The organism is Mucilaginibacter sp. HD30 (assembly GCF_054061755.1).
In genome coordinates this window covers 2,415,900-2,473,570 of the sequence record NZ_JBSSEO010000001.1, presented here as the reverse complement: position 1 = coordinate 2,473,570, position 57,671 = coordinate 2,415,900, and the positions used below count along the sequence as shown (strand labels likewise).

The 57,671-nt window shown below is 42.8% G+C and carries 53 protein-coding genes and 1 tRNA gene (2 of these 54 cut by a window edge); 27 read left to right on the top strand and 27 right to left on the bottom strand.

Annotated features, from left to right (window positions below):
* The 3 genes from rpsA to ACVW2L_RS11750 form a co-directional block, all read right to left on the bottom strand.
* On the bottom strand, positions 1–1,522 hold the 5' portion of the coding sequence (rpsA, locus tag ACVW2L_RS11760; protein WP_457128163.1) for a 30S ribosomal protein S1. It extends 449 nt beyond the left edge of the window; 1,522 of the gene's 1,971 nt are visible here — the first part of the coding sequence; the start codon lies at positions 1,520–1,522; its stop codon lies off the left edge, out of view.
* Between the two features lie 141 nt (positions 1,523–1,663).
* Positions 1,664–2,101 carry a hypothetical protein gene (locus tag ACVW2L_RS11755; RefSeq protein ID WP_457128162.1) on the bottom strand — a complete coding sequence of 146 codons (438 nt, stop codon included), beginning with the start codon at positions 2,099–2,101 and terminating at the stop codon, positions 1,664–1,666.
* Entirely contained in the window at positions 2,052–2,441 is a 390-nt protein-coding gene (locus ACVW2L_RS11750) for a hypothetical protein (protein WP_457128161.1), read from the bottom strand. Before ACVW2L_RS11750 ends, ACVW2L_RS11755 begins: the two co-directional genes overlap by 50 nt.
* Positions 2,442–2,511: 70 nt before the next feature.
* Between ACVW2L_RS11750 and tyrS the strand changes: the two genes are divergently transcribed.
* From tyrS to ACVW2L_RS11735, 3 genes are read left to right on the top strand one after another with little or no spacing between them, the layout of a single operon-like run.
* Positions 2,512–3,795, top strand: a complete 1,284-nt coding sequence (gene tyrS, locus ACVW2L_RS11745) for a tyrosine--tRNA ligase (RefSeq protein ID WP_457128160.1) — start codon at positions 2,512–2,514, stop codon at positions 3,793–3,795.
* Between the two features lie 51 nt (positions 3,796–3,846).
* The gene (parS, locus tag ACVW2L_RS11740) at positions 3,847–4,344 is read left to right on the top strand and encodes a type II RES/Xre toxin-antitoxin system antitoxin (protein WP_457128159.1); all 498 of its coding nucleotides are present in this window, start codon (positions 3,847–3,849) and stop codon (positions 4,342–4,344) included.
* Complete coding sequence (locus ACVW2L_RS11735; RefSeq protein ID WP_457128158.1) at positions 4,344–4,796, top strand: RES family NAD+ phosphorylase; 453 nt, start codon at positions 4,344–4,346, stop codon at positions 4,794–4,796. The genes parS and ACVW2L_RS11735 overlap by 1 nt, the downstream gene beginning before the upstream one ends.
* 1 nt (position 4,797) lies before the next feature.
* Here the strand turns inward: ACVW2L_RS11735 and ACVW2L_RS11730 are convergent, their stop codons facing one another.
* The 3 genes from ACVW2L_RS11730 to ACVW2L_RS11720 are packed head-to-tail and all read right to left on the bottom strand — an operon-like array spanning position 4,798 to position 6,914.
* The gene (locus tag ACVW2L_RS11730) at positions 4,798–5,460 is read right to left on the bottom strand and encodes a PH domain-containing protein (RefSeq protein ID WP_457128157.1); all 663 of its coding nucleotides are present in this window, start codon (positions 5,458–5,460) and stop codon (positions 4,798–4,800) included.
* A gap of 57 nt (positions 5,461–5,517) precedes the next feature.
* Positions 5,518–6,504, bottom strand: a complete 987-nt coding sequence (locus tag ACVW2L_RS11725; protein WP_457128156.1) for a LuxE/PaaK family acyltransferase — start codon at positions 6,502–6,504, stop codon at positions 5,518–5,520.
* 56 nt (positions 6,505–6,560) lie between these two features.
* Positions 6,561–6,914, bottom strand: a complete 354-nt coding sequence (locus ACVW2L_RS11720; protein ID WP_457128155.1) for a DHCW motif cupin fold protein — start codon at positions 6,912–6,914, stop codon at positions 6,561–6,563.
* A 226-nt stretch (positions 6,915–7,140) separates the two neighbouring features.
* Here ACVW2L_RS11720 and ACVW2L_RS11715 point away from each other — a divergent pair, with 226 nt between their 5' ends.
* The gene (locus ACVW2L_RS11715; protein ID WP_457128154.1) at positions 7,141–9,597 is read left to right on the top strand and encodes a glycoside hydrolase family 31 protein; all 2,457 of its coding nucleotides are present in this window, start codon (positions 7,141–7,143) and stop codon (positions 9,595–9,597) included.
* A 136-nt stretch (positions 9,598–9,733) separates the two neighbouring features.
* Positions 9,734–11,761 carry a 1,4-alpha-glucan branching protein GlgB gene (gene glgB, locus ACVW2L_RS11710; protein ID WP_457128153.1) on the top strand — a complete coding sequence of 676 codons (2,028 nt, stop codon included), beginning with the start codon at positions 9,734–9,736 and terminating at the stop codon, positions 11,759–11,761.
* Between the two features lie 116 nt (positions 11,762–11,877).
* Here glgB and ACVW2L_RS11705 read toward each other — a convergent pair whose 3' ends face one another.
* From ACVW2L_RS11705 to ACVW2L_RS11680, 6 genes are all read right to left on the bottom strand, one after another.
* On the bottom strand, positions 11,878–13,170 hold the full coding sequence (locus ACVW2L_RS11705; RefSeq protein WP_457128152.1) for an NAD(P)/FAD-dependent oxidoreductase: 1,293 nt from the start codon (positions 13,168–13,170) through the stop codon (positions 11,878–11,880).
* An 83-nt stretch (positions 13,171–13,253) separates the two neighbouring features.
* Positions 13,254–16,208: a protein translocase subunit SecDF gene (gene secDF / locus ACVW2L_RS11700; RefSeq protein WP_457128151.1), complete on the bottom strand. Its 2,955-nt coding sequence runs from the start codon at positions 16,206–16,208 to the stop codon at positions 13,254–13,256.
* Between the two features lie 122 nt (positions 16,209–16,330).
* Positions 16,331–16,813 (bottom strand): dihydrofolate reductase, encoded by a 483-nt coding sequence (locus tag ACVW2L_RS11695; protein ID WP_457128150.1) that lies wholly within the window; start codon positions 16,811–16,813, stop codon positions 16,331–16,333.
* Positions 16,810–17,187 carry a type II toxin-antitoxin system death-on-curing family toxin gene (locus ACVW2L_RS11690; RefSeq protein ID WP_457128149.1) on the bottom strand — a complete coding sequence of 126 codons (378 nt, stop codon included), beginning with the start codon at positions 17,185–17,187 and terminating at the stop codon, positions 16,810–16,812. Before ACVW2L_RS11690 ends, ACVW2L_RS11695 begins: the two co-directional genes overlap by 4 nt.
* Positions 17,184–17,372 carry a hypothetical protein gene (locus tag ACVW2L_RS11685; RefSeq protein WP_457128148.1) on the bottom strand — a complete coding sequence of 63 codons (189 nt, stop codon included), beginning with the start codon at positions 17,370–17,372 and terminating at the stop codon, positions 17,184–17,186. Before ACVW2L_RS11685 ends, ACVW2L_RS11690 begins: the two co-directional genes overlap by 4 nt.
* Positions 17,373–17,394: 22 nt before the next feature.
* On the bottom strand, positions 17,395–18,189 hold the full coding sequence (locus tag ACVW2L_RS11680) for a thymidylate synthase (protein ID WP_457128147.1): 795 nt from the start codon (positions 18,187–18,189) through the stop codon (positions 17,395–17,397).
* Between the two features lie 104 nt (positions 18,190–18,293).
* On the opposite strand from ACVW2L_RS11680, the gene ispE reads away from it, so the two are divergent.
* Complete coding sequence (ispE, locus tag ACVW2L_RS11675) at positions 18,294–19,130, top strand: 4-(cytidine 5'-diphospho)-2-C-methyl-D-erythritol kinase (RefSeq protein WP_457128146.1); 837 nt, start codon at positions 18,294–18,296, stop codon at positions 19,128–19,130.
* On the opposite strand, the gene ACVW2L_RS11670 is transcribed toward ispE, so the two are convergent.
* The gene (locus tag ACVW2L_RS11670; RefSeq protein ID WP_457128145.1) at positions 19,131–20,477 is read right to left on the bottom strand and encodes a PhoH family protein; all 1,347 of its coding nucleotides are present in this window, start codon (positions 20,475–20,477) and stop codon (positions 19,131–19,133) included. It lies immediately after the preceding gene.
* A 173-nt stretch (positions 20,478–20,650) separates the two neighbouring features.
* A complete protein-coding gene (locus ACVW2L_RS11665) occupies positions 20,651–20,863 on the bottom strand; it encodes a hypothetical protein (protein ID WP_457128144.1) in 213 nt (70 codons plus the stop codon).
* Positions 20,864–21,960: 1,097 nt separating this feature from the next.
* Between ACVW2L_RS11665 and ACVW2L_RS11660 the strand changes: the two genes are divergently transcribed.
* The 4 genes from ACVW2L_RS11660 to ACVW2L_RS11645 all read left to right on the top strand — a co-directional run bounded on the left by ACVW2L_RS11660 (position 21,961) and on the right by ACVW2L_RS11645 (position 26,132).
* A complete protein-coding gene (locus ACVW2L_RS11660) occupies positions 21,961–23,061 on the top strand; it encodes an AAA family ATPase (protein WP_457128143.1) in 1,101 nt (366 codons plus the stop codon).
* A 345-nt stretch (positions 23,062–23,406) separates the two neighbouring features.
* Entirely contained in the window at positions 23,407–24,126 is a 720-nt protein-coding gene (locus tag ACVW2L_RS11655; protein ID WP_457128142.1) for a hypothetical protein, read from the top strand.
* 171 nt (positions 24,127–24,297) lie between these two features.
* Complete coding sequence (locus tag ACVW2L_RS11650; protein ID WP_457128141.1) at positions 24,298–25,182, top strand: hypothetical protein; 885 nt, start codon at positions 24,298–24,300, stop codon at positions 25,180–25,182.
* A gap of 500 nt (positions 25,183–25,682) precedes the next feature.
* A complete protein-coding gene (locus ACVW2L_RS11645; protein WP_457128140.1) occupies positions 25,683–26,132 on the top strand; it encodes a hypothetical protein in 450 nt (149 codons plus the stop codon).
* Between the two features lie 139 nt (positions 26,133–26,271).
* Here ACVW2L_RS11645 and ACVW2L_RS11640 read toward each other — a convergent pair whose 3' ends face one another.
* The 3 genes from ACVW2L_RS11640 to ACVW2L_RS11630 form a co-directional block, all read right to left on the bottom strand.
* A complete protein-coding gene (locus ACVW2L_RS11640) occupies positions 26,272–27,015 on the bottom strand; it encodes a S41 family peptidase (protein WP_457128139.1) in 744 nt (247 codons plus the stop codon).
* A 19-nt stretch (positions 27,016–27,034) separates the two neighbouring features.
* Positions 27,035–27,691, bottom strand: a complete 657-nt coding sequence (locus ACVW2L_RS11635; protein WP_457128138.1) for a hypothetical protein — start codon at positions 27,689–27,691, stop codon at positions 27,035–27,037.
* 76 nt (positions 27,692–27,767) lie between these two features.
* Positions 27,768–28,307, bottom strand: coding sequence for a helix-turn-helix domain-containing protein (locus ACVW2L_RS11630; protein ID WP_457128137.1), 540 nt, complete (start codon positions 28,305–28,307; stop codon positions 27,768–27,770).
* Between the two features lie 216 nt (positions 28,308–28,523).
* Between ACVW2L_RS11630 and ACVW2L_RS11625 the strand changes: the two genes are divergently transcribed.
* The 5 genes from ACVW2L_RS11625 to ACVW2L_RS11605 all read left to right on the top strand — a co-directional run bounded on the left by ACVW2L_RS11625 (position 28,524) and on the right by ACVW2L_RS11605 (position 34,159).
* Entirely contained in the window at positions 28,524–28,769 is a 246-nt protein-coding gene (locus ACVW2L_RS11625; protein ID WP_457128136.1) for a hypothetical protein, read from the top strand.
* A gap of 215 nt (positions 28,770–28,984) precedes the next feature.
* Complete coding sequence (locus ACVW2L_RS11620) at positions 28,985–29,821, top strand: hypothetical protein (protein ID WP_457128135.1); 837 nt, start codon at positions 28,985–28,987, stop codon at positions 29,819–29,821.
* A gap of 77 nt (positions 29,822–29,898) precedes the next feature.
* Positions 29,899–31,041, top strand: a complete 1,143-nt coding sequence (locus ACVW2L_RS11615; protein ID WP_457128134.1) for a serine hydrolase domain-containing protein — start codon at positions 29,899–29,901, stop codon at positions 31,039–31,041.
* A gap of 116 nt (positions 31,042–31,157) precedes the next feature.
* Entirely contained in the window at positions 31,158–33,029 is a 1,872-nt protein-coding gene (locus ACVW2L_RS11610) for an acyltransferase family protein (protein WP_457128133.1), read from the top strand.
* A gap of 110 nt (positions 33,030–33,139) precedes the next feature.
* Positions 33,140–34,159, top strand: coding sequence for an MAC/perforin domain-containing protein (locus ACVW2L_RS11605; RefSeq protein WP_457128132.1), 1,020 nt, complete (start codon positions 33,140–33,142; stop codon positions 34,157–34,159).
* A 160-nt stretch (positions 34,160–34,319) separates the two neighbouring features.
* On the opposite strand, the gene ACVW2L_RS11600 is transcribed toward ACVW2L_RS11605, so the two are convergent.
* The 6 genes from ACVW2L_RS11600 to ACVW2L_RS11575 all read right to left on the bottom strand — a co-directional run bounded on the left by ACVW2L_RS11600 (position 34,320) and on the right by ACVW2L_RS11575 (position 40,577).
* Positions 34,320–35,774 carry a family 43 glycosylhydrolase gene (locus tag ACVW2L_RS11600; protein ID WP_457128131.1) on the bottom strand — a complete coding sequence of 485 codons (1,455 nt, stop codon included), beginning with the start codon at positions 35,772–35,774 and terminating at the stop codon, positions 34,320–34,322.
* A 41-nt stretch (positions 35,775–35,815) separates the two neighbouring features.
* A complete protein-coding gene (locus tag ACVW2L_RS11595) occupies positions 35,816–36,598 on the bottom strand; it encodes a hypothetical protein (protein WP_457128130.1) in 783 nt (260 codons plus the stop codon).
* A 195-nt stretch (positions 36,599–36,793) separates the two neighbouring features.
* Positions 36,794–38,254 carry a family 43 glycosylhydrolase gene (locus tag ACVW2L_RS11590; RefSeq protein WP_457128129.1) on the bottom strand — a complete coding sequence of 487 codons (1,461 nt, stop codon included), beginning with the start codon at positions 38,252–38,254 and terminating at the stop codon, positions 36,794–36,796.
* 48 nt (positions 38,255–38,302) lie between these two features.
* Positions 38,303–39,103 carry a hypothetical protein gene (locus ACVW2L_RS11585; RefSeq protein WP_457128128.1) on the bottom strand — a complete coding sequence of 267 codons (801 nt, stop codon included), beginning with the start codon at positions 39,101–39,103 and terminating at the stop codon, positions 38,303–38,305.
* A 130-nt stretch (positions 39,104–39,233) separates the two neighbouring features.
* The gene (locus tag ACVW2L_RS11580; protein ID WP_457128127.1) at positions 39,234–39,950 is read right to left on the bottom strand and encodes a hypothetical protein; all 717 of its coding nucleotides are present in this window, start codon (positions 39,948–39,950) and stop codon (positions 39,234–39,236) included.
* A 78-nt stretch (positions 39,951–40,028) separates the two neighbouring features.
* Positions 40,029–40,577 (bottom strand): dihydrofolate reductase family protein, encoded by a 549-nt coding sequence (locus ACVW2L_RS11575; RefSeq protein ID WP_457128126.1) that lies wholly within the window; start codon positions 40,575–40,577, stop codon positions 40,029–40,031.
* A gap of 194 nt (positions 40,578–40,771) precedes the next feature.
* Here ACVW2L_RS11575 and ACVW2L_RS11570 point away from each other — a divergent pair, with 194 nt between their 5' ends.
* The 5 genes from ACVW2L_RS11570 to ACVW2L_RS11550 all read left to right on the top strand — a co-directional run bounded on the left by ACVW2L_RS11570 (position 40,772) and on the right by ACVW2L_RS11550 (position 48,576).
* Positions 40,772–41,326 (top strand): hypothetical protein, encoded by a 555-nt coding sequence (locus ACVW2L_RS11570; RefSeq protein WP_457128125.1) that lies wholly within the window; start codon positions 40,772–40,774, stop codon positions 41,324–41,326.
* Between the two features lie 242 nt (positions 41,327–41,568).
* Positions 41,569–42,306: a hypothetical protein gene (locus tag ACVW2L_RS11565; protein ID WP_457128124.1), complete on the top strand. Its 738-nt coding sequence runs from the start codon at positions 41,569–41,571 to the stop codon at positions 42,304–42,306.
* Positions 42,303–45,059, top strand: a complete 2,757-nt coding sequence (locus tag ACVW2L_RS11560) for a TonB-dependent receptor (RefSeq protein ID WP_457128123.1) — start codon at positions 42,303–42,305, stop codon at positions 45,057–45,059. Before ACVW2L_RS11565 ends, ACVW2L_RS11560 begins: the two co-directional genes overlap by 4 nt.
* A gap of 2 nt (positions 45,060–45,061) precedes the next feature.
* The gene (locus tag ACVW2L_RS11555; protein WP_457128122.1) at positions 45,062–46,207 is read left to right on the top strand and encodes a DUF4249 domain-containing protein; all 1,146 of its coding nucleotides are present in this window, start codon (positions 45,062–45,064) and stop codon (positions 46,205–46,207) included.
* Positions 46,207–48,576 carry a hypothetical protein gene (locus ACVW2L_RS11550; protein WP_457128121.1) on the top strand — a complete coding sequence of 790 codons (2,370 nt, stop codon included), beginning with the start codon at positions 46,207–46,209 and terminating at the stop codon, positions 48,574–48,576. The genes ACVW2L_RS11555 and ACVW2L_RS11550 overlap by 1 nt, the downstream gene beginning before the upstream one ends.
* Before the next feature lie 130 nt (positions 48,577–48,706).
* Here ACVW2L_RS11550 and ACVW2L_RS11545 read toward each other — a convergent pair.
* Positions 48,707–48,779, bottom strand: a tRNA-Phe gene (locus ACVW2L_RS11545).
* Between the two features lie 154 nt (positions 48,780–48,933).
* Here ACVW2L_RS11545 and ACVW2L_RS11540 point away from each other — a divergent pair.
* Together ACVW2L_RS11540 and ACVW2L_RS11535 are read left to right on the top strand one after the other, a co-directional pair.
* Positions 48,934–50,232, top strand: a complete 1,299-nt coding sequence (locus tag ACVW2L_RS11540) for a 4Fe-4S dicluster domain-containing protein (RefSeq protein ID WP_457128120.1) — start codon at positions 48,934–48,936, stop codon at positions 50,230–50,232.
* 30 nt (positions 50,233–50,262) lie between these two features.
* Positions 50,263–51,084, top strand: a complete 822-nt coding sequence (locus ACVW2L_RS11535; protein WP_457128119.1) for a (Fe-S)-binding protein — start codon at positions 50,263–50,265, stop codon at positions 51,082–51,084.
* Here the strand turns inward: ACVW2L_RS11535 and ACVW2L_RS11530 are convergent.
* Complete coding sequence (locus ACVW2L_RS11530) at positions 51,079–51,552, bottom strand: hypothetical protein (protein ID WP_457128118.1); 474 nt, start codon at positions 51,550–51,552, stop codon at positions 51,079–51,081. The genes ACVW2L_RS11535 and ACVW2L_RS11530 overlap by 6 nt on opposite strands.
* Before the next feature lie 86 nt (positions 51,553–51,638).
* On the opposite strand from ACVW2L_RS11530, the gene ACVW2L_RS11525 reads away from it, so the two are divergent.
* The gene (locus ACVW2L_RS11525; RefSeq protein ID WP_457128117.1) at positions 51,639–52,172 is read left to right on the top strand and encodes an ABC transporter ATPase; all 534 of its coding nucleotides are present in this window, start codon (positions 51,639–51,641) and stop codon (positions 52,170–52,172) included.
* An 18-nt stretch (positions 52,173–52,190) separates the two neighbouring features.
* Here the strand turns inward: ACVW2L_RS11525 and ACVW2L_RS11520 are convergent, their stop codons facing one another.
* Positions 52,191–52,670, bottom strand: a complete 480-nt coding sequence (locus ACVW2L_RS11520; protein WP_457128116.1) for an SRPBCC family protein — start codon at positions 52,668–52,670, stop codon at positions 52,191–52,193.
* A gap of 88 nt (positions 52,671–52,758) precedes the next feature.
* Positions 52,759–54,195 (bottom strand): asparagine--tRNA ligase, encoded by a 1,437-nt coding sequence (gene asnS, locus ACVW2L_RS11515; RefSeq protein WP_457128115.1) that lies wholly within the window; start codon positions 54,193–54,195, stop codon positions 52,759–52,761.
* Positions 54,196–54,367: 172 nt separating this feature from the next.
* Here asnS and ACVW2L_RS11510 point away from each other — a divergent pair, with 172 nt between their 5' ends.
* The 4 genes in view from ACVW2L_RS11510 to dnaG are tightly spaced (at most 42 nt apart) and all read left to right on the top strand, a layout consistent with a single transcriptional unit that may run on beyond the window.
* The gene (locus ACVW2L_RS11510) at positions 54,368–55,225 is read left to right on the top strand and encodes a DMT family transporter (RefSeq protein WP_457128114.1); all 858 of its coding nucleotides are present in this window, start codon (positions 54,368–54,370) and stop codon (positions 55,223–55,225) included.
* Positions 55,226–55,260: 35 nt separating this feature from the next.
* On the top strand, positions 55,261–55,569 hold the full coding sequence (locus ACVW2L_RS11505) for a type II toxin-antitoxin system HigB family toxin (RefSeq protein ID WP_457128113.1): 309 nt from the start codon (positions 55,261–55,263) through the stop codon (positions 55,567–55,569).
* 42 nt (positions 55,570–55,611) lie between these two features.
* Positions 55,612–55,977: a helix-turn-helix domain-containing protein gene (locus tag ACVW2L_RS11500; RefSeq protein WP_457128112.1), complete on the top strand. Its 366-nt coding sequence runs from the start codon at positions 55,612–55,614 to the stop codon at positions 55,975–55,977.
* A gap of 3 nt (positions 55,978–55,980) precedes the next feature.
* Positions 55,981–57,671 carry the 5' portion of a DNA primase gene (dnaG, locus tag ACVW2L_RS11495; protein WP_457128111.1) on the top strand. Its footprint extends 235 nt past the window's final position, so the window shows 1,691 of its 1,926 coding nt (coding positions 1–1,691); it begins with the start codon at positions 55,981–55,983; its stop codon lies off the right edge, out of view.

Genomic DNA, 57,671 nt, shown 5'->3' with positions numbered 1-57,671 from the left:
AAGTATCCCAAGGGTTTTCTTCTAATTGTTTGTGGCCTAAGCTTAATTTACGGTTATCAATATCCAGTTCTAAAACAACCACATTCAGTTTTTCACCAACTTTAGTGAATTCGTTAGGGTGATTAACTTTTTTAGACCATGATAGATCAGAAATGTGGATCAAGCCGTCAATTCCGTCTTCAAGTTCAACAAACACGCCAAAGTTGGTCATGTTTTTAACTGTAGCAACGTGCTGAGTACCGATGGCGTATTTCTCGCCTGCATTTTGCCAAGGATCAGGAGTTAATTGCTTAATGCCTAATGACATTTTGCGTTCATCGCGATCAAGGGTTAATACTTGTGCTTCAATTTCGTCGCCAACTTTCAAGAATTCCTGAGGGTTACGCAGGTTTTGAGACCATGACATTTCTGACACGTGGATCAAACCTTCAACACCTGGGATAATTTCTAAGAATGCGCCGTAATCAGCAACAGTTACTATGCGGCCTTTAACTTTTGAACCAATTTGTAAGGTTTCATCAAGCGACTGCCAAGGGTGTGGGGTTAATTGTTTTAAACCAAGAGCGATACGTTTTTTCTCGTCATCAAAGTCAAGAACAACAACGTTGATCTTTTGATCTAATGCTAAAATTTCGCGTGGATGCTCTATGCGGCCCCAAGATATATCTGTAATGTGCAGTAAGCCATCAACACCACCAAGGTCAATAAATACACCAAAGTCTGTAATGTTTTTAACTGTACCTTCCAATACCTGGCCTTTTTCAAGTTTGGCAACAATCTCGGTTTTTTGATTTTCAAGATCGTCTTCAATAAGCACTTTGTGCGATACCACAACGTTTTTAAATTCGTGGTTGATCTTAACAACCTTGAACTCCATAGTTTTACCTACGTAAACATCGTAATCACGAATTGGCTTAATGTCAATTTGAGAGCCTGGTAAGAAGGCTTCAACGCCCATTATATCAACTATCAAACCACCTTTTGTTCTGCTCTTCACAAAACCGGTGATGATCTCGTCGTTATCAAGTGCAGAATTAATTTTTTCCCATGATTTTTGAGTTTTTGCACGTTTACGGGAAAGTACTAACTGTCCGTTAGCATCTTCTTGTGATTCAACAAAAACGTCAACTTGATCACCGATCTTCAGATCAGGTGTATCACGGAATTCAGAAACAGATACCAAACCATCAGATTTAAACCCAACGTTTAATACTACATCCTTGTTGTTAACATTAACAACAGTACCGGTAATAATTTCGCCTTTAGTGATAGAGCTGAAAGTTCCATCATAAAGTTTTTCCATTTTTTCGCGCTCACTGTCGCTGTAGTTACCAAATTTTTTGTCGTCAGCATCCCAGTCAAAATCTGCGTCTGGTGCTGTAGCGATCTGAGATTTGATGTCTTCGATCGATATTGAATCAGCTTCTGATTCAATCGTCTCTTTTTCTGCTGTAGCGGTTGCTGTTCCCAGCTCTGCCTCTTTAGCTTTTAATTCTTTTTCTGCTTCTTGTTTTTTTGCCATTAAATATTTTATCTCCTTTTCCCAACCTTAATTGGGACTGCAAAGGTAGAACTATAATTTTATTCAAAAAAATTTAATTTAAGGTTTATTGGTTGATTTTAAGGCTTTTTTGCGTTCCGATAGCCTTTTTTATCAATATTACTATTGAGTTAAGGCGGGGGCTCCTTTGTCTGTGGCTAACTTTTCTGCTATTTCATTAAAAATCAGCAGGTAACCAGGCAAAAGAGATGCGTTGTACTGGGTAAGTATTCCCGTCATTTTATACTCTTGCTCCAGGGTAAATGGATCCTGCCATATCCGCATGCAAATGCGTCTGAGCGCATAGGTTATCTGCGAGATATCCGCATAAGTATGCAGGTAACGGTCTTTTTTAAATTTCTCAAGATATTTTAAAAAAAAGTCCGGATTTTTTACGCCTGAAATCTCAAAAAAGTCGCATATAACATCGTCTTCACAACCATCCAGATGATCATAAAAGTCATTAACGCCTATTTTTTTGGTAGTAATTAACAGGCTATCCAAAACAAGTTCAACCGCTATATGGCCCAGAAAAAAAGGGTTTAACCGGCGAGCCTTCAATTGAAGACAGCAGCTTTTTTTTTAACTCATGGCTGTTTGTTTTAAAAAACTCAGATGAGTGAAAATAGCGATCGACGGCAAGATGTTTGTTCCATCCGTTTATTATATTATTAACCCTGCTGTCTGAATGATGAAGTCTTTCGGGGTGAAGTACAATGGTTTTATTGGCATTTTTAAGCAGATCAGGTAGCACTGTTCCTAATATGTGGTAGCAATCGGTAACGTCGCGGTCAAAATAATAGTGTGACAAAAAATTCATATACAGCGTTTCGGGGACGACCTGCTTTAAAGCTACAAAAAATATAGCAAAGCAGCGCATTTGTAGGGATATTCTATTCATTACCGCTCAATCTATATAAACTATTATCTTTGGCGTCCCGATAGCTATCGGTATTCAAATAACATAAAAAATGAATTTTTTAGAAGAACTGCGCTGGCGCGGCATGTTGCATGATATAATGCCCGGAACTGAAGAATTGTTGAATAAAGGCATGGTTTCCGGATATATTGGTTTTGATCCTACTGCTGATTCTCTGCATGTAGGCAGCCTGGCCCAGATCATGACGCTGATACATTTTCAACGCGCAGGGCATAAGCCGTACGCTTTGGTGGGCGGCGCTACCGGCATGGTTGGCGACCCATCGGGTAAATCGGCAGAGCGTAATTTGCTTTCGGAGGATGTATTGCAAAAAAATCTTGCAGGTATAAAAGCGCAGCTGGAAAAATTCCTTGACTTTAACGGCGGGGCCAACAGTGCCCAAATGGTTAATAATTTTGACTGGTTTAAAGACTTTACCTTTTTGGATTTTATCCGTGAAGTGGGCAAGCACATCACGGTAAATTATATGATGGCCAAAGACTCTGTTAAGAAACGTTTAGAGGGCGAAACAGGCATGTCCTTCACTGAGTTTACTTACCAGTTGGTGCAAGGCTATGACTTTTATTATTTGTGGAAGAACCAGAACTGCGCTTTACAAATGGGGGGCAGCGATCAATGGGGAAATATTGTTACAGGCACCGAGCTGGTGCGCCGCAAAGGTGCTGGCGAGGCGTTTGCGCTTACTACACAATTGATTAAAAAATCAGACGGGAGTAAGTTTGGTAAAAGCGAGGGCGGCAATATATGGTTAGATGCTGAGAAAACGTCGCCATACAAATTTTATCAGTTTTGGTTAAACACCAGTGATGAGGATGCAAAAGCTTACATAAGGATATTTACGTTGTTTGAGGAACAAACCATAAAAGCATTAGAAACCGAGCAGGAAGCCGCCCCACATTTGCGTGCAATACAAAAAGCACTAGCTAAAGACATAACCATACGTGTGCACGGCGAAGCGGATTACGAGAAAGCTATAAAATCATCAGAGTTTTTGTTTGGAAATACAGGTATAGAGTTTTTAAGCGAGTTGAATAATGAGGAAGTCATAGGGCTGTTTGAAGGTGTGCCTAATTTTACGGTTGCTTTAGCTGATGTACACCAAGGTATAAATGCGATTGAGTTGCTTGCCGGCCAAGCCGCGGTTTTCCCATCAAAAGGCGAAGCAAAAAAGATGATTCAAGGCGGGGGAGTGGCTGTTAACAAAGTTAAAATACCATCTGCTGAGACCGTTTATTACACCGATGCGTTAATTAATGATAAGTTCTTAGTTGTTCAAAAAGGGAAGAAGAATTATTTTTTAATAATTGCTGAATAATTTGGATTCCAGACAAAAAGTATTTATTTTTGGATAAATGTCTGATAAGTTATGAAAAACTATAAACATAATACAGGTAAAACTGAAGTTGCCGAGCCCATGCTGGCTTATGGCTTGCAACCTAATTTATTTACTATGGTATTTGGTAACGCGGGCAAGCAATTTAACGCAATAGGTGCAAGTAGTTTTGATATGTTAACTCTTAGCAGGCAGGGGCTTCCAAAAAGCGGTTTAATGGCACTGGCAAAAAAAATATCGCTCACTTTACAAGAATTTGCCGGCATTATGCATATTTCTGAGCGCACCTTACAGCGCTATGATGATGATGCTATTATTAAAGTAGAATACGCTGAAAAAGCCGTTGAGTTAGCGCGCCTTTATACCCGTGGGCAAGAGGTTTTTGGCTCCTTAGATAAATTCAAAATCTGGATGAAATCACCTGTTCATGTTTTTAAAGGTGAAGCGCCCGTGTCTTTATTAGATACATCAATAGGTTTTGATATGGTATTTAAAGAGTTGGGCCGTATTGAGCACGGCATTTTTGCCTAATGATCCTTTACCGGTTAGTTAATTGTGTATACGCTGATGATCTGAGCGGAAACGGGTCGCGGTTATACGGGGGCCGGTGGAACAGTGAGGGCCGGGCGATGGTATATCTTGCCTCTTCGCGATCATTAGCGGTATTAGAGGCCCTGGCACATTTAAGCCCAACAAATATGCCCGACGACTTTTGCATGATGGTAATTGAAGTGCCCGACGGCTTTGAGGAATTAGATGCAGCAACCTTACCTAACGAATGGCAGGAATATCCCGAAAAACAAATACTTAAGCAAACAGGTAACGACTTTTTAAAACAAGCCAGAAATTTATTACTTAAAGTTCCATCAGCTTTGGTGAACGAGGAGTATAATTACCTGATGAACCCGCTGCACCCAAAAGCAAGCCTGGTGAAAATTGTAAGTAAAAAATCTTTCAGTTTTGATGAGAGATTGCTGGTATAAATTAAAAATCGCTCAGCAACTCCAGCTTTTTCTGATTGTATTCTTCCTGCGATATCAAACCATTTTCAAAAAGCGTTTTCAGTCTTTTTAATTTCTCGGTAAGTGCATCGGGTTTAACTTCCGCAACAGGAGCCGGCGTTACCGGTGGTGCTATGGGTTGACTATGCTCAACAACAGCAGCCTGAACAGCGGCTGCAGCAACTGGTTGCGACGGCGTTTCAAATTGTACCGAACCAGATTCTGCACGTTTTTGTTCCAGGTCACGCAATCTGCGGGCTTCGCGCTCGGCTTCTTTACGTTCCTGTGCGTATTGATATAGTTTTCGAGCCTGAACTTTAGGCAGATAGTCAACGCCCATTTCGGCGCCGTTGGTAGTGCGCACGCTGAATATGGCACCTATTATTTCTTCTTTGGTGTGTACGTCTACTATATCTTTCCAAACAAAATCTACAAATTTTATTGACAGACCTAAATTAGCCGGTGTGAAAAATAAGATGCGTTTATTGGTTATAGCAATGCAATCAGGCAACAAGTTTACCAACGGTTTTTTTTGAACTGCTATATAAATTATTTCTTCGCCGGTGGTTAACAGATCAGTAAGGCGGAGATAAACTTTTTCAACCGCTTTAGGATCTTGTTCGTCGTTCAAAAATTTCTCCATCATAGTATTTCAATGTTTAGTGGGCAAAAATAATAAATTCCCTTAGTTATGTACTAAGTTTTACGCTATCAATAAATTGCAGCCCCGTATATCAGCATTATCAAAACGGCCCAGCACTTCAAACTCGCCGTTGCCATTAAGTCGTCCCAAATCCTGCGTAGCAATAAAAGAGCAGGAGTTGATATTAGCCAGGTCAATTACGCTAATGCCGCCCGTTTTGTTTTCGGCTACTAAGCTTAGCGGATCATTTGTATCCCGTATAACTATACGCATCCAGGGCGGGCATTTAAATATGCCTTCACCTTTTGAGTAAGCTTGTGATAGTAATTCCGTCATACCATATTCTGAATGTATAGCTTCAACACCAAAACCATTACATAATATACTATGTAGCTCTTCGCGTATCATTTCTTTACGGCGACCCTTCATACCACCTGTTTCCATAACTATCAATTCGGGAAAATCTATTTGATATTGCTCCACAAAATCCAGTAAAGCGAAGGTAACACCAATTAACAACGTTGGCTTTCCTTCGGTTTTCCGTTTAACAAGTTGCTGGTAAAGCTCTTGGTGGTTATATAAATAAAAGCCGCTATGGGGGTTTCCTGATTGTTTGATCAGATCAGCAGCCATATAAATAAGCGACGAGCCCTCTCTTTCAAGATAGGATGGGAGCAGCGCCAAAATGGTGTATTTTTTGATATCGCCGTAAAATATTTCAAAAGCTTTTCTAAAACTCGCCTCGTATAAGCTAACATCGGTAACAAAGTGTTGGCTTGTAATCATACCAGTTGTGCCCGAACTGGTGAAAATGGTTGCTGCTTGCGCAGTATCACTCTTTACAGCTTGGTTTTTAAAAAAACTGATGGGTAAAAATGGGATCCCGCCAATGTTGGATACTTCATCCGGGTCCACTTTTAAACCTTTAATAAAGTCGCGGTAAATTTTGCAATGTGCGGCCTGATATTTAAATACCTGCAATGCTGTTGCATCAAACTGCTCTGCATTGCTAATAGAAAACACTTGTTCTTTACCGGGCTTTGTCATTAATACAAAGATAAGCAATGTAAGTATGGCTTATATCTTCTCCATTCAATCCTTACTCAGGATTGATATTTCAGAAAATCGCCATCAATTATCAAGAGCTTAACATTATTGTAAGCAGTTGATCGATGCGAGCTTAACTCATCAGACACGATGTAAGTCATACCTTTGGTCAGCTTAAAGCTTGTTCCGTTTGCCAATTCTGTTTTTAACTCTCCTTCAAGACAATAAACTATATGTCCTTTTTTGCACCAATGGTCGGCAACGTAACCAGCGGAATATTCAACTATGCGCAATCTTAAGTCTGAAAAGTTGATAGTTTGCCAAAATGCCTCACCACTGTCACCTGGATAATTCACTTTTTGTATAGTGTCCCAGTTTATCACCTGGAATGGAATGTTTTTATCGTTCATAATAAAAAGCTGATTTGTTACACAAACGTCGATTTGGGCAAATTGCAAAATTTTCATAAACACTACTTCATTTTTAAAACCTTTCTAAATTTTCAATTTAAGCACACATTTACGTTATTTAATAAGGAGATTATGCGATAAAAATCGTTTATTAGCTGTTGAAACAGGTTTTTTGCTGACCGTTTTATAATTTTTACGGGCAGAGGCATCAGTTTTTAATTTTTATATGGAAGAAAACACTACAGACCCGGGACTAGAACTAAATAAAATTATAGCTGATGACGAGGATTTTAAGCACGTCAACAATCCCATTATTGGTTTAAAGCCGATACAAAAAAAATACCTGGGCATGCCCAACAGCTGCGACCAGCAGGCCAATAAATTCTATTTTACAGATGGCGATGCGAAGGTTGAGGTAGTTGTAGTTACTGATCAGATCATTCGTGTTAGGCTTGCTCCGCATGGTGTGTTTTTGGATGAATTTTCATACGGCGTGCCAAAGCTTGAACTTGTGGCTACGGATTTTGCTTTGTCTGAGGATGAGACGGAATTTCGTGTGTCAACCAATGCTGTAACTTGCCATATCCGCAAGAGCGATTTTTTTATATCCTTTTCTGATGCGGAACATCACATTACCAGTTCAGACGCAGTATCTATGCACTGGGAAGAGAATGTGTCTTTTGGTGGATACTATGTGTTCTGCACAAAGACGTGCGCCCCTCAGGAAAGCTTTTTTGGTTTAGGCGATAAGGCTACCGATTTGAACCTGAGAGGAAAGAGGTTTGTAAACTGGAATACTGACGCTTATTCATTCCAGTGGAACCAGGATCCAATTTATCGAACAATTCCTTTTTACATCAGTGTTAATGATGATATAGCACATGGTATTTTCTTTGATAATACCTACAAATCTCATTTTGATTTTGGCAAGGAACAAGGCGACCACACCAGCTTTTGGGCTGATGGCGGCGAACTAAGATATTATTACATACACGGCCCGCACATGATGGATGTGGTAAAAAATTACCACTTACTTACAGGTACCCACCCAATGCCTCCGCTTTGGGCGTTTGGTTATCACCAATGCCGCTGGAGTTATTATCCGGAAGCTAAGGTTAGGGCCATTGCCAGAACTTTCCGCGAGCAGAAAATACCTTGCGACGCACTTTACCTGGATATTGACTATATGGATGGTTACAGGTGCTTTACCTGGAACAAGAAATACTTTCCTGATCCGAAAAAGATGGTGAAGGAGCTAAGCGATGACGGCTTTAAAACAGTTGTAATAATTGACCCGGGAATACGCGTTGATGATAATTATTGGGTTTTTAAAGAGGGGAAAGAGAAAAACCATTTTTGCCGCCGAAGCGATGATTACTTTATGGAGGGCCATGTGTGGCCCGGCCGCTGCCAGTTCCCGGATTTTACCAACCCCGAAGTGCGCGAATGGTGGGGCGGTTTATTTAAAGGACTAGTTGAAGCGGGGGTTGCCGGTGTTTGGAACGACATGAACGAGCCGGCGGTGTTTGGCGCCGGTACCTTCCCTGATGATGTTCGTCATCAATACGATGGGCATCGCGGTTCCCACCGCAAGGCACACAATGTTTACGGTATGCAAATGGTGCGCGCTACTTATGAGGGCTTGCGTAATATCCAAAAAAATAAGCGTCCATTTACCATAACAAGAGCTGGCTATTCGGGCGTACAGCGCTACTCTTCCGTTTGGACGGGCGACAACGTGGCTACCTGGGAGCATTTAAAATTAGGCAATATACAGTTGCAACGCTTATCAATATCGGGTATACCATTTTGCGGTACAGATATTGGCGGGTTTAGCGGCGAACCTGACGGCGAATTGTTTACCCGTTGGATACAGGCCGGTACATTTGCACCATTTATGCGTGCGCACTCTGCCGGTGATACCAAGGAGCGTGAACCGTGGAGCTTTGGCGAGCCCTATACATCAATTAACCGCAAGTTTATTGAATTGAGGTACCGCTTAATGCCTTATTTCTATTCAACTTTTTGGGAGCATCACCGTTACGGGTTCCCTATCCTGCGGCCGATAGTTATGCAGGAGCAAGGCGAGGTTAGCAATCACTATCGCCAGGACGAGTTTAAATACGGCGATAAATTGCTGGTATGCCCGGTTTTGGAGCCCGGACAGAAAAGCAGAAAAGTGTATTTACACAAAGGACAATGGTTTAACTTTTGGACGCAGGAACTTGTTGAAGGTGGGCGCGAAGTAGAAGTAGAAACTCCATTAGATACTATACCACTATTTGTTAAGGCTGGTGCGGTTTTACCGGAATACCCGGTAATGCAGTATGTTGGCGAGACAGAAATTGAAGAAGTTACATTAAACGTTTATTTTAACGATATAGAAACCAATTCTTTCTTTTTTGAAGATTATGGCGAAACCTTTGCGTACGAACAGGATATCTATTCTGAAAAGAAATTTGCTGTACACGGAAGCACTATCAACTTTGTAATTGAACAAAGTATGGAAGGGCTGTATACGCCGCGTTATGAAACCTATCAGTTTAATGTGATAGGGCTGCCATTCACGCCCACTAAAATAATGGCCGACGATAAAGTGATAACCGAGTTCGCTGTGAATGCAGACAAGATACTTGAGTTTAAAACCAATAAGAAATTCAAAAAGATAGAGATCGCACTTTGATCTTAAATAACCCCGGCTAAACCGGGGTTATTTTTTTTATATTAATTTAATCCTAAACATGCTTCATCAATAAGTGTTGAATAATAATATATTTGATAATTATTCCAACTCCTAAATTCCCGTAAGGGCTATCTATATGGCTAAAAGATCCGTTAAAAAGGACACAGAAATTCCTGCTTCTACACCCGCTAAAATCACAAAACCAAAAGCAACCAAAAAGATAAAGGAAACTTTGCCCGCGCCACAGCAGCAGTTATCGGCTGTTGAGCCGTACAGCCGTTTTACTGATTTTGATGTTTCACTTTTCCAATCGGGGAAACACTATAAGTTATATGAAAAGTTTGGCTCGCACGTAGTAGAGCATAAAGGGATTGTGGGTACATACTTTGCGGTATGGGCCCCTAACGCAAAGTATGTATCGTTAATAGCTAACTTTAACGGCTGGAACAAAGGGTCGCACCCTTTATACGTTCGCTGGGACGGGTCAGGCATCTGGGAGGGCTTTATCCCGAATGTTGGTAATGGCGAAGTCTATAAATATTTTATCAAATCATCAAGCGACGAGGAACTGGAAAAAAGCGATCCTTATGCCTTGCGTTGGGAAGTAGCGCCGCTTACGGGATCTATAGTTGCAGATTCTTATTATGAGTGGAACGATTCTTTATGGATGTATACCCGCCATAAGCACAATAATTTGGCACAGCCCTTCTCGGTTTACGAAGTGCATTTAGGCTCTTGGGCGCGTAACATAGAAAGCCCGGATGATTTTTACACGTATGAAGAATTAGCAGACAGGTTGGTGCCTTATGTTAAGGAGATGGGTTTTACCCACGTAGAGTTTATGCCAATTGCAGAGCACCCCTATTATCCAAGCTGGGGCTACCAGATTAGCGGCTATTACGCCGCTTCATCCCGTTATGGCACTCCCCAACAATTGATGGAACTGATTGAGCGTTTTCATCAGCAGGGCATAGGTGTTATTCTGGATTGGGTTCCATCGCATTTTCCGGGCGATATTCATGCTTTGTACCGTTTTGACGGCACACATTTGTACGAGCATGAAGACGTTCGTAAAGGGTTTCATCCCGACTGGAAATCATACATTTTTAACTACGGCCGTAACGAGGTGAGATCCTTTTTAATTAGCAACGCCATTTTTTGGCTGGACAGGTACCACGTAGATGGGCTGCGGGTTGATGCGGTTGCCTCTATGCTGTATCTTGATTACTCGCGTAAGCAAGGCGAGTGGGAGCCCAACATGTTTGGCGGTAATGAGAATTTAGAAGCTATATCCTTCCTGAAAGAATTTAATGAGGCCTGTTACGCACACTATCCGGATGTGCAAACCATAGCTGAAGAATCAACATCATTTACAGGTGTTAGTCGCCCCGTTTTTTTAGGCGGCTTAGGGTTTGGCATGAAATGGATGATGGGCTGGATGCACGATACCATTAAATATTTTGGCGAGGACCCAATCAATCGTAAGTACCATCACAACCAGCTTACATTTAGTTTAATATACGCCTTTACCGAGAACTTTATGCTGCCTTTCTCGCATGATGAAGTGGTATACGGCAAAGGATCTATGCTGCGTAAAATGCCCGGCGATGAATGGCAGCAGTTTGCCAACCTGCGTTTGGTATATAGTTACATGTTTACGCATCCCGGCGCTAAACTGATGTTTATGGGCAGCGAATTTGGACAGGGAACAGAGTGGAACTACCAGCACTCGCTGCCTTGGCATGTTCTGGAATACCCAAATCATAATGGTATAAAAGAAGCTGTGAAAGCACTTAACCACCTTTATAAAACAGAACCTGCACTATACGAAAGGCAATTCAGCGGCGACGGCTTTGAGTGGATTGATGGCGGCAATGCAGCCGACTCTATCATGATCTTTCAACGAAAGGGTAACGATGCCGCAAATGATTTGGTTATTGTGCTTAACATGACACCTGTTACCCGCCACGATTTTAGAGTAGGGGTGCCATATGCCGGTAACTGGAAAGAGATCTTCACTTCTGATGCGCCTAACTTTTGGGGTAGCGATGTGAAAAACAACATCGCCATAAAAAGCGAAAGCGTTAACTGGCATGGCCGCGAAAACAGTATCAACATCATAGTGCCGCCTTTGGCAGCAACTGTTTTTAAAAGGATAAAGTAACAAAAGGGTAATCCTGAGCTTGTGGAAGGGGCGCGTAAACCCTCCACTATCCTTCGGCAAGCTCAGGATGACACCCGGCGCGATATTTCTGCTTATCAATCAGGCACTGATATCTGCTAATCTTTTTTAGTTAACTCTTCGCGTTTAAAGCCACGAATAATGAGCCTTGTACCGCCGTTGTTGCTGAAATAACTGCCTACCCAATTAATAAATACAATTATTTTATTGCGGAAACCTAATAATGATATTAGGTGCACAAACATCCATATCAGCCAGGCAAAAAAGCCCTGAAATTTGAGTTTTCCTAAGTCAGCAATTGCTTTGTTTCTACCTATTGTAGCTAATGATCCCTTGTCGTTATATTCAAATACTTCGGTAGCTTGACCTTTCAAAATATGCAAAATGTTCTTTGCGGCATGCTGGCCCTGCTGAATGGCTACCTGGGCTACGCCGGGATGCCCCTTTGGTGTTTTATCAGTAATCATAGCAGCAACATCGCCAATAGCAAAAATGTTATTGGAGCCATTTAAACGTAGTGAGCCATCAATACGTATTCTGTTGCCGCGCTCTAAATTATCTTTGCTTATACCTTCAGGAACAACGCCCATCACACCTGCCGACCATATTACGTTTTTGGTACGTATGCTTTTTCCGCCTTCAAATTTTATCTCTTCGCCGTCATAGCTATCCACTTTCATATTTAACAGCACTTCAACGCCCATGCTGGTTAAAAACTCTTTAGCCGCGTTTGATCCTTCGTCAGAAAAAGGCCCTAACACCTTCGGAAGAAAGTCTACCAGGTAAACTTTCATTTCCTCTTTATTCAATTCAGGATAGTCGCGCGTAAGAATGTCGTTTTTAAGCTCTGCCAGAGATCCGGCCAATTCTACACCAGTTGGGCCCGCGCCCACTAAAACAAACGATAGCAGCGGCGCTCTTTCCTCTTTAGTAGGTTTTAGCACGGCTTCCTCTAAATTCTGCAACATCAGATACCGCAGATTAAGCGCCTCAGGTATAGACTTCATAGGCATCGCATACCGCTCAATATCCTTGTTACCAAAAAAGTTGGTGGTTGATCCGGTCGCAATTACTAAATAGTCATATGCTACAGGCCCTATTGTTGTGTTCAAAATATTGTTTCCAACGTCGATAGCTGAAACCTCCGCTATACGGAACCTGAAGTTTTTTTGATTGGCAAAATTTTTACGAAGCGAGAACGCTATAGATTCTGCCTCCAGGCGTCCGGTAGCCACCTGGTATAACAAAGGCTGAAATGTATGATAGTTGTGCTTGTCAAGCATCAATACTTCAACAGGCGCGTCGGCAAGTTTCTTTGCAACTTCCAATCCACCGAAGCCACCGCCGACAATAACAACTAATGGAAATTTTGAGGTTGATGTTGTGTCCATTTTACTGTGATATATAATTTAGGTATAACAAAAAAGGCTCCAAATATTCTTCGGAGCCTTTTTTTTGATAACTAAATTTCTATTTATCTCAGGTCTTTTTTTCCGAAGTCAACTATAACCGGAGTAGCTACACATATAGATGAGTAGGTACCGAATATAATACCGATCAATAAAGCGAATGAGAAGCCACGAATAACATCACCACCGAATATAAACAGCACTATCAGCACAAATAATACGGTTAAAGCGGTGATAATGGTACGGCTTAAGGTACTGTTGATAGCCGTATTAATAACTTCCTCAGGCTTGTCGGCTTTTGAATGATGTAAATTCAAGTGTTCACGAATACGGTCAAACACTACCACGGTATCGTTAATTGAATAACCTATTACTGTCAATACGGCAGCAATAAATGCCTGGTCAATTTCAAGGAATGGAATAACGTGTCTGAATATTGAGAAGAAGGAAAGCACCATCAAGGCATCATGCGCTGTTGCTATCATAGCGGCCACACTAAAGTGCCATTTACGGAAACGTAAAAGGATATATGCAGCTATAATTAATATTGCAAACAGCACAGTCCAAACTGCCGATTTTTTCAAACCATCAGCAACAGTTGCCTCAACTTTCTGAGAACTTAAAATGTCTTTTTTAGACATTTGCGTTACCGCTTTCTTGTTAAGAGCGCTAATGAGTGTTTGCTCTACCTTTGAGTCAGTGGCGGGTGAGTTATCCTCAATCAGGTAATTGGTAGTGATAATGAATTTATCAGCACCGTAGGTTTTAACCTGCGTACCACGGCCTAAAATATCTTCTACAGCACCACGAACATCTTCATCCGAAGCATTTTTGTTTTCGAAATGAATAACATAGCTTCGGCCACCCTGAAAATCTACACCATAATTAAACCCTTGCGTAAACATCGACACAAAACCTGCTAAAATAAACAGGCCGGAGAAGATGTAGAATTTGCCTCGGTTTTTTACAAACGCATAGTTGGCGTTTTTAAATGTATGCGAGCTCCAAGGGTTTGAGAATTTAATATCGGTGCCTTTGTCAAGCAGCCATTCAAATATCAATCTTGATATTAATAACGAACAGAACAATGAAGTAACAATACCTATCATTAAGGTTGTTGCAAAACCCTGAATAGGGCCGCTACCGAAAATGAACAGGATAAGACCTGTAAGGAAAGTACTTATGTTAGAATCCAGAATTGATGAAAGCGCGTGTTTAAAACCATCGCTTACTGCAAGGCGTAAAGATTTGCCTAAAGCCAGCTCTTCACGTACGCGCTCATATATCAATACGTTAGCATCAACTGCCATACCTAAAGTAAGCACTATACCCGCTATACCCGGCAATGTTAACACAGCGTGTAAACTGGTTAAAACACCCATTAGGAAGAATACGTTAATTACAACTGCAACAACAGCAACAGTACCTGCGCGGTTGTAGTAAGCAATCATAAATACCAATACCACTATTAAACCTAATACGCATGACATTAAGCCATCCTCGATTGATTGCTGACCTAATGATGGGCCTACAACTTCTTCACCAATAATGCGGGCGGGAGCGTCTAAACGACCTGCCTTTAGTACGTTGGCTAAATCTTTTGTATCATCAACTGTAAAGCTGCCTGATATAGAGGATACGCCACCTGATATTTCATTTTGCACAGTTGGTGCTGAGTAAACATTATCGTCAAGCACAATAGCGATTGCCTTTTTAGGCGTTGTCGCCGCCGCATCGGCCGTAATAATGCGCCATTTTTGGGCACCCGACGAGTTCATGGTCATTTCCACTTCAGGGTTACCACGTTGATCTGTAACACTGCGTGCATCATTTATTACGTCACCTGCCAGAACCGGGCCGTTTTCTGCTCCGGTCAATTTTACAGCATATAGCTCAAATGTTTTGCTTTTTTCGCGCGGTTTAACACCCCACAAAAGCTTCATGTTGCGTGGGATGATATTTTTAACATCTTCGCTTTGTAGTAAAGCGTTTATTTTGGCGATGTCCTTTTGCTCAGCAAGGCCGGCTATAGGCCCCGGCGCTAATTGCTGTTGACCTGATGCATCTGCATAAATAGGCGGCACAAGCATACTAAGCAGCGGATGTTCGCTTGCCATTTTTGATCTAAGCGCAGTTGCCGATGTATCTTTGTTGTTTTTTTGAACTTTATTTAAAAGTGCAAGACCATCTTTTTTAGTGGTATCCGTAGCCGCTGTTGTTGCTGTCTTAGCAGTATCCTTGGCATTAGCTTTGCTTTTTGCACCCAATAAGTTATCAATACTACTTATTATCGGATAAACTTCCTGACTTTGAAAAGTTTCGTAAAACTCTAATTTAGCTGTACCTGATAACAGTTTACGAACGCGGGTTGGATCTTTAACACCCGGAAGCTCAATCAAAATACGGTTAGTGTTTTTTTCTCTGGAGATATTAGGTTGCGTAACGCCAAATTGGTCAATACGCGTATTTAATACGGTGTATGATTGCTGTTCAGCAGTTTCTGCCTCCGCCCTAAGATATTTTTCAACTTCGTTGTTAGAAGCATTGTACTTTAGGTTAGCCTGGTTGTCTTTGGTAGAAAATATAGCAGAAAGCTTACCGTTAGGACTAAGTTTTTCATACTCATTAACAAATAGTGTAATGTAATCAGTCTGGCTGGTTTTCATGGCAACTGTTGCATTAACAAGAGCCTGGTTAAAAACCGGATCGGGATTTTTGTTAGATAACGCCCTTACCACCTCTTCAAGTGATATTTGCATGGTAACGTTCATACCTCCTTTAAGGTCCAAACCAAGAGCTAACTCATTTTCCAGGCAATATTGGTAAGTATGGCCAAGAAGCGGATAAACGGGCTGTGTTGAAATAGAATCCAAATAGGCTTTTTCAACGGCTGTATCACCCTTGGCGTATAAATGGGCATCGTTTTCAACCTTATGTGCCACCCACGTAAACGAAAGCTGATATATACAGGCCAAAGCCAGTATTATAGCAAAAAATTTAATAACCCCTTTTCCTTGCATTGTGGTATTTTATATAAATTAATTAGTTTATAGCTGTTTATAGCATTTTTAACAAGACGGCAAATCTAACAAAATTTTATTAGCAAGAAATTTTAAATTAAAACAAAATAAAGTGATGCCTGTTAGCGCTGCTCAAGGGTTATAAACGAGTAAGCGAGTTTGTTTTTTTCATCAGGCTGATAATCTTCCCGCGCAGTTTCTACCCATATATTTTCTTCAATTTCAGGGAAATAGGTATCTCCCTCAAAGTTTTGATGAACTATGGTTAAGTATATTTTATTGGTTATAGCCATTGCCTGGCGGTAAATTTCGGCACCACCCACAATAAACACCTCGTGCTCAGTTTTACATAATTCAATTGCTTGTTCCAGAGAATTAACCACCTCGCACCCCGGGATATCTATCTGCTTACGCGTTATTACAATATTGCGGCGATTGGGCAATGGTTTACCTACCGAATCGTAAGTTTTGCGACCCATAATAACAGTATGACCGCTGGTTATGGTTTTAAAATGCTTCAGATCGTTAGGCAGATACCATAACAATTTATTGTCTTTGCCAATAGCATGGTTTTGGGCTATGGCTACTATTATGGAGATTGTCATTTTTTGATCTTGGATGATATCCATATTTTGATTTCTTCAAACCTGATCGCACCTTTACTTGCTTCAATCACCATTTGATATTTTTCTTCAAAACTTGCATGTAATTTAATGCCTGCTCTATTTATTAGTAAATATTCAAGCAAAGCATAAGCTACACGCTTGTTACCATCCATAAAGGGATGATTAATTATGATGCTTTCAAAAAGTGCTGCAGCTTTTTCAACTATTGTTGGATATAGATCGTGGCCATCAAATGTTGCAAAAGGGCGATTTAAGGCAGCTTCTAATGATCCGCGATCACGAAGTCCTTTACTTCCACCAAACTCTTCAATTAATATATTATGTAAAAAAAATGCAACGTCGATATGTATCATTGCGCAAGCTTCTCAAGCAGTTGTCTGTTTTCAGAAATTATTTGTTTTATCTGATAAACTGATGCTATATCGACAGACGGATATTGTTGTAGATCTTTTATAAGGTCTAAAAGCTCTGTCAACGAACTTTCAGGTAGTTCATCAAGCGTCCTCGTAATCTCACTTTTTATTTCCAAAACTGTCATATACAAATTTACAAATATTTTACTACACCGCTACAGCACCCTTAATATGCGGCCATGGATCATAGTTCTCCAATGTGAAATCTTCAAATTTAAAATCGAAGATATCCTTTACGTCCGGGTTTATTTTCATGGTTGGCAACGGGCGTGGGTCGCGGTTTAATTGCAGGCGTGTTTGGTCCAAGTGGTTGTTATACAAATGTGCATCGCCAAATGTATGTATAAAGTCGCCAAGCTGAAGATCGCAAACCTGTGCCACCATCATGGTAAGCAGCGCGTAGGATGCTATGTTAAAGGGCACACCTAAAAATATGTCGGCACTACGCTGGTAGAGCTGGCAAGATAACTTGCCATCGGCAACATAAAACTGAAATAAGCTATGGCAAGGCGGTAGCGCCATCTGGTTAACGTCGGCCACGTTCCACGCAGATACAATGATACGGCGCGAGTCGGGGTTGTTTTTTATCTGATGGATGATCTGTTTGATCTGATCAATATGACCGCCATCGGGCGTCGGCCATGAGCGCCATTGGTAACCATAAACCGGCCCAAGGTTTCCGTCAGCATCGGCCCACTCATCCCAAATGCGTACACCATTGTCCTTTAAATATTTAATATTGGTATCGCCCAGCAAAAACCATATCAGTTCGTGGATGATAGATTTGAGATGCAGTTTCTTGGTAGTTACAAGCGGAAAGCCGTCCTGCAGGTTAAATCGCATCTGGTAACCAAATACGCTGATGGTGCCCGTCCCGGTGCGGTCATGCTTTTGCGTACCGGTTTCCATAACATGGCGCATTAGGTCGAGATACTGCTTCATAGGCTAATTATTGAATAACTGAATTCGTGACTGAGTGAATGTTGTTATTCCTGCAATCTTAATTCCTACGCAAATAAAAATAATCTATTTTTGGAATCCTACGGATGTTTAAAAATAAGCGCCGCGTTAGTCATTATATGATAGTATTCCCAAACGCCAAGATCAACATCGGACTGAATATAACTGAACGCCGCGCCGACGGCTATCATAATCTTGAAACCATTTTCTATCCCATAAAAATAAATGATGCCTTAGAAGTTATCGAGGCAGACCAATTAAGTTTTACCTCTTCCGGACTTGACATTCCCGGCAGGATGGAGGATAACCTTTGCGTTAAGGGCTACTACTTATTAAAAAAGGATTTTGATATACCGCCGGTTAGTATCCATTTGCATAAACATATCCCGATTGGTGCAGGCTTAGGTGGTGGCTCATCAGACGCTGCTTTCTTTATCAAGTTAATGAACGATAAGTTCAATTTAGGTCTTACCATTCAACAGCAGCAAGACTACGCCCGAACCCTTGGTGCGGACTGCGCTTTCTTTATAGAGAACAAACCTGTGTTTGCTTTTGATAGAGGCGATGAGTTTGAACCCATAAGGCTTGACCTGTCTCCCTACCACATTGCGCTGGTGATGCCGCCTGTGCAAGTATCAACTTCGGAAGCTTTTAGAGGGATACAACCCGTGCCGGTTAAAGATTCACTATACGACCTGATTTATGAACCCGTGCGCGAGTGGAAAAAACACATCAAAAACGACTTTGAAGCCAGCATCTTTAAAAACCATATAGAAATAAGGTGGGTTAAGGCAGCTCTTTACGAAGCCGGCGCACTATACGCAGCCATGAGCGGCAGCGGAGCATCGGTATTCGGGATATTTGATACCACTCCCGACCTAAGCGCCCTGGAAGCCGACAACCAGGTTTTCTACCACGTTTAGTTACAACAACTCATTAGCCAGATTAGCCAGCTCGCTGCGCTCACCTTTTTGCAGAGTGATGTGCGCATAAAGCGGGTGCCCTTTGGCTTTATCAATAAGGTAGGACAACCCGTTACTCTCAGCATCAAGGTAAGGGGTGTCTATCTGGTAGATATCACCGGTGAAGACGAACTTGCTGTTCTCGCCCGCGCGGGAGATGATGGTCTTCACCTCGTGCGGGGTGAGGTTCTGCGCCTCATCAACAATAAAGAAGATCTTGCTCAGTGTACGCCCGCGAATGAAGGCCAGCGGCGCTATAGAGATCTTCTCGTTGGCAACCAACTCATCCAGCTTGGCCTGCATCTTATCATCATCAGCAAACTGGTCCTTTATAAACTTCAGGTTATCCCAAATGGGTGCCATGTATGGGTCCACCTTTGATTTTACGTCGCCGGGCAGGAAGCCGATATCTTTGTTGCTCAAAGGCACTATTGGCCGGGTAACAAAGATCTGGCGGTAGTGCTTGCGCTGCTCCAGCGCGCCGGCCAGCGCCAGCAGGGTTTTGCCTGTGCCTGCGTTGCCTTGTATGGTTACCAGTTTAATATCGGGGTTTAGCAGGGCATGGATGGCAAAGGCCTGCTCAGGGTTTTTGGGGAAGATGTTGAATATAGGCTGCTCCGTTATCCGCTCCAACTGCTGCTGCACACTGTTATAGAAAGCTGCCGCGCTACTCTTCTTACTATGCAGCATGTAAAAGTGATTGCCGGTATGGCCCAGCGATACGGCATCCCCGGGCAAAACATCATTCTTGTTGAGTTGGGTAATGAGCTTATCGGTAACTGTTATGCCGGTTTTGCCGCTGTACAGTTCTTCAACGTTCTTTACCTTGCCGGTCTCGTAGTCTTCGGCGTTTAGGTTGAGGGATTTGGCCTTCAGGCGCAGGCAGATATCCTTTGATACCAGCACCACCTTCTTATCCGGGTACTCCTGCTGCAGGCCCAGGGCGGCGTTCAGGATGCGGTGGTCGGCTTTGTCTGAGTTGAAGATGGCTATGGCATCATTGGCCAGGTGCGGCGGATCAAGCACTACCTTAAAGTTGCCCTTGTTGTGGCCGTTAAGCGGCTGCCACTGGTTAATGAGGTCCTTGCGCGAGATGTCATCTATCATGCGGATAAAGGCGCGAGCCTCGAAGTTGCGGGTGTCGTTGCCACTCTTCTTATCGTCAAGCTCCTCTAATACCTGTATGGGTATGGCCACGTCGTGCTCCTGGAAGTTCTCGAAAGCGCTGTGATCATACAATATTACCGAGGTATCCAGCACAAAGATCTTCTTCCTGCCGTTGGCCCTGCCTTTATCGTCCTTTTGCATAATTGCTAAGGTAGTGAGTTTAGTTGACTAGTTGAATAGTTGATTGGTGATTAGTTAACGCCGTTTTGTCCCACTGCTGTGTGAGCCAGTTTGAGACATTGTGGGACACTTTTTGTGTTAAGCAGTTGGCAATAAGTATTTTGCAGTTTTTGGGTGGGACAAAGTGGGACTACTTAATCGTCAGGAAATTTAGCTGTTAATTTTGGGTAATTTACTGATAATGAAAGGGGTTGTGGATTTGTGATTTTTTGTCCCAATTTTTGTGGAAAAAGACGCGTTCTCCTTACCGCCTGTTTAGTCCCTAGCTCTTGGCTTGCCCCGCTATGGCCGCGGAGGCCTTCTTCTTTTTTCTTGATAAAAAAGAAGCGAATAATCAAGTCAGCCACGATGCTTCTCTTCGCACTTGGCCTTTGCCCGCGATCAGGTAAAACCACGGGCGGTAATCTTTTTGCCCTGCTGTCGCTCACACAGCCCCCGCTTCAGCAAAAATTTACTATGCCCTTGCCCCCCGCACTGCCCATCAGTTTTACCTGTTCTTTTCCTAAGCTGCGCGGCTGACGAATGGTAGTGTATTAAAAATAAGCCTAAGAAAATGCAAAGACCGTTAGCTGGGTTAGTCCCTCGCTCTTGGCTTTCCCCGCTATGGCCGCGGAGGCCTTTGTTCTTTTTCTTGATAAAAAGAACCAAAACTCAAGTCAGCAGAGAGGCTTCTTTGCCGCACGGGGCCTTTACCCTGCAAAACGCAATGCGCCGCGGCTACGTCCCGTTGCGGCAGACTAAATCATCGCTTGGTTAACCTGTAACCGCAACGTTCCTGATGCCTTTGCCAACGCACATGCCACCAACGCATTACGTTTTCACCCGAAGCTTATCTGCTGACAAATATTGCTTAGAGATAAGCTTTGCTGTTAAATCAAAATGTTGTTCATTACAAAGGCTATAACATTCCATATCCCCGGCCGCGCACCGTGGCAGACCTTCACTCATCTTTTTTGTTATTGCAATATTAATTATCAAATTTTGATTTGGTAACTGAGTCGTTAATATAGGGCAACATCCGTCAGCCGCGCAGCTTCGGAAAAAAGCAGGTAAAACTGCCGGGCGGTGCGCAGGCAGGGGCATAGTAATTTTTGCTGAAGCGCGGGCCATGTGCGACAACAGGCGCAAAAAGATTACAGCCCGAGGTTTTACCTGATTGCGGGCAAAGGCCCTGTGCGCAAAGAAGCATCGTGGCTGACTTGATTTAATCACTTGTTATTTGTTTTTTTAAGGTGTTCATGAAGTCGCTACGCTTAGTTTTGTTTCTTTTCATCAAGGAAAAGAACAAAGGCATCCGCGGCCCTAGCGGGGCAAGCCAAGAGCGTATGCCTAGCCAAGTGATAAACACCAACTACTGACAAACCTCTGTCACCACTTCCCCCAAAAAACCTCCGTACCTTGCAACATCCCCCCAAAAAACCTACCCACAACCCAAAACTAAAACATGAACTACGACCAACTCACCAACCACCGCCCCATGGAGATCGAACTCATCCGCGAAATGGCGCACCGCAAGCTAACGCCTAAAGAAAACAAGATCCTTGACGATAAACTGGACCCACCCAACACGCGCGACGCGTTTATTATCAAAACCGCATCGCAATGGCTGGAGACACCCACACAGCAGCAGGATTATCAGCGCCTGTTTGGCGATTTCTGGTACCGGGGCGAACTCTGCATCCTGTTTGCCGATACCAACGTGGGCAAATCTGTACTGGCCGTGCAAATTGGCGACGCCCTAAGCAAGGGCGAAACCGTAATGCAGCACCTGGAGAGCCCACCCCAAGCGCAAAAGATTTTGTATTTTGATTTTGAACTAAGCGCAGAGCAATTTGAAAAACGCTACAGCGACCGCAACGGGCGCTCCCCCTTTAGCGCTGATTTTTACCGCCTGGTGTTTAACCCCCACGCCACCGGCCAAAAGCGCTTTGCCAGCTATGCCGACTACATGAACAACGCGTTGGAGAATGTGCTGGTAAGCACCGGCGCGCGCACTTTGATTATTGATAACATTACCTGCCTGCGCACCGGTACCGAAGCAACCGCCGGGGCCGTAAACCTGATGCGCAACCTGCAAACCATAAAGCAAAAGTATGGCCTCAGTATTTTGGTGCTGGCCCACACGCCCAAGCGCAACCCCGCAAGGCCCGTTACCCGTAACGACTTGCAGGGCAGTAAAATGCTCATCAACTTTGCCGATAGTGCCTTTGCCATTGGCGAAAGCCAAACCACCCCCGGCCTGCGTTATTTAAAACAGATTAAGCAGCGCAGCGGGCAAGAGCAATATGGCGCCGCCAACGTATGCCTGTGCCGCGTAAGCAAGCCGCTTAACTTTTTAAAAATGGATTTTGTTGATAACGCTACCGAAGCCGCCCACCTTTTGCCCTATACCGAGCAGCATGCCCGCCAAATTGAGCAGCGCGTATTGCTGCTGCACAGCCAGGGCCGCAGCGTGCGTTTTATTGCTGATGAAATGGGGATTTCGCGATCAAAGGTGGGTAGGATGGTGAAGAGGTTGGGGGAGGAGGAGGTCTCGGCAAGCTAATTTTCGCAAAAGTGGTACTGTCTTCCAGAGCTTGTCGACGGATGCGCGTGGGCGTAACCCCGCTACACTGGTTGAAGCTTTCAGCTTCGACCTAAAATACAGCAAGCATTCTGCTTGCGGTTGCCGGTGTCAGTTTTATTGCCTTAAGCTGAAAGCTTAAGCAATTTTAGGACGAAGTTGTAAAGTTCGCCCAGGTGGGGGTGGATTGCACTTTGATAGTCGGTATTATCTGTTATTCAGTATATTGTGTTACCTCCGAGACGTAAAAGTTATTAACATGCTAAAAAAATTAGGATTTTATATTATTATATTTGCTACACCTAATTATTTATAAAGCAATTGTTTATGGCAGATAAGATAGTCCTAAAAGAAAATCCATTGATTACAATAATATCATTAAGCAAATATGTGACATCGGACAGTAAGAAAAAGGAGTCGATTTTGAAAAAGCTTAAGTTTTCTGAACCCCCTATGTTTACAAGGTATGCAAGTCCTAAATCTGCAATCCATCAATATTTAAAAGATAAAGAACGAAATATTGAGATCTTTGAGGAATGGTTAAAAAAGGAGAAAGCGAAAAAAGTAGAAGGACCATTTAAAATTAGTGATCAGAATTGTTGTATAGAATCGTTGCAAATTTTAAAAAGTTACGCGGTACAATTCTTTTCGCCTTATAATCAACATTATTCTAAATGGCGCCTGAAGAAGCAGTTTACTCACATTTATGCCGAGGGCGTTGATGTATCTTTGTCACCAGATTTTGCTATATATAACACGGTTACAAAAGAATTGAGCGGTTTTATTAAACTTCAGTTTTCTAAAGGCAAAACAGAACGATTAACCTATGGGCAAGGGCATTTAATAACCGGCTTAATTAAAGAGCACTTAGAAGAAAAATTTCAGTTGAGTTTAAATAGACGTCTTTGTATAGTTATTGATGTTTTTTCTAAAAAAGTAATAATTGCTCCAGAGGATGTTACATGGAAAAAAGACAGACCTAAACTAATAGAAGCCTATAAAGAGATTGCTTTAGTATGGCCATTTTTGCAGCATAAAGTAGCTTAATCTTGCCATTCAATCTAAATTTTACCTTTGTTGTGTTATCCCCCAGCTCCCGAAAGCGTCCCGCTTGTGGTTGTCCGGAAAATCGTAATTCTCTTTCCTTTTGTTGGTAATAACACCAATTAAGACGAAATTGAAATGTTAAAGGTTCATCATTAGTTTTAGCTTTATACAATGTCAAAAAAAGAAGATTTAACTTCTCTTGAAAATCAAAAGCACGATCATTGCTTTATTATCACACCAATTGGGGAGGGTGGGTCAGATACTTATAAAAAAACAAACGGTCTCATTAAAGCGGTAATAGAGCCCGTCTTGAAGGAATTTAATTTTACTCCAATTCCCGCTCATTTTATCGATACTCCCGGTTCGATTACGAAGCAAATTATTAAACACTTGTTAGATGATAAATTAGTGATAGCAAATTTGACAGGCTTAAATCCCAATGTAATGTATGAATTGGCCGTTAGACATGCTGCAAAACTTCCGGTTATCACAATGGCTGAGCATGGAACTAAGTTGCCTTTCGATATTGTAGACCAACGAACTTTGTTTTACTTCGATACTTTAGATGGGGTTGATGATTGTCAAGCGAAATTGCGTTCCATTATATCATCCGTTCTCGACGAAAATGCAGTAGTAGATAACCCAATTTATGAAGTTATTAAGGAAAAGCAATTGATAAAAACCCTGGATCCGGAAAGTCCAGAGAACTACTTGATAAAAAGGTTAGATCGCTTGGAAAATATAATAAACAGCATTCAACCCCCTCAATCAACTAATCAAGTTAAAATTCCATCGTTAAAAGAGATTTTTAACCCCATTCTTTATTTGACTGTTAAACACAAGGCGACGAAAGATACAGAAGTGATAAAAGACGACCTTGATCAGATCTTTAAGAAATTTCATATAGATAAATGGAGCGCCAGTGTATTAGATAGCGACTTAATTTCTATAGAGATAAAAAGTGCTCCATTATATATTCAAAAAGAGTTAGACTATGCATTTATGAATAGCAAAAAATTTGATGTAGTAAGCGTGGTTGACTTGATGGGTGAATGACCCACCCCATTTAGCGCAAGTCTTGCGAAGTGGCTTAGTGCTGTTGCCCGACTTGTGCTTGTAATGGGCACAAGTCGTCTCACGCTACCCCCAATGCACAAGACTTGCCCTATTTAGCGCAAGTCTTGCGAAGTGGCTTAGTGCTGTTGCCCGACTTGTGCTTGTGATGGGCACAAGTCGCCCCCACTACCCCCCCTATTTAGCGCAAGTCTTGTGATGTGGCCTTAGTGCCGTTGCCCGATTTGTGCTTGTGATGCAGGGCACAAGTCGCCCCCGCTACCTCCGATGCACAAGACTTGCGCCAAAGTTGGGCTTGTGATGCAGGGCACAAGTCGCCTCTGCTACCCCCAATGCACAAGACTTGCGCCAAAGTTAGGGAAATACATTTACCCCGTTGTATTAGATGCCCGGTTAGGCACCGGTGTAATACAAGTAACAAAAGTAAATTTAATCATTGGGAAAACAAACTTGTAAAACAAACCTCATTTAGCGCAAGTCTTGTGATGTGGCTTAGTGCAGTTGCCCGACTTGTGCTTGTGATGCAGGGCACAAGTCGCCCCCGCTACCCCCAACGCACAAGACTTGCGCCAAAGTTGGGGGATGGAATAAAGAATTTGGACACCTTGTCTATTTACAATGAACAGGGTATTGAAGCAGCCGGAAAGTTTGATATGAAAAGAAACTATACCATAGAACTCGGTATACCGATTGCATTAGTACACAACGAGATCAATAAAACAAATACCTTGTCCTATCAAATTATGGTTAATGGTATCGAAGCTCTTAAAAATACTAACCAGCACATAGGACCAGAAGACATTAAAGGAGGTAGTGGTGACCCGGTATTGACGGCCAAAGCTGTCGCGAGTCACAATGCAGCTGTAGATAAAACTAATGCTATATATACTTCATCGACCGATTTTAGTGGCGAGTATACGCTAATAAAATAATGAAATTATCCCCCCATTTAGCGCAAGTCTTGTGATGTGGCTTAGTGTCGTTGCCCTACTTGTGCTTGTGATGCAGGATTAGAAGGCACAGCATATTGGTGATAACACCAACATGGGCCAAATCGGCAACGATTAAGATTTACTTGCGACACAAATCAAGTGCAAACGCATATTGCTTATCTATTCCATTGATTAAATCGAACGGTTTTTGCCTTACTTCGTAGTCAGGTATCACCCCTCTTCCTTTTATTTTAGGTGGTTTTACTGCACTCCAATATTCCCACAGATGTATGTTTGCCTTGAAGCCGGAATTAGGCAAAGTTAAAATTACATTGAGCGCAGAAGTGTTTCCTTCATATCCGCCGCCGGTTTCCTCGCCAACAAATACTCCGGTCAAATTTTTTATAATGGCGCAAAAGTCAGATGCTGCCGAAAAAGTCCTTCCGTTGATCAGAATAACCAGCTTGCCTGTATAGGGATGTGCCGAAGCTTGCTGTAAAGCCAGGGTTTGATTAAGCATTGGTTGTACCAGATAGCCGCCTTTAGGGTCGCTTTTTATGCCGTTTACCAGATCTACAGGCGGTTGTTGCTTCCAATCTGCAAAAGTTGGCACCAGTACACGGGCATGAATGTGATCAATATAACGAAATGGCCGGGTAACAAATTTTGCGGCAAGATAAGCCCCTAATTCATCCAAACCGCCGCCATTGCCGCGCAGGTCAAGTACCAAACCCTTCGTTTTATTTTGGGTGATAAGCCTCAACACAGAATCTACCTCCTGGGTAAAGCTGTCGCCCGCAAACGCGCGGATGCGTAGACAGGCGGTACCGGCCCCCGTAAAACTTAGTGAAACGTTTGCCGGGTCGCCTTGTATTGGTTTCATCTTTTCCAATGTTTCGGTATTAACCGGGTTTTTGCCGCGGTTGGCGGTACGCTGCGCGTTGCTTAACCCCTTTAATGGTGGCCTGGTAGATCTTTCCGTCGGCGTCCTTAACCCGCAGCCTGAACATGGAGGTCGTGTCCGCGAACAGCCAATAATTCTGGCTGAAACTTCTTTCCAATGATGCGTACTTCCCGCTTGTGTTATAACCATCGCCGATAAGGCAAGGCAATATCAATTGCCTAATATCAGCCATGGTTCGCCCGTTAATACTTAGCAGTTCCATACCGGGCTTTATCACCATGTTATCTGGCGTATCATTGGTTAAAATGAATACCTTGTCTTTACCGCCAACTACCTGAAATGGGAAAAACAAAGGTTTCAGCCCGGCGGTATTCATGTCCAGCTTCATATGCCCATCGCCAATATAGGCCAGCAGTTTAGACAGGCGTGCGTAAAAGGCGTATTGGCCCAAGGGGTTCTCTAATGCTTTGCGCTGCTGCGTAAACATGTGGTCCATATCGGCTTTTGAATGAAAACGGTAAAGCCCGCCGTGCGCTTCTTCCAGCGCGTGGCGAAGGGTATCAAAATCTTCTTTTAATTGCTTAGGCTGCCAGGTTTGACCGTAGGCGGCGATGGTTAACAAATAAGCGCACAACAGGGAGAGTATTTTTTTCATGCAGCAAAGAAAAATAAAACTTTGCCCATGCGGCCCGTTCTTCGGCCGCCAGTTTGCCGCCAATTGCCCGCCAAGGCTATATAAGACTGAATTTTAGGTCGATGCGCAGTGTCTTGCTTTTTACTATTTCGGCAGCATTCCGAAGGATTATATAAGCGTTGACAAGCAGCCACACAAAAGGCACCAACATCATATAATTGCCTCTGATGGCAAACACGTCGTTAAGTACCATTACAATCAGGATCAAAACCCCTGCTATGAGCGACCAAAGGATTTGAATGGTAAGGATTTTTTTAGCAACAGGCGTAAACTGCTTTTTGGCAAACATGAGCAGTAGGGGCGCGACAATATTTAATGGGGGAAATATCATGAGCGGTAAAGCGGATATATTGATCCATTTCAACCAGGTGGCGTTGTCCGCGCTGATCACTTCTTCCTTTTCCAGCAAGTCACTTTCGGGGATACCCAATGCCTTAGCCAGGGCTTTCAGCGTATATCCTTTCGGACTGGTGCCGGCCTCAATGCGCTGAATAGTGCGCACGGAAATACCCGATCTTTCAAACAGTTCCTCCTGGGTTAAATTTAATTTCTGCCGGATGGCCAGTAGCTTCGACATATCAGCAAAATGGTATAAGCCCAAAATTAACTAAAAATGTTAATTAAACCATTCTACATCAACCCCGAACCCTGCTTTGAAAGCCTTTTCTCATTTCTCCTATGCTAACGCATGTTCAAACGGTATATGGCCGTTTATCGCTGCAATAATTTGTTGTGTTGTATGCATTGTAATTCAATCAATATTTAACAATTTTGCATCAGCTAATTTATCATCATGCCAAGACAATTGTTTATAGCCTATATCAATACCCCTAACGGGACGGAGTTGGCAGGTCCGGTTACTGTTGAAAAAGATGAATATCTGTTCGTCAACAAAAACACAGCCGACGATGTATATTTCAACTTGAAAAAATCAGCAAATGGCTGGCATTTTTCAGGCGGCCCAACAGTTAAGATCCCACAAGAATATATCGATTCTGTTGGTGCGCAGATTGATGAGCACAAGAAATCCGGCGTATAAGCCAGGGGTGCTTAGCATAAAAGAATTGTCCCTTAAGGTAACTACAGGCGAACATGCACAAGCTGTATTCTGCTCTACACAGACAACCAATTTTTGGCGTAGATGGCCACGCTTCCGCCCGCAATTAAGTAAAAAGGGGGATTGATGGACTTTTAAGTTTTATTATATTTGTTTAATTAATAAATAACACCATCAACAACAACTTAAACCGGCAAATGCGCTTCAAATTAATACTGATCGCCCTGATGTTTTTTGGCCTTTTGGGCTGCAAAAAAGATAAGGGCGTAAACCCATATAAAAACATAAAATCAATTACGGGTACTATGATGCCCAGTGAGGGGCCTTTTTACGGACAAAAATTTGTTGCAGATGAAGAGGTTTATGATAATGAGGGTAGGATGATAAGCTCGGTAAAAGGGTCGTTTGTATCGAATAATCCGAGTAATTTTAATTCTAAAACCTATACTTACAAGGATGGTCGTTTGTATGAAACTAAAGATGGGGGCGAAGCAACAAGTGAATATATTTACACCAACAATTTAGTAAGTGAAATAAAAACTTACTATGGCGATAATTACCCAACCAAAACAATAATAGGGAAACAAACTTTTGTTTACGATGGCCAGGGCCGTAAAGTAAGAATGACGGCTTTTAGCTACCTGCCAGGCTTTGGCAGAAACCCTCCTCCGCCAAACGCCAATGGCTACACTTATACCTATGAATACGATGCTAACAACTTACTCCATAAAGAAAGCGATCAGGGAGGGACGGTTAAAAGCTATGAATATGACGGGCATAAAAACCTGACAAAAGTGACCTATAGTAATACGTTTTGGCCAAACACGGTGTACGGAAATGAAACCTATACATATAAGTACGATTACAAAGACAGAATAACCGAAACAACACAGGCGGATTACTCAGGCGAGACAATTAAAACAACCATAGCATACGACTATGAAGGCAGGGTGCAAACTAAAGATGTTTATAAAAACTTTAACGGAATTTACTACCAGGTAAGTACCATTACGTATACCTACCAATATTTTTGATCGCGTTTACCCTGGGTTTAGCAACCCATTACGCACTGCACTGATTTTCGGAGCCATTTTTGTATCTTGATAGCAATATGAAAAAGTTGCCCAACACCTTATTAGCCATAATTTATTGTAGCGCACTTTTTTTATGGAGTACTAATACTGCTTTTGCGCAGCCGGGTGCAGGCATTGCGGCATCTACTATTGAAGCTATCGGCCAACGGTTTGTACAAACACCCGGGCATATTGGGCTTTCTGTTTGCATTATTAAAAATGGTAAAGCCTATAGCTACCATTTTGGAAGCACAGCAAGCAAAAAAGGCACTAAACCCACAGATAGCACCATTTACGAGATTGCATCGGTAACGAAAACCTTTACCGGGATTTTGCTGGCGCATGCTATTTTGGAAAAAAGAATTGCGTTAAATGATGATGTGGGCAAATACCTGCCGCAAATGTCTGCTAATTTAACGTTTCGGGGTGTACCGGTTAAAATACAGCATTTGGCAACGCATACTTCCGGGTTGCCAAAGTTTATTCCCGGTTTTCAAAAAAACCTGTTGCCACAGCAAATGATGGAGCGATATAATAACTTTTCAAGTAAGCAATTTTTGGATAGTTTGGCTAAATTCAGCCTAACAGAGGTGCCGGGAAAGAAATTTATTTACTCAAACGCCGATGCGCAATTGATCGGCATTATTTTAGAAAAAGTATACCATAAGCCCTTTGCAGAAATGTTAAAAAAATATATCACTGGTCCACAGCGCATGGCCCACACCCAATTGGAACTTGATGACTTGGATAAACAACATTTGGCCATGGGGTACGATCAAAATGGAAAGGCCATGCCCGGGCTCTCCTGGTGGAAAAATGTGCCTGCCGCAGGCTATATTAAATCTGATATAGCCGATATGCTGCGCTACCTGAAATTAAACGTGAACGAAAAGAACGCCGCTATTGCATTGGCGCACAGACCAATATTTAAAGTAGCCGAAGAAGGTGCAGACAGTATCGGCTTGTTTTGGTTTATTAGATATCCTATCGGTAAGCAAAGAATTATTTACCATGCGGGGGGCAGTTTCGGCTCAACCAGCTATTGCGAGGTACGGCCCGGCGAAACAAGCGGCATAGTGCTGTTGGCCAACGATGCCGGCCCGGGTACAGAGGCAGAACTGAAGAAAATAGCGGCACTTCTATTAGGCGACGCCATTAAAAAGTCCACAAGCCGGCGTTAAGATTGAAGCTTATACCAGCCTTTTAGTTCAGCAATTGCTGCCTGCTAAAAATACGCAGCTAAATAGTATTTTTACGCGCGGATAAATACGGACTAACCTATCGCGATTGAATATTGATGAGCCAGCCCAACCCCCTAAAATTCAGGTATGATATAAATGCGTTGAGGGCAATATCTGTTATTGGTGTGCTGCTGTTTCATTATAAAGTGGCATGGGTAGGCGGCGGCTTTGCAGGTGTTGATGTTTTCTTTGTGATCTCGGGCTATCTAATGAGCAAGATCATCATCAACAAACTGAACCGTGATAATTTCTCCTTGTCAGAATTTTATGGCCGTAGATTGAAGCGGATAGTCCCGGCCCTGCTGGCTTTGGTGCTGGTGGTAACGGTGGGCGGCTTTTTTACTTATTTCCCGGTTAATTATCAGCTTAATGAGCAAAACGCCGCCGCAAGCTTGCTCTTTATATCCAACATTGTCTATTGGAAAAGTGCCGGTTATTTTGCAGAAGCTTCAGACACCAACATACTGCTACATACCTGGTCGCTATCTGCCGAGTGGCAATTTTACCTGATATACCCTGTAATTTTATTGTTGGTACACCGGTTCCTCAAAAACAGAACCCGGTATCCGTGTGCCTTTGTGGCGGTTATACTTTTAGGCTACGGCGGGGCAATATGGTATACCGGTGTCGATAAAGATGGATCATTCTTCCTGCTGCATAGCCGCGCCTGGGAAATGATGTTTGGCGGCCTCGCCTTTTTATGCGAGGATCTGGTAAAAAACATTAAACTATGGTTGCGCAGGCTGGTAGCCATTACGGGCTATGTGGCAATATTCGCTTCGTTTTATTATTTAAAAAGCAGCATGGATTGGCCGGGCGGTTATACCATTATCCCGGTTGTGGCGGCGTTTTTAATCGTAGCAGCAAATTGTAATAATTTTAGGGTGCTAAAGTTGGGCGTCGTGCAGGGTACAGGTAAAATATCCTACTCCTTGTATTTATGGCACTGGCCGGTTTTTGTTGCCGCGCAGTATTGGGGCTTTCCCTTAAATACAACGCTGGTTGTTTCTTTAACGGTTGTTTCCTTTTTACTGGGGTATTTATCATTTAAGTATGTCGAATCTTTAGAGTTTAGCAGCAGTAAGCCTGTTTTGGCGGGTGCGTTTGGGTTGATATTGCTCACCGGCACTTTATCCTATTTTGATATCAATAAAATTGCCTTTAAGCATGATGCCCTTATGGTGGCAGGCTATATAAAACAACACCCCAACGATAGCATGATAGATACAAGGGGTTGCTTTTTAACTACAAAACATAAAACCTTTAGCGAATACAACGAATCTGCCTGCCTGAGTATAAACCCGGCTGGCAAAAACTTTTTGCTGATAGGCGATAGCCATTCGGCAGATCTGTCTGAGGCGTTCAGAGCGCGTTTTATAGGTCAGCATATTAATGTAATGGTTGCCACCGCAAGTGGATGTAATCCCTTTGTTGATGAGAAAAAAGGGCGTAAAATTTGCAAAGAGCTGATCAACTATACCTTTAAAGTTTTTGTAGAAAAAAATGCTGATAAAATTGATGGGGTGATAATGAGCGCCAATTGGGTTAACAGGGGTGGGCCCAATCGGGTACAAAAAGGAGTAGAGGCCAATTTGGCTTATCTTGAAAAATACAACATACCCGTAATTATAATAGGGCAAAACGAAATTTACAGTGTAACCTACCCGGTTATTAAGGCCAAAGAGCTCCAGTTTAATAAAAACCTGACTAATGTTTATATAAACAAGGGTTGCTATAGGATAAATGACTTTATGAAGATAAAATTTAAGCCTTATTATATAGAAATCATTAACAAAAAGGTTATCCCGGCATTGGGCGCGGATTACGCCCCTTATATGTTTGACAGAGATCATTTTACACCCTACGGCGCAAATTTAACCATCACCAAAATACTGGCTGACCCTATTGCCAAAAAGTTTTTTGATTAAGATATTCCGATGTCCGAAAATGTTGCGGAGCATAGTAACAAGATCTGGAAATGGTGGAGCCTATTGTTATATTGCGGTATTTTCTTTTACTTTGTTTAACACTAAACCCTATGAAAAAAATACTCGTCATTGCGCTTGCAGTAAGTGCGCTCGCTTCGTGCAAAAAGACTGAACAAGCCCTAACTCAAGTATCAAAAATCGACTCAGATATAAAGGTATCGCAACTGCTAAGGCTACCTCTGGTTTCCGCCAACATTGGCACTGAAACGCACAAACTGTTGGGCTGGGGATACGATGTTACAGGTAGATATGCCGATAGTTCTGCCGTGCGGAGCGCGGTTATAAATATGTCCGCGTTTGGGGCCGACAATGCCGGTAGATTAGATGTTGGCCGTTCAAGGACCGGTGATGTGGTGACTATCGGAGCCAGAAATGCCTTGGATTTGTCGGGAAAGATGTCTGATCTGTTGCTGGCTACGCATGGTTCAAAATTCTTTGGCGGCGAAATTACTGATTACTTCGCGGGTGATGCATTTTCAACAAAGTACGTATATGGTAGTTATGCTCCTACTATGGTCTATTCGCAGTGGACTATGAATGCTCCGGCTTCCCTGCTAAAGGGTTATCTGAGCGATCAATTTAAAAATGACCTGGTTGTTTTAAATCCGGAAGCATTGGTGAAAAAATATGGTACGCATATTTTAACTAACATAGTACTTGGCGCTAAGCTTAATGTAGCTTATCAGGCTAAATCCGCGCATGCAGACCGTTATCGCAGCGAAATTGAAGGTATGAGGTTTGCGGTACCAAAAACTTTCGGAATCTCATGGTCCGGACCACTTTATAGTGCAGATCCATCGCTGCTTGAAATGATAACCGAGCCGCGGATTGTTTTCAGCGTTACCGGGGGTGACGCATCTAAAATTAAAATAACAACAACTAACAAAAAGACGACTGTAGATATAAGCAAATGGATATCGAGCGCGTCAGAAGCAAATAGTGGTTTTATTGACATCAGAGAGAACGGTCTTTTGCCAATTTCTGATTTAATAAACGATGCTATTAAAAAAGCTGCTGTAACCGAGTACATACAAAGTTATTTAGCTACCCGGCAGGTAAAGCTTAACTAACAATTGCGCGCTTGGCGCGGGTATTGAGCACATTATGAGGAGGTTAAATACTGCCCAACAATAAAAGGCCTCCCAAAAATTCCAGGAAGCCTTTTTGCTAATCTGCGAAATCATTAAAAAATCTGTGACATCACCCTAAATCTGTGACATCAAAAAAAATCTACTGAGCCTTAAAGTTCCACTTAGCGTTATCGCTGTTTATATCAAATTTTGCCAATGCGGGCGTGCTGTCGCCGCTTGATATTAGCGCCAGTGACTCTTTTGAGTCGGGCACCACTTTAGGCATTATGCGGTAAGTGCCGTCGGTTAACTGGTCCAGCTTCCATAATTGTTCGGGCGCGCCGGTATATGCCGGTACGGTTATCACCCTTCCGTCTGCCGTTGCTGTCAAGGCTCTTTCGGTGCCGGCAATTACTATTTTGTAGTATGGGGCACCCAAATATCCACTCGAATCTGGCGCTGGTGTAATGCTCCATTTTTGGTGCGGACGAGACATGTATTCAATTAAGCGTGTAGTAATTTCGCCTGTTGGCCAGGTGCTTATAACATCGCTTACCTGCAAAAACGGAACAGGTTTTATTGGCGCGTTAGCATTGCCGCCACCGCCACCAAAGCCGCCGCCACCGCTTGTTTGCATACTCGGCATATCAACCGCCAGGCCCAGGGCATAGCCCCTGCGCTCTGATTGGATCTCGTAAGTGCCGGCTTTAATGTTCTGTCCGGCAATGGGCCATCCGTTTTTCCAAACTATTGGCAGTATGCCCAAAGTGCTGCGTCCGCCCATATTCAGGTCAGCTTCCCAGTGAAACGACATCTTATCAACTCCATTTTCACCACGTATGCGCCCGAAATGGCCGGGGCCTATCAAGGCGCCATCGGTCGTGGCGACCATACGGCCACCGCCCTGCAACATGGGCCTGCCAACGTTATCCACATAAGGGCCTAAAACATTTTTAGAGCGGCCAACCAAAATATTATAGGTAGAGTTAGGCCCGGCGCAGCAGGTAGCATGCGTACCTAAAAGGTAATACCATCCTTCGTGATACATCATTGCCGATGCTTCGCAGGTAATGGCCACGTTAACAGGCTTATTGCCTGCAACACGGTTCCCGGTTTTAGGATCCAGCTCTACCATGCGGATAAAGCCGTAATAGGTGCCGTAGGTTAGCCAGAGCCTCCCGGTAGTAGGGTCAAGCATAAGGCTGGGATCTATGGCGTCGTTGTCCTCATAACCGTCAGACGTAGCCACAATAACAGGTTCTGTATACTTAAAATCCGGCGATTTTGGGTCGAGGGTTTTGTTCCACATGCTGTAAATAATTCCTTTATAATCGCGTCCGCCGCCCGTTGCTCCATATACGACAAGGAAGCGGTCGCCAATTTTCATGGCATCGGGAGCCGCGCCACCGCCTGGGCGCACAGCTCCGCTGGTCCATTTCCAGCCATCTTCTGACATGATGCCACCGCCGCCGGTGCCGAATGAGTAGTACTTACCCTTATCTTCAACAACGGTTGATGGGTCGTGTATAAATGGTCTTCCTATTTGTGCGGTTATATTTTGTGTTATCGATGCTACCAGAAAGGCAGTGATACCGATCAATTTCATTCTTTTCATTATACAGATCTATTCAGATGATAATTTAATTAGACTAAGGACTATTCGTAGCTGGTGGTGAAATTTTTCACTGCGGTTCCGTTTTCATTTAAAAAACGAAGACAGAAATTGGCCATGCCCTGCCCGTTCATAATTGCCGCACGAACAACGTTTTTGCCTTTTTTTAGCGTTAAAGGAGCGGAGGTAGCTAAATCAGCTATCACATCCTTATCACCAGGTACGGTAAGTACATCTTTGCCGTTCACCCAAAATACACCTGCCGAATTAGGCCCTGCGGATAATCTTACATTTTTAATATCCTCTGTGCAATTTATAACGGTAACCAACCAATACAGCACACCATTACGGGTTGTGTTGGTTGCATAACTTAAATGGAATAAATTAAAGTTGAATTCCCTGCTGTCTAAAGCGCGCCATTTTAAATCCTGACCGGCTAATTTTATTGTTTCGCCATTTGTGGGAATTGAATTATAATCTGCCGAAAAATTATTAGCAGCAAGGGTAGTTTTAAGATAAGCTTCCGTCATTTGGCTATTACCCCGATCACTTTTCTTAACGGGTTCAAGTACAAGCCAACGCTGGATAAATCCATTCGCATCGGGCGCTTTCTTTATCGGCGTTGAGGGGGTGAAGAACCTGGTTATGGAATGGGAGGTATCACCCGCGATAGGTATGGGCGGCAAGGCGGGTCCCCGTCTTGCGCCACCTGGTCCGCCTGCTCCCGGCCCACCTGCGCCCGGCCCCTGTGCGAAGGCACTGATCTGTAGCCCTAATAAAACTATAAAAGCCATCGCGGGCAAAAATAATTTGTGTTTTCTGTTCATTTTAGGTTCTTATTGTAGTGATGTTTTTGAAATAACGCAATCGTTCAAGCGAATGTGAAAAGCAAAAGTTAAAATTGGTTTGTTGGTTTATTATCAGCAAGTAACGGATTTATTGCCAATAAAAAAAGGCCGAAATTGACAAGCTCCGGCCTTTTTTTAATCTGTTAAATCACCAAAAAAATCAGTGAAATGGATTTATTGCTGCTGCTTAAAACTCCATTTGGAGTTATCGCTATTCATATCAAATTTGTATAATGCCGGTGTGCCGTCGCCTACGGATACCAGGGCCAACTTCTCGTTTGAGTTTGGAACTACTTTAGGCATTATGCGGTAGGTTCCGTCGGTCAGTTGATCAATGCGCCATAATTGCTCCGGCGCGCCGGTAAACTTAGGTACGCTTATTACATTTAGGTCGGCTGTTGCCGCCAATGCCCTGTCTGTACCAGCTATCACAATTTTATAATACGGACCGCCAAGGTATCCGGTTGAATCAGCAGCAGGGCTAATGTTCCATTTCTGGTGCGGACGGCCAATGTAGTCGCTAATTCTAAGCTTGATATCGCCGGCAGGCCATGCTTTGTTTGCATCAGTCAATTGTTGTACGGGAACAGGTTTTACCGGGCCAGCGTTGCCACGACCACCGCCGCCAAATCCGCCGCCGCCTGCACGTGGCGCATTCACCGGATCAACAGCTAATTCAAGTCCGTATCCTCTGCGTTCTGATTGGATCAGGTAATTACCGGGCTTAATATTTTCGCCTGCACAAGGCCACCCGTTTTTCCAAACTATTGGCAATATACCTAACACACTGGCTCCGCCCTGGTTAAGGTCGGCTTCCCAGTGGAACGACATTTTTTCAACACCATTCTCTAACACAATGCGACCAAAATGGCCGGGAGCTATCAAGGTTTCGGTAGTTGTAGCAGCTACTACTTTGCCGCCGCCTTCCAGCATGCTTCTGCCTACATTGTCCATAAAGGGGCCCGATACGCTTTTTGAGCGGCCCACAACAATGTTGTAAGTTGAGTTGGCGCCGGCACAGCAGGTACCATGTGTACCCAACAAATAGTACCAGCCGTCGTGATACATCATATCGGCAGCTTCGCAAACTATGGCTACGTTAATAGGCTTGTTGCCAGCTACGCGTTTTCCGGTTTTAGGGTCAAGCTCAACCTGGCGGATGTATCCAAAATAGGTGCCATAAACCAAGTATAATCTTCCTGTTACAGGGTCAAGCATCAGGCCCGGGTCAATGGCGTCATTTTCCTCATAACCGTCAGATGTAGCCGCAATAACCGGCTCAGAATATTTAAAATCAGGCGATTTTGGATCTAATGTTTTGTTCCACATGGTGTAAATGATGCCTTTGTGGTCGCCGCCACCGCCGGTTGCACCGTAAGCTATCAAAAAGCGATCGCCAATTTTAATAACATCAGGAGCAGCACCTCCACCCGGACGAACGCCTCCGCCGTACCATTTCCAGCCATCGTCTGATATTATGCCACCTCCACCGGTGCCAAAGGTGTAAAATTTGCCCTTATCTTCCATAACGGTTGATGGATCGTGTATGTTGGGTCTTCCTACTTGTGCCGTTATTGTTTGTGTTATCGATGCTATTAATAGGATAGTTAGACCGATTATTCTATTTCTTTTCATTATAAATCTATTTCAGAATGTTTGATACCTTAAATGGAAAACAAATTTTTATTCGTAGCTCAGCGTATAATTTTTAACCGGCTGGCCTTTGTCGTCAATAAAACGTGCTACAAAGTTGCACAGACCCTGTCCGTTTATAACTGCCGCACGAAGAACGTTTTTACCTTTTTTAAGCGTTAAAAGAGGAGACGCCAGGTTATCCACTATTATGTCCTTGTCGCCCGGAACGTTAAGCACCTGTGTGCCATTTAACCAAAACGCTCCGCCTGAGTTAACACCTACGGCCAATCTCACGTTTTTGATCTCTTCGGGGCAATTGATAACGGTAACCAACCAAAACAGCACTCCTTCGCGCTGCTTATTTGTAGCATAGCTAAAATGGAATAAATTAAAGTTAAAAGTCTTACTGTCTAACGCATGCCATGCCAACTCCTGAGTGCCAATTGTTACAGTTGAATTATTTTTAGGGATGGCGTTATAATCCTGCGAAAAATTCTGAGTAGAAAAGGTTGTGTTAAGGTACGTTTCGGTAATGCCGCTGTTGCCCCGCAGGTTATTTTTAAAGGGATCTAACACCAACCAACGCTGAATAAAGCCTTTGGCGTCAGGCGCTTTTTTAACAGGGGTAGATGGGGTAAAATGTTTAGTTATGCTGTGCGTAGTGTCTTCTGCCAACGGAATGGGAGGAAGGTTTGACCTGCGTGGTCCACCACCTGGCCCACCCGGGCCGCCCGCTCCCGGACCACCAGGGCCAGGGCCTTGTGCAAAAGCGCTAATAGCACTTACCTGTAAGCCTAATAAAACTACAAAAGCCATAGCAGGCAAAAAGTTTTTGTGTTTTTTGTTCATGTTAATTTTAGTATAATGGGTTTATTTTATATTCACGCAAACGATTTAGCAAACGTACAAAACGAAGCGCAAAAAAAAAGCTGTACTATGGGTTTACAGGCGTAATTATCAACACGTAACGGATTTGTTATCAATCAAGGGCTTGTTGATTTTTTACCAGTTTGTTTAACTGCCGGCCAATTTGTTTCCCTTCCTCGCTATTTTGTACCTGGGGGCTTAGTTTTTTGTAAAGGAAGTAATAGGGCTCAGGATCCTTTGCAAAATCCAAATTGCTTATAATGTGTGGTACGATATCATTTTGAGGATATTTTTTAATAAACATATCTATTGTGGCTATGCTTAAGCCGTGCTCGCGTTTTTTACCGGCGGCAATGTGGTCCATTATTACATTAAATTCTGCCTCTGGTAGCAATTGGGTTGTTGGCTGTCTTAGCCTGGCATTCCACATGGCATCTTCCCGGCGAAATTTATCTGCCATGCTGTTCTCCAAATTGTAATAGGCAGTTAAACTATTTTGTGTTTTTGAATCGGTTTTAATACTAAGATATTGCCCATCTTTTTGGGGGATATTAATAGCATATTTTCCCGGTTCCAGGTAGATCTCATAATCGCGTGAAATGTTGCCCGCTATTACTGATAAAGTAAAATAGCCGTATGCGGGCAAATGTTGTTTGTTAATGGTAAACCCGCCCGATCTGATGATCTCGGTAAAATACGTTTTACCCGATAGGCCGGTAATTGTTACCATACCGCCATCCATGCCCTTTGCGGTGCCGGTAACTTCAATGGTATTAAAATTGCATCCGCTTAGTATAAAAGCAATCGCGATAAGGTAAAGAGGTTTCATTTTATTTGAAATTAGCAATTACTTAAAGTAATAGTTATATATAACTAATCAAAATGGTAATACCGAAAACCGTCGTCGCTATTTGATGTAATGTAATGCTATAAATCCACCTTTCAGCACCTTTGTTTCCACCAGCTTTAAGTTTAGCTGGCCCGCAAGGTCGGTATCGGCTAACAAGCGTCTTCCTTCGCCCGCCATAACAGGGTGGATGACAAAATAAAATTCGTCAACCAAGCCAAGCGCTATTAATTGCGACGGCAGATCCACGCCGCCAATGGAGATGTTTTTGCCCGGCTGCTGTTTCAGCTTTAAAAATTCCTCCTCCAGATTACCGCGAATTATTTTGGTATCAGCAGGAGCGGCTGCTAATGAGCGCGAAAAAACAACTTTGGGTATAGCATCAAATGTTTGCGCAAAGTCAACCGTTGTTTTTGGGCCAGTTTGGTTCATGGCCACATCCGGCCAGTAGGGCACCATCAACTCGTAAGTAATGCGGCCGTAAACTAACAGGTCAACATCCTGCAGTAGGTCCGTAAAATATTTATGCACCTCTTCGCTGGCGGTACCTTTTGTATGGTCGCAGCAGCCGTCTGCCGTTAAGTTTATGCCATAGATTACTTTTCTCATAATGGTTAATAAGTAAGATAGCTCAAAAATAGCGCGTTGCTTTTGGGGTAGTGAGGGTATTCAGGACAAAAGATAGGGTCGTTCGCGCCAGTAAAATTGCGCTCCCGTCACATTTAACATATCTTAACATCCGCCGTCATACATTAGTGTCTTTCGTGTCGTTTAGTTGTTTTATTTATCAAAAACTAAATATCATGAAAACAAAAACATCAAAACTACTCAGTGCAATTTTAGTAGCCTTAGCGCTATTTGTATGCAGTAATGCAAACGCACAATCAGTACCGGCAAGCAAATTTCGTTTCGGTATAGGATTAGACGGACTTGTACCCGTGGGTAATACTGCCGACGTTGCCAATTTCGGGCTGGGTTTAACCCCACGCTTACAATATGGCGTGTCTGACAAATTTGCGTTGACCTTTACCAGCGGCATCTACCATTTTTTTCCTAAAACGGTTACGTATCCGGCCAGCGGCAGTTTTCCGGGTTTTACAGCCAAGTACAAATCAGATATTATACCTGTTAAAGTTGGCTTTAAGTATTTCGTAGGCAGTAATTTTTACTTAGCAGGGGAGGCCGGTATAGCATTTGAAACTGCTGAAGGCGGGCAATCCAAACACTTTTTATGGTCGCCGGGCATAGGTTATGCAACAAAAAAATGGGACATAGGCGCCCGTTACGAAAACTTTAGCGGAAGCCATTATAGCGATGGCATAATAGGCTTACGGGTTGCTTACGGCTTTGGCTTATAAAATCTCGGAGCTCAGGAAAAGTGAGCGTGATCTCAATACAGAATTACACAAAAAGCCTGCAATTATTGATTTGCAGGCTTTTTTGTTTAGTGTTTTCCTTCTTTTTCTCGTTGGTCATTAGTTTTTTACAAAACTTCGGGTTGTAGAACTGTTATTTATAGTTAAATAACTTTATATTTAAGAACTATTGCTTAATACCCCTGGTAGCGTTTTCAATACCCTGATTCCTAAACCAAAAAAGTATGGTTGCTTATAGAATTATCATTGTATGTGTTTTAATGTTAGGTAACCTTAAGTTACTTTCTCAACCCTTAATTACTGATACCGCATTAACATCTACAACCACTAATGCTGCTTTGCAACTTTACCAAAATGCAATGTCGGGTCAGCTTAAATTATATAACGGGCCTGAGTATAAATATGAAAACCCTAACATTAAAGGTTCTCCTTTTTTTAACGAAAGCAATGAGTGGCAAAAAGGCACGGTGGGTTATGACGGTGCTGTTTATCAGAATGTATCCATGCGTTACGATCTTTTTAAAGATGAGCTTGTTTTGTTACATTATAACGGCGTTTTCTCTTTTTATCTGATAAAAGATAAAGTAAACTTTTTTGATTTTGGTCAGCATTATTTTACCCGCGTTAAAGTTACGGGAGGCATACCGGCCGGATATTACGAAGTGCTTTATAATGGCTCAACAACAATACTGGCTAAGCATAATGTTGAACATCAGCCTCAGGTTGGCACACAGAGCGGTAACATATATGGCGTGTTTAAGCATGCTAAACGCTATTTTGTAGCTGTTAACGACCAATATGAAAGTTTTAAAAAACCCGCGGCATTGCCGGGGATTTTAAAGGATAAAAAGGAAGAACTGCGCCGGTTTATAAAAACCAATAAGATTGATATTAAAAATAAACCTGAAGAATCGATTGCGATTATAGCTGCTGAGTATGACCGCTTAAAAAACATTAGATGAAGAAACTTTGCATTAGTAGTTTCCTTTTTTTGCTGTGCGTTGGCTGCGCTTTTGCTCAACAGCAAGCGCGGTTAATTACCGCAAATTTTAGCAATGCAAAAGCGGAGGAGTTTGTAAGTAAACTTGAAAGCGAAACTGGCTTTCAATTTTATTATGATCCGGTTGTATTTGATAGCTTGCGCGTTAATCTTAACATAAGCAATCAAAGATTAGATACGGTGCTCTACAAGGCTTTTATAGGCACCCCATTTGCTTATACCGTAGTTGCCGACAGGCAAATAGTTTTTTTTACACGCGGCCGTGTGCTGCAAACTACCATAGACATGGGATTGCCCATAGCAGCCGGCAATGCGCCTGTAACTACTTTAGCGGGCATTGATGATGGTAAAAAAGAAGTAATCGAAGCCACAACAGAAAACAAGCTTTATTCAATTGGCACACCAGTTACCGGGCCGTTAACGGGGGCTGCCACGCTTGCCGGCTACGTAAAAGAAATTAAAAGTGGCGAGTTTGTAGTTGGTGCGAGCATTTATGTGCCCGAAACAAAAACAGGCATTGCAACGGACGCATTCGGCTACTACTCGTTAACCCTGCCTAAAGGAAAATATACCCTGCAGGTGCGTGGTTTAGGTATGCGCGATACAAGGCGGCAAATTATGCTGTATGCCAATGGTAAACTAAATATTGAAATGCAGGAACAGGTAACCACTTTACGAGAAGCCAAAATATCTGCCGAAAAAGTGGCCAATGTGCGTAGTACAGAGTTGGGAGTGAACCGATTGGATATAAAGACCATTAAACAGGTACCTTCTGTTTTTGGCGAAGCGGATATATTGCGGGTTGTACTTACTTTACCGGGCGTACAATCTGTTGGCGAAGCAACTACCGGCTTTAATGTAAGAGGTGGTTCTGCCGATCAGAACCTGATACTTTTAAACGACGCTACGATATATAACCCGGCGCATTTTTTTGGTTTCTTTTCATCTTTTAATCCAGACATTGTTAAAGATATCCAGCTTTATAAAAGCAGTATCCCCGCCAGTTATGGTGGCCGTCTTTCATCAATACTGGAAGTGAATAATCGCGAAGGCAGCAAAAAAATTTATACCGGATCTGCAGGCTTAGGCATAATTACCAGTAGGCTGAATGTTGAAGGGCCGATCATTAAGGACCGTACATCATTTATAATGGGCGGGCGTATCACTTATTCAGACTGGTTGCTTAAATCTTTGCCGGGTAGCTACCGCAACAGTAAAGCATCATTTTATGATTTCAACCTGGATATAAGCCATAAGATTGATGAAAAAAATGACCTTTATTTAAGCAGCTATATTAGTAATGACAGCTTTAGATTAAACAGCGATACCACGTATGGCTACAGTAATCAAAACATCAATTTAAAATGGCGCCGCAACTATAATAACAAACTGTATAGTGTGGCATCTGCCGGTTATGACAGGTATAAGTACAACGTTTACAGCACATCCAACCCTGTTAATGCTTACCGCCTTGCATTTGATATTAACCAGGCCAATTTTAAACTTAATTTTGTTTATTATAAAGACCCAAAAAACACCATAAATTTTGGGGTAAGTTCAATTTATTACCAATTACACCCGGGTAGTTTTACACCGTACAGCGCAAAATCATTAGTTAAAGAGGATACCATGGCACCGGAGCAGGCGTTGGAGAGCGCCGTTTACTTAAGTGATAAGTACGATATTTCGTCGCGCCTGATGCTTGACCTCGGTCTTCGTTATTCATATTACAACTATCTGGGGCCCGCCGTTGTTAATAATTATGCACCGGGTGTACCCCGAAATGAGGTAAACCAGTTAGGTTCAACCAGCTATGCAGCGGGTAAATTTATAAAAAACTATGGCGGCCCCGAGATCAGGGCATCAATGCGTTATACCCTTGGCGATGATATGTCTATTAAAGCCGGTTACAATACACTAAGACAGTATATACACCTGTTATCAAATACAACGGCTATAGCACCTACGGATGTTTGGAAACTAAGCGACCCGAATGTTAGGCCGCAGGTTGGTGAACAGTTATCATTAGGCTTTTATAAAAACCTGCAAAACAACACCATCGAAACTTCTGTAGAAGTGTATTACAAGCGCATGAAAGATTTTCTGGATTATCGCAGTGGCGCAACACTGGTGCTTAACCACAACATTGAGCGCGATGTTATAAGCACAAAAGGTAAAGCTTACGGCATTGAGTTTATGGTGCGTAAAACCGCGGGTAAGCTAAACGGTTGGGCCAGCTATACCTATTCCAGAACTTTTTTACGGCAGAATGATGTTACACAAGGCGAGCTGGTAAACGGCGGGCAGTATTATCCGGCTAATTATGATAAGCCGCACTCTTTTAACTTTACCGGAAATTATAGATTTAAGCATCGTTACAGCATGTCTTTAAATTTGGTTTACAGCACCGGGCGGCCCATTACTTTTCCTATAGCTAGGTATTATTTTGGTGGCAGCGAACGTGTATTATACTCTGAAAGGAATGCCAATCGTATACCCGATTATATCCGCGCAGACATTTCGGTAAATATTGAAGGCAATCATAAAATTAAGCAGTTGACCCATAACTCGTGGACAATTGGTATATATAATATTACAGGCAGGCAAAACCCTTACTCCACGTATTTTATTAACGAAAGTGGTAAAATTAACGGGTACAAGCTTTCTATTTTTGCCAGCCCCATACCGTTTATTAACTATAATATCCGATTTTGACCATGAAAAGCAGGTATTACATAATTATAGGGCTCCTGGCATTAGTGGTACTGGCACGGTGCAAACAGACGTTTGAGCCGGTTTTACCCAGTGCTGAAACCGGCTATCTGGTGGTTGAAGGTATAATTAACAGCGGCAACGATGCAACCGTTATAACACTTAGCCGCACGGTACCCCTCAATCAAAAACAAACATTAAAACCAGAGGGAGGAGCCATTTTAAGAGTTGAAAGCTCAACAGGTATATTTTACAATTTTGTTGAATCAAAGCGCGGAACTTACACAGGTGGACCTTTCAACTTGCCGGCCGCAGCAACCTATCGCCTTAATATTAAAACCGCCAATGGCAAAACATATCAATCAGCCTTTGTAGAGGTTAAACCGACCCCGCCGATAGATGAAATTGGTTGGGAGCGCACGCCTGATGGCCTTACAGTAAACGTAAGCACACACAACCAGGCCAATAATACCCGTTATTACAGGTGGGATTTTGAGGAAACATGGAAGTACCATGCGGATATTGAGTCTGTTCTTGAGTCAACCGGCACAGAGATTGTAACGCGCAGGACACCGATCTACTATTGCTACCGAACAACGAGTGCTACAAGCATCCTGTTAACATCAACCGTAAAATTAACAGACGATGTGGTTAGTAAGTTTTTGCTCACCAACATACCCAACCTATCAGAAAAACTAAGCGAAAAGTACAGCATCAATGTAAAACAATACGCGCTTACAAAAGAAGGATACGAGTTTTGGGAAAATCAGCGAAAGAACACGGAGCAGCTGGGGTCTATTTTTGACGCGCAGCCCTCTGAGCTTGCCGGTAATATTCGTTGCCTGCAAAATCCGGCAGAGCCTGTTGTAGGCTTTGTTAGTGTTAGCACAGAGGCCCGTAAAAGGATTTTCCTAACTTATAACCAGGTTGACTGGCGAACTTCGCCTATCACAAATTGCCGACTCGATACAGTTTCACCGAAGCAAGCACTCATACTTTTTAATTTTTCGCCGGGCTTTACCCCAATAAAAATACCCGTGCGCGACTTAGATCCAGATCGGTCTGGTGGTGGTTATTTGGGCGCGGATCCACCATGCGCAGATTGCCGGCTTAAAGGCGGAACAACAACAGCACCCTTATTTTGGCAGTAATGGAAAAAGCAAACACCACAAGCGGTTATTTAAAAATGGTCAAAGTGATGGTCGTTGCGGGCATCTTATATGCCTTTCCTTCGCTTGGTCAAACACCAGAGCAAGTTGCAAAACAACTGGCGCAATATAGTGCACAACGGCCGGTAGAGAAGCTGTATGTACATACAGATCAAAACGCGTATGTGGCTGGTAGCTTGCTATGGTTTAAAGTTTACGCGGTTGAGGGTACCACGAACAAACCGCTCAGCATGAGCAAAGTGGCGTATATTGATTTAATAGATGCCAACCAAACCTCCATCTTGAACGCTAAAGTAAAGCTCAGCGCTTCATCGGGAGCAGGGTCTGTATATCTGCCGGTAAATCTAAGCTCAGGTAACTACCGGTTAAGGGCCTATACCTCCTGGATGAAAAACTTTGGTGCGTCGTTTTATTTTGAAAAGGTTATAACTATTGTTAACCCGCAAAAAGTTATACCCGCAACTACCACTAAACCGGCTTACGCAATACAATTCTTCCCGGAAGGGGGCGCGTTGGTAGAGGGCATCCGCTCAAAAATCGCTTTTAAATTAAGCGGCAGCTTGCCTAAAAATTCAAGCTGGAAAGGATTTATTATCAATAATAACAATGATACTGTTGCACGCTTTGCTCCGGTCAAGTTTAACATAGGCTCCTTCAGTCTTATGCCCCTGCCTTCGCAATCGTATCGCGCATTTATACGCGTAACCTCCGGTCCGGCAATCCAACAAACATTTCCTCAGGTAGCTGCTGCGGGCTACGTTATGCATATAGTTGACGATGGTAGCGATCTATTAAAAGTGCATGTAAATCAAAAAAATGCGACAGATAAAGTCTTTCTGCTCACCCATTGCCGGTCGGTAACAAAAGATGTGCAAACAGGCGCGGGGGTGTTTCAAATAAGCAAGGCCAAATTGGGCGATGGCATTAATCATTTAACACTTTTTAATGCCGAAGGGAAACCTGTTTGCGAACGCCTTTATTTTAAACGGCCCGAAATAAGCCTTCAAATAACAGCTGCTGCCAGCGAAGCGCAATTTAGCCGCAGAAACAAAGCGTTGTTAAGTATAAGCACCAAATTAAACGGAAATGCGATAAGCGCTGATCTGTCTGCTGCGGTAGTAAAACTGGAGGGGGTGGGACCTGTTGAAAGCGAAGATATATCAAGTTATTTATGGCTTCGGGCGGATTTGCAGGGCTACATAGAATCGCCGGGCTGGTATTTTAAAACCCGAACAGCAGCGGCTGATTCTGCACTTGACAACCTGTTACTCACACAGGGTTGGCGCCGCTTTAAATGGGATGATGTTTTAACCAACCAAAAACCTGTGTTGTCTTATCTGCCCGAAATAGCCGGCCAAATAATAACTGCAAAGTTCACTAACAACCAAACGGGTGAGCCGGCCAGCAATATTGTAGGCTATTTATCTGTTCCCGGGAAAAGAGTACAGTTGGCAACAAGTAAAAGCGACTCGGCTGGTTTGCTTCGCTTTGAAACTAAAGATCTGTATGGCTCAGGAGAAATTGTTATATCGGCCAACACACAGCAAGACAGCATTGATAGAGCCGATATGCAAACTCCTTTTTCAAATAATTTTTCTGCCTACCGTGTACCGGATTATCAGGTAGATGTAGCGCAGGCGGCAGGTATAACAAATGCCAACCTGGGGGTGCAGGTTCAAAACGTTTTTTATAACACTGCACTTAAGCGCTATGCAGACCCGCAGGCAGACAGCACTGCCTTTTATGGTAGCCATTACACTAATTATAATTTGGACGATTATACTCGCTTTACCACCATGGAGGAGGTTTTGCGCGAATACGTAAAGAATGTGCTTGTAACCCGCCCCCGCAATCGTTTCAATATCGCTATAGTTAGCAGCAATGGTATTCTAAATACCGCTCCGTTACTACTGCTTGATGGCGTTCCAATATTTAATATAGATAAGGTATTTGAGATTGATCCCCTCAAGATCAAAAAAATAGAAGTGGTTAATGAAGATTATTTGTTTGTTCATTCTACTTATGGCGGCGTTATCAGTTTGTTTAGCTACAAAGGCGATATGGCCGGGCTGGAGACTGATCCTAAGGCGCTGGTGATAGATTATGAGGGCTTACAGTTACAGCGCGAATTTTACACGCCGGTTTATGATACCGAAGAACAACGTAAAAGCCGCCTACCCGATTTTAGAACAATGTTATACTGGACACCCGATGCCGGAACAGCTGCTTCAGGCAAGCGCCAGCTTACGTTTTATACCTCAGATCAGCCCGGTACTTATGCAGGCATTGTAGAGGGTATTAGTAACGATGGTGCGACAGGGAGTGCCACTTTTACTTTTGAGGTTAAATAAAACAAGGTTATCCCATTTATTTAAAAATTGACGGCGCAGGCTTGCTCACTTCAGTAACTACAAGTTGGGAACGGACCGGCTTTAAATAAAAAAGGCTTTTTTCGTTAGAAAAAAGCCTTTTTTATTTCTGTGGTACCAACTGGGATCGAACCAGTGACACATGGATTTTCAGTCCATTGCTCTACCATCTGAGCTATGGTACCCCCTGTTTGGGGAATGCAAATGTAGCTTGTTTTTTTGTTTATGAAAATTTTATTTGAAATAATTTATAGCTGCCATCTTATAAAACTATAAATCACCGCGTTGCATTAAAACTTTTTTTATGCGGATAGTATTTTCTACTTTAGTTGAGTAACCATGATGGGTCAAATTATATTCTTCATCCTTTTAGCTGCGGCTGTTTTTCTCTTCAGCAAGAATGTGGGCCGCATTCGCCGCAATATATTGCTTGGTAAAGATATTGACCGTAGCGATAGGCCTGCTGACCGATGGAAAACCATGGCCCTGGTAGCTCTTGGGCAAACAAAAATGGTTAAACGCCCCGTGGCGGCAATAATGCACTTTTTTATTTATGTAGGCTTTATCATCATCAATATTGAAGTGTTGGAGATCCTGATCGATGGCCTTTTTGGCTCGCACCGCATATTTTCAAAACCGTTAGGCAGCTTGTACGGCATTTTGATAGGTGGGTTTGAAGTATTGGCGCTGTTGGTGCTAACCGCCTGCGTGGTGTTTTTAGCCAGGCGCAATATCATCCGTTTAAAGCGCTTTAGCGGTGTTGAGATGACTGCCTGGCCAAAGTCTGACGCCAACTACATCCTTTTTATTGAGATTTGCCTGATGACGGCCTTTTTAACGATGAACGCTGCCGACTATAAACTACAGGCTTTGCATTTTGGCCATTACATTGCGGCCGGCAATTTCCCGGTGAGCAGTCTGCTGGCTCCGCTGTTGCCTTCATCTGCACAAGCTTTGGTGATTGTAGAGCGTATATGCTGGTGGTTTCACATTATCGGTATTCTGGCATTTTTAAATTATCTGCCTTACTCCAAACATTTCCACATTTTGCTGGCATTCCCTAATACATGGTATTCTAATTTAGACGTTAAAGGAAAATTCAGCAATATGGCATCAGTAACCAACGAGGTTAAGGCCATGTTAGATCCATCATTTGTGCCCGATAGTGCCGAACCTGGTCGCTTTGGTGCAAAGGATGCTACCGACCTAACCTGGAAGAACCTGATGGATGCCTACACTTGCACAGAGTGCGGCAGGTGCACTTCTGTTTGTCCGGCTAATATTACAGGTAAGCTGTTATCGCCCAGAAAGATAATGATGGACACCCGGGATAGGATTACTGAGATAGGCATTAATATTGATAAGCAAGGCAGAGAATATAAGGATGACAAAACGTTATTGGATAGCTATATAACTCGCGAAGAACTTTGGGCCTGCACTACCTGCAACGCCTGCGTAGAAGCCTGCCCGGTAAATATTGACCCGCTTAATATTATTATGCAGATGCGCCAGTATATTGTGATGGAAGAATCGCAGGCACCGGCCAGTTTAAACAATATGTTTGGCAATGTAGAAAACAATGGTGCCCCTTGGAAGTATAGCAATGCGGACAGGTTAAATTGGATGGAAAATGAGTAAGCAGTTGGCAGTAGCAGTTTGCAGTTAATTATGGAAGATCAAAACAAATCCGAAGTCGTAAATCGTAAATCCGAAATTCCCACCATGGCTCAAATGGCCGCCGAAGGTAAGCAGCCGGAAATTTTATTCTGGGTGGGATGCGCCGGCAGTTTTGATGAACGGGCGCAGAAGATAACCCGCGATATCTGCAAAATTCTGCACCACGTAGGCATCAGCTACGCAGTGTTGGGTACCGAAGAAAGCTGCACCGGCGATCCGGCTAAGCGCGCGGGCAATGAGTTTTTGTTCCAGCTGCAGGCCATGACCAATATTGAGGTGTTGAATGGCTATGAGATCAAGAAAATTGTTACCGGCTGCCCGCATTGCTTTAATACAATAAAGAACGAATACCCGGGTTTAGGCGGCAATTACGAGGTGATTCATCACACACAATTAATACAACAATTGATTGATGAAGGCAAACTAAAAGCAGAGGGTGGCGAGAGTTTTAAAGGCAAAAGAATAACCTACCACGATCCTTGTTATTTAGGGCGTGGTAACGACGTTTACGAGGCCCCTCGCAAGGCTTTAGAGATATTAGATACTGAGCTGGTAGAAATGAAACGCTGCCGCAGCAACGGCCTGTGTTGCGGCGCAGGCGGTGCCCAAATGTTTAAAGAACCCGAGCCGGGTAACAAGGACATCAATATGGAACGCATTGATGAAGTAGTGGCTATTAACGCACAGGTGATAGCGGCTGCTTGTCCGTTTTGTATGACCATGCTAACTGATGGCGTAAAGCACCGAGATAAAGATCAGGAAATTAAAGTGCTGGATATTGCGGAGATAACCGTTAGAGCAAATGGATTATAGCCCTTTTGCTTTAAAATAATTTAAAGCGCGCTGTAAACTATCCAAGCGTTCGGGCTCCATATTTTTTAGGGGGATATCCAGTATAGTAGCCATGGTATCAATATTGCCTTTTCGGTCGTTATAGGTTTGAACAATTACGTCGTCATCTTTAGTTTTAAGGCGCAGCGTGCCTTTGTAATTGTCTCCCAAATAAGTTAGGTCATCCAATTGCTGTAATTGCAGTGAAAAATATTCCTGTTTGCCGTTCTGGTAAGTTTTGCGCAGGCGAAGAAAAGAATCTTCGGTTAAATTGATCTCAAACTTTTTGAGTTTAACATCGGCTGTTACATCATATGATGTTGCCAGGCATTGATTGCTCCAACCCAGCCAGTCCTGCTCAATTACAAAGCAAAGGCATGCCGCGCCAGAGAGCGCAAGCAAAGCAATAAGTGATGTTTTTTTAACTTTAGGGATAAATGATCTTATCATTACAATAATAGAACGTGCCGAAGTTAATAATTTGATAGTTAGATGCAAATAATTATGCTAATAAGATTTAAGGTGATGATGTTGCCATGACAACAATCACTTTTATCAGCATCAATAAATTGATACCTTTGCGCATGCAGTTTTCTGAAAATTCAAGAGTGTGGATCTACCAATCGGACAGGCAACTTACCGCCGGGCAAACAGAACAAATTCAACAACATCTTAACGCCTTCACTACACAGTGGACAGCGCATAACAATCAACTTAAGGCTAAAGCAGAAATCCGATACAACCGCTTTTTAGTATTAATTGTTGACGAAACGCAGGCCGGCGCAAGTGGTTGTTCTATAGATAAGTCGGTGCATTTTATGCAGCAGATAGAACAAAAGTTCGGCATAAATTTATTCGACAGGTTTAATCTTGCGTACCGTGAGGGTAACGAGGTGCTTTCATTACCACGTAATGGTTTTGAGGAGAAGTTAAAACAAGGCCAGATCAACAGCAATACCATAGTATTTAACAACCTGGTGCAAAATGTAAAGGAGCTTGAAACTAAATGGGAAGTGCCGTTTAAAGATAGCTGGCACGTGCAGTTGTTTGGTAACCTGGTTACCGGATAACGTGAACAGAGAGGTTTTTTATAGCGTTTTATTAATTTCTCCCCACTTCTCACTTTCCGCCACCTGCTTTATCACCTCGTTACGTTGCGTTAGGAGGCTTGTCATGTAAGCTTTTAGGGTTACGATATTAAATAACTTCCCCAACAAACCATAAGGCGACTCAAACACAAATACATCGCGCATCATTGTTCCCCCGTCAATAGCGAAAAAATAATGCTCGTGCCTGAAGCATTTAAAAGCGCCGCTAACCATTTCATCAGCAAAAAAGTGCGGCGAATTAAAATCCATTATTTTGGTGGTGAGGTTTTGCCAGATAAAAAAGTGCCTGGCCCGCCACGTAACGGTCTCGCCCAATTCTATTAAGCCGCTGGTCCTGCCGGCGATGGCCTGCTCGCCGGTATGCTTGGTGGATATCAAATGCAAATCAATACTCCGCGAGAGATCAAAACACCGTTTAACAGGAGCGTTGATGGTGGTGTGGAGTTCGATGGTGGGCATATATGTTATGATTTCACCGATTTTTGGATGACTACACTGATTAAAATAATCGGTGTAATCCATGCAAAATCAGCGTAATCAAAAATTATTAAAACTCAGCATTCTTAGGGAACCTTGGGAAAGGTATAACATCCCTTATATTGCCCATGCCGGTAACAAACAACACCAAGCGCTCAAAGCCCAAGCCAAAACCGGCATGCGGGCAAGCGCCAAACCTGCGGGTATCCAGATACCACCAAAGCTCGTCTTTAGGGATGCCTATCTCGTCCATACGCTGCTCCAGTTTATCCAAGCGCTCCTCGCGCTGCGAGCCACCGATGATCTCACCGATGCCCGGGAAAAGTATATCCATTGCGGCAACGGTTTTACCATCGTCGTTTTGGCGCATGTAGAATGATTTTATTTCTTTAGGGTAGTTGGTTAATATAACCGGCTTTTTAAAGTGTTTTTCTACCAAATAGCGCTCATGTTCTGATTGCAGGTCGGTTCCCCAGCCTTCAACAGGATATTGAAATTTCTTCTTTTTATTCGGAGTTGACTCTCTTAAAATTTCAATTGCCTCGGTATAAGTCAAGCGCTCAAAATCGTTATCCAAACAAAATTGCAGTTTATCTAACAAGCTCATGTCGCTGCGCTCATTCTGTGGTTTTTGTTTTTCTTCTTCCGTTAAGCGCTGCGTTAAAAATTCAATGTCGTCTTTGTTGTTATCCAACGCGTATTTTATAACGTATTTCAGCATGGCCTCGGCAAGGTCCATGTTGTCAACAATATCATAAAAGGCCATTTCCGGCTCTATCATCCAAAACTCTGCCAGGTGGCGGGTGGTATTAGAATTCTCTGCGCGGAATGTTGGTCCGAAAGTATAAATATCGCTCAAAGCCATGGCACCAAGCTCACCCTCTAACTGACCAGATACGGTAAGATTGGTAGCACGACCAAAAAAATCCTGCTTGTAATCTATTTCGCCGGTATCGGTTTTTGGTGGGTTGGCTATATCAAAGTTAGTAACATGGAAAGTTTCGCCTGCGCCTTCGGCATCACTTGCCGTGATGATCGGCGTGTGCAAATAAACAAACCCCCGCTCCTGAAAAAACTGGTGCACCGCAAAAGCCAGGCTGTTACGCACACGGAATATCGCGCCGAAAGTATTGGTACGGAAACGCAGATGCGCTATCTCACGCAAAAACTCCAGACTATGTTTTTTAGGTTGCAGCGGGTATTTTTCAGGATCGCTATCGCCTAAAATTTCAATCTCTTTAGCCTTTACTTCAACGCTCTGGCCCTTACCTAATGAGGCAACTAACTCGCCCACAACGCTAATAGCCGCGCCGGTAGTTATCCGCTTTAACAAAGCGGCATCTGTATTTTCAAAGTCGACAACGATCTGGATGTTATTATTGGTTGAGCCATCATTCAAAGCAATAAACTGATTATTACGAAAGGTGCGTACCCATCCTTTTACCGTAACATCCATACCTGTTTGCGTACTTGCTAATAGCGCCTTGATCTTTATCCGCTGACTCATTTTTGTATATAAATTTTAAGAGCGGCTAAATTACAATTATTTGATTTAACTCACTTAACAGTCATGCCGAATTTATTTCGGCATCCCGCCAAACATGAACGCGGGCAAAGCATGTGGGGTGCTGAAACAAGTTCAGCATGACTTGGGTTTAAATATTACTTTTACACTTCTTATGAATCCAAAGTTAAGCCTCGCGCTCGGTATACTCTGCATTTCGCTCTCGCCCATATTTGTAAAGCTGGCAGATGCTTCGCCGGTGGTATGCGCTTTTTACCGCATATTTTTTGGGCTGATATTTTTGGTACCCTATTGCCTCATCAAACAAAACTTAAAGGTAGAGCGCAAGGACCTGATATTGGCGCTAATTGGCGGATTGGTTTTTGCCGCCGATATTGCCCTATGGAACCTGTCGCTTAAAATGATTAGCGCTACGGTGTCAACCCTTTTAGCTAATCTGGCACCTTTATGGGTTGGTTTAATAAGCTATTTCCTGTTTCGCAAAAAGGTAGAAAAATTATTCTGGATAGGTACCGGCGTAGCCATTGCCGGTATGCTGATACTGGTTGGCCTGCGGGATGTATTGCACCTGCAGTTTGGACTGGGTTTTGTGTTCGCGGTAGTGGCAAGCATGCTCTATGCTATATATATCCTCATTACAAAAGATATATTGGCTCGCATGGGCACTATTACCTTTATGTTCTATAATATGCTGGCGGCCTTGGTGTTTCTGTTTGTAATGTGTGTAATAAATAATGAGGAGTTGGTTAGATACTCAAACTCTAATTGGCTCTATTTTGCCGGGATGGGTATAATATGCCAGTTGCTGGGCTGGCTGGCCATTAATTACTCAATCAGGTTTATAGAATCAACCAAGGTAGCCATAACCCTTTTAAGCCAAACAGTGGTAGCAGCCCTGCTGGCGGCAATATTATTAAATGAAGTGTTGGGTACGCATGAAATTGTTGGCAGCTTGATAGTATTGGCTGGCATTGCAATTACGTTTTTAAAACCTAAAATTAACAATGCTTAAAGTTTTCTATTGGTAAACTTTTGTATATTTGTGCTATGAACATTATTACTAGGCGAACTATTCTTTTTTATATAGAAAAGTATCCGCTTGCTTCAAATTCGCTTAAAGCATGGTACCACGAGATCTCAAATGCCTGGTTTAATAGTTTTAACGACTTGAAAAATGTTTACGGGAATGCAAGTATAGTTGGAAATAACCGAGTGATTTTCAATATAAAGGGAAATACTTTTAGATTGATTGTTTCTATGAATTTTCAAAAACAAGCTGCATATGTTATTTGGTTTGGTACACATACGGAATATGATAAAATTGATGCAGTGACTGTTCCTTTTGAATATAACTGATTGAAATAAAGCGGCGCAGCTTTTAAAACTCTGCACAGAGAAATGAACAAATCTTGGAAAGTATTAAAGACGGAAGCGGAGTATAAGATTGCGCTGGAAAGGACAATCGGAATTTTTAACGCTGAGGATGGAACGCCGGAAAGCGATGAGTTAGATCTTTTATTACTTCTTGTAAAAGATTATGAAGATCGTCATTATCATATCCCTGACCCCGACCCAATAGAGGTAATCAAATTAAAACTTGAAGAGAAAGGACTAAAGCAAAAAGATCTGGAACATATCATTGGATCTAAAAGTTATGTATCTCAGATTTTATCCGGAAAAAAAGAATTGACCCTAAAAATGGTGAGAGGTTTACATCAATTTTTAGGCATATCAGCTGATATTCTTTTGGCAGAAGTGAAATAACGCATGATATTAAAATCCACCGTTGACCGCATTATGGAAGCCACCGACATTGTGGAGGTGATAGGGGAATTTGTGACTTTAAAAAAGCGTGGTGCCAACTTTGTGGGGCTTTCGCCCTTTGCTAATGAACGTACACCATCGTTTACTGTGTCGCCTGCAAAGGGCATCTTTAAAGATTTTTCATCAGGCAAGGGGGGCAGCGCTGTTACCTTTTTAATGGAGCTGGAAAAGTTTACCTATCCCGAAGCATTAAAATGGCTGGCAAAAAAATACGGTATTGAGGTAGAGGAAACGAAAGAAGCGCCGGAAGATCGCGAGGCAGATAATCGCCGCGAAAGCCTGATGATCGTATCGGGTTATGCGGCCAGGTTCTTTCATGAGAGTTTACTTGATACCGACGAAGGCAAAAGTATAGGCCTGAGTTATTTTAAAGAACGCGGTTTTAGCACCGAAACCATCAATAAGTTCGAGCTGGGCTACTCGCCCGATCAATGGGAAGCTTTTACAGGCCAAGCCATAAAGGAAGGCTACCAACCAGAGTTTTTGATAGAAAGCGGTCTGTCTGTTAAGCGCGATAACGGCAATCTGTACGATAGGTATCGTGGCCGGGTAATGTTCCCGATACATAGTTATACAGGGCGTGTTATTGCTTTTGGCGGGCGCACGCTAAAGACTGATAAGAACGTACCTAAGTATGTAAACTCGCCCGAGTCCGAGATTTACCACAAGTCGAGTGTTTTATACGGGCTTTATTTTGCCAAACAGGCCATTCGCAATGAGGATAACTGCTACCTGGTAGAGGGTTATGCCGATGTTATATCAGTACATCAGGCAGGGATCGAGAATGTGGTGGCTTCGTCGGGCACCTCGTTAACTGTTGAGCAGATCAGACTTATCAGCAGGCTTACCAAAAACATTACCATTTTATATGATGGCGATGCGGCCGGTATAAAAGCATCATTGCGTGGCCTGGATATGATATTAGAAGAGGGCCTGAATGTAAAAGTGGTGCTGTTCCCTGATGGACACGATCCGGACTCTTACGTGCGACTGGTAGGTACATCGGCCTTTAAAAAACATATTGAGGATAATAAGAAAGATTTCATCCTCTATAAAACCAACCTGTTGCTTAAAGAAGCAGGTAATGATCCCATAAGGAAATCAGAAGTAATAAGGGATATAGTAGAGAGCATCGCCAAAATACCCGATTCTATTAAGGCATCTGTATTTATAAAAGAGTGCAGCCATATACTACAGATAGACGAGCGCGCGCTGCTATCTGAACTGAATAAAATGCGCCAGGCCAAGGCGAAAAAAGATGGCCAGCAGCAGCAATCACATCGCGAAGCGAACCCGCCGGAAGACCTTTGGGCAGAACCTGCCGTTGAAGAAAAACGCGAGGATGAGGCTACACAGGAAAAAGAAATAATACGCTTACTGTTGTTATACGGCAACAAGGTGATAGACTGGGACGGAATTGCCAATACCTATATAGGTCCGTTTATGATTGCGGAGCTGAATGATGTGGATTTTGAGCAACCTACCTGCAAAAACTTTGTCGATATTTACGGTAAACAGGTAGAGAATGGCGTTTTACCCGAGGAGCAATTTTTTATTCATTATCCTGATAAAGATATTGTTGACCTTACCGTTACACTAATTGCAACCAAATATACGTTAAGCGATAACTGGTA

Bases quoted from the DNA above. Each gene is read 5' to 3' on its own strand.
- ACVW2L_RS11635 (WP_457128138.1), bottom strand. From the start codon at position 27,691: ATGAAAAAAATACTCTCCCTGTTGTGCGCTTATTTGTTAACCATCGCC.
- ACVW2L_RS11585 (WP_457128128.1), bottom strand. From the start codon at position 39,103: ATGAACAAAAAACACAAAAACTTTTTGCCTGCTATGGCTTTTGTAGTT.
- ACVW2L_RS11725 (WP_457128156.1), bottom strand. From the start codon at position 6,504: ATGACAAAGCCCGGTAAAGAACAAGTGTTTTCTATTAGCAATGCAGAG.
- ACVW2L_RS11535 (WP_457128119.1), top strand. From the start codon at position 50,263: ATGGAAGATCAAAACAAATCCGAAGTCGTAAATCGTAAATCCGAAATT.
- ACVW2L_RS11615 (WP_457128134.1), top strand. From the start codon at position 29,899: ATGAAAAAGTTGCCCAACACCTTATTAGCCATAATTTATTGTAGCGCA.
- ACVW2L_RS11690 (WP_457128149.1), bottom strand. From the start codon at position 17,187: ATGATACATATCGACGTTGCATTTTTTTTACATAATATATTAATTGAA.
- ACVW2L_RS11525 (WP_457128117.1), top strand. From the start codon at position 51,639: ATGACAACAATCACTTTTATCAGCATCAATAAATTGATACCTTTGCGC.
- ACVW2L_RS11520 (WP_457128116.1), bottom strand. From the start codon at position 52,670: ATGCCCACCATCGAACTCCACACCACCATCAACGCTCCTGTTAAACGG.
- ACVW2L_RS11595 (WP_457128130.1), bottom strand. From the start codon at position 36,598: ATGAACAGAAAACACAAATTATTTTTGCCCGCGATGGCTTTTATAGTT.
- ACVW2L_RS11685 (WP_457128148.1), bottom strand. From the start codon at position 17,372: ATGACAGTTTTGGAAATAAAAAGTGAGATTACGAGGACGCTTGATGAA.
- ACVW2L_RS11610 (WP_457128133.1), top strand. From the start codon at position 31,158: ATGAGCCAGCCCAACCCCCTAAAATTCAGGTATGATATAAATGCGTTG.
- ACVW2L_RS11600 (WP_457128131.1), bottom strand. From the start codon at position 35,774: ATGAAAAGAATGAAATTGATCGGTATCACTGCCTTTCTGGTAGCATCG.
- ACVW2L_RS11730 (WP_457128157.1), bottom strand. From the start codon at position 5,460: ATGATGGAGAAATTTTTGAACGACGAACAAGATCCTAAAGCGGTTGAA.
- ACVW2L_RS11505 (WP_457128113.1), top strand. From the start codon at position 55,261: ATGAACATTATTACTAGGCGAACTATTCTTTTTTATATAGAAAAGTAT.
- ACVW2L_RS11605 (WP_457128132.1), top strand. From the start codon at position 33,140: ATGAAAAAAATACTCGTCATTGCGCTTGCAGTAAGTGCGCTCGCTTCG.
- ACVW2L_RS11705 (WP_457128152.1), bottom strand. From the start codon at position 13,170: ATGGACACAACATCAACCTCAAAATTTCCATTAGTTGTTATTGTCGGC.
- ACVW2L_RS11660 (WP_457128143.1), top strand. From the start codon at position 21,961: ATGAACTACGACCAACTCACCAACCACCGCCCCATGGAGATCGAACTC.
- parS (WP_457128159.1), top strand. From the start codon at position 3,847: ATGAAAAACTATAAACATAATACAGGTAAAACTGAAGTTGCCGAGCCC.
- glgB (WP_457128153.1), top strand. From the start codon at position 9,734: ATGGCTAAAAGATCCGTTAAAAAGGACACAGAAATTCCTGCTTCTACA.
- asnS (WP_457128115.1), bottom strand. From the start codon at position 54,195: ATGAGTCAGCGGATAAAGATCAAGGCGCTATTAGCAAGTACGCAAACA.
- ispE (WP_457128146.1), top strand. From the start codon at position 18,294: ATGTTTAAAAATAAGCGCCGCGTTAGTCATTATATGATAGTATTCCCA.
- ACVW2L_RS11650 (WP_457128141.1), top strand. From the start codon at position 24,298: ATGTCAAAAAAAGAAGATTTAACTTCTCTTGAAAATCAAAAGCACGAT.
- ACVW2L_RS11575 (WP_457128126.1), bottom strand. From the start codon at position 40,577: ATGAGAAAAGTAATCTATGGCATAAACTTAACGGCAGACGGCTGCTGC.
- ACVW2L_RS11580 (WP_457128127.1), bottom strand. From the start codon at position 39,950: ATGAAACCTCTTTACCTTATCGCGATTGCTTTTATACTAAGCGGATGC.
- ACVW2L_RS11560 (WP_457128123.1), top strand. From the start codon at position 42,303: ATGAAGAAACTTTGCATTAGTAGTTTCCTTTTTTTGCTGTGCGTTGGC.
- ACVW2L_RS11510 (WP_457128114.1), top strand. From the start codon at position 54,368: ATGAATCCAAAGTTAAGCCTCGCGCTCGGTATACTCTGCATTTCGCTC.
- ACVW2L_RS11500 (WP_457128112.1), top strand. From the start codon at position 55,612: ATGAACAAATCTTGGAAAGTATTAAAGACGGAAGCGGAGTATAAGATT.
- ACVW2L_RS11620 (WP_457128135.1), top strand. From the start codon at position 28,985: ATGCGCTTCAAATTAATACTGATCGCCCTGATGTTTTTTGGCCTTTTG.
- tyrS (WP_457128160.1), top strand. From the start codon at position 2,512: ATGAATTTTTTAGAAGAACTGCGCTGGCGCGGCATGTTGCATGATATA.
- ACVW2L_RS11530 (WP_457128118.1), bottom strand. From the start codon at position 51,552: ATGATAAGATCATTTATCCCTAAAGTTAAAAAAACATCACTTATTGCT.
- ACVW2L_RS11695 (WP_457128150.1), bottom strand. From the start codon at position 16,813: ATGACAATCTCCATAATAGTAGCCATAGCCCAAAACCATGCTATTGGC.
- ACVW2L_RS11670 (WP_457128145.1), bottom strand. From the start codon at position 20,477: ATGCAAAAGGACGATAAAGGCAGGGCCAACGGCAGGAAGAAGATCTTT.
- ACVW2L_RS11655 (WP_457128142.1), top strand. From the start codon at position 23,407: ATGGCAGATAAGATAGTCCTAAAAGAAAATCCATTGATTACAATAATA.
- ACVW2L_RS11540 (WP_457128120.1), top strand. From the start codon at position 48,934: ATGATGGGTCAAATTATATTCTTCATCCTTTTAGCTGCGGCTGTTTTT.
- ACVW2L_RS11570 (WP_457128125.1), top strand. From the start codon at position 40,772: ATGAAAACAAAAACATCAAAACTACTCAGTGCAATTTTAGTAGCCTTA.
- secDF (WP_457128151.1), bottom strand. From the start codon at position 16,208: ATGCAAGGAAAAGGGGTTATTAAATTTTTTGCTATAATACTGGCTTTG.
- ACVW2L_RS11750 (WP_457128161.1), bottom strand. From the start codon at position 2,441: ATGAATAGAATATCCCTACAAATGCGCTGCTTTGCTATATTTTTTGTA.
- ACVW2L_RS11630 (WP_457128137.1), bottom strand. From the start codon at position 28,307: ATGTCGAAGCTACTGGCCATCCGGCAGAAATTAAATTTAACCCAGGAG.
- ACVW2L_RS11680 (WP_457128147.1), bottom strand. From the start codon at position 18,189: ATGAAGCAGTATCTCGACCTAATGCGCCATGTTATGGAAACCGGTACG.
- ACVW2L_RS11720 (WP_457128155.1), bottom strand. From the start codon at position 6,914: ATGAACGATAAAAACATTCCATTCCAGGTGATAAACTGGGACACTATA.
- ACVW2L_RS11565 (WP_457128124.1), top strand. From the start codon at position 41,569: ATGGTTGCTTATAGAATTATCATTGTATGTGTTTTAATGTTAGGTAAC.
- ACVW2L_RS11550 (WP_457128121.1), top strand. From the start codon at position 46,207: ATGGAAAAAGCAAACACCACAAGCGGTTATTTAAAAATGGTCAAAGTG.
- ACVW2L_RS11640 (WP_457128139.1), bottom strand. From the start codon at position 27,015: ATGAAACCAATACAAGGCGACCCGGCAAACGTTTCACTAAGTTTTACG.
- ACVW2L_RS11715 (WP_457128154.1), top strand. From the start codon at position 7,141: ATGGAAGAAAACACTACAGACCCGGGACTAGAACTAAATAAAATTATA.
- ACVW2L_RS11590 (WP_457128129.1), bottom strand. From the start codon at position 38,254: ATGAAAAGAAATAGAATAATCGGTCTAACTATCCTATTAATAGCATCG.
- ACVW2L_RS11555 (WP_457128122.1), top strand. From the start codon at position 45,062: ATGAAAAGCAGGTATTACATAATTATAGGGCTCCTGGCATTAGTGGTA.
- ACVW2L_RS11625 (WP_457128136.1), top strand. From the start codon at position 28,524: ATGCCAAGACAATTGTTTATAGCCTATATCAATACCCCTAACGGGACG.
- ACVW2L_RS11735 (WP_457128158.1), top strand. From the start codon at position 4,344: ATGATCCTTTACCGGTTAGTTAATTGTGTATACGCTGATGATCTGAGC.